This is a genomic window from Candidatus Thiodiazotropha sp. AKAK2, from assembly GCF_058244685.1.
Window position 1 is genome coordinate 1 of record NZ_JBSYOP010000025.1, and the last position, 43,796, is coordinate 43,796.

Here is a 43,796-nt window from a genome sequence, read left to right on the forward strand (position 1 = left end):
GGCGTTAACATAACCCCCCATGTGGGGGGGCGGGCCCCCCCCAACCTTTACATTTCTGGCTTTGGGGGGGGCCCACGCCCCACCAAAATCCTTTGATTGTACTCACTGCCATTTTGGTCCGAGCCTAAGCTGTCTTAATACAACTGTTGTCTACTGATGGCGCTATCCGGATTAGATAAACCCATGCCCGATTCATCCAAACCTGTTCCTCACGTCTGTCTGTTTATTCTGAAGTTCGGTGACGGCGGCGTTGAACGCATGATGGTCAATATAGCCAGAGGCTTGGCGCTGATCGGGGTGAAGGTCGATTTCATCATCAAAAACAGCAATGCCCCCTACCTCCATCTGCTGCCCGAGAATGTCCGGGTGATCAAGTTTCCGGTGGCCAAACAGAGCGACTCCCTGCCCAGGCTGCTCGACTATCTGCAGCAGAACGATCCCGACATCCTGCTGACGGCAAAGACCCGGGATGACGAGATCGCCATGCAGGCGCGGCAACGTCACCATGGCAAGACTCGCTTCTACCTGCGCCCGGGCACGGCCCTGGTTTCCCGTATGAAGGCACGGGGCATGGGCTGGTTGCGGCGTTGGCTGAAGACCCGCAATCTGGTCAAGCTGTTCAATCAGACCGATGGTGTGGTCGCGGTCTCCCAGGGGGTTGCGGATGAAGTGATGGCGTTGAGTGGTATCCCCCGGGAACGGATCAACGTGATTAAAAACCCAACCATCACCCCCGAGCTCTATCAACAGTCAAAGGCCGAGCTGCCGGATCCCTGGCTGGCGAAGGGCCAGCCGCCGGTGATACTCGGTATCGGCGGACTGCGCCGGCAAAAGGATTTTCCCACCCTGTTGCGTGCCTTTGCCCAGGTGCGACAGCAGCAGTCCTGCCGCCTGATGATTCTTGGCCAGGGCAATAAAGAGGCGCAGTTGAAACAGCTCGCCGGGCAGTTGGCGATTGAGGACGATTTTCGTCTCGCCGGCTTTGTCGACAATCCCTACGTCTATCTGAAGCATGCCGGACTGTTTGTACTCTCCTCCCTGTGGGAGGGATCCCCCAACGTGCTCACCGAAGCACTGGCTCTGGGCACGCCCTCGGTCAGCACCGACTGCCCCTCCGGTCCCTTTGAGATTACCCGGGCGGGTGAAGTGGCGCCGTTAGTCGAAGTGGGCGATGTGGACGGTCTGGCCGAGGCGATGTTGCAAACACTGAATCAGCCACCGGATCCTGAAAAGCTTCAGGCAGCCGTGAGTGAGTACACCCTGGAGCGAAGTGCCAGAAGCTATCTTGCTGCATTCGGCCTGACAGCCCCAGTGGCGGTCGATGGTTGAGTCCCGCCGTATCGCCTGCTTTCTTGCCACCTCCGGTCACAGTGGCGTGGACCGGCTGGCGAAAAATCTGTTGCCGGGGATGGCCGAAGCGGGCTATCAGGTCGACTTGCTGAAGATCCACAACCATGGGCCAGAACTGAATCACCCTCTACCGGAGAATCTGCGGGTGGTGGAGTTTAAAGCCAAACATGTCTATCCCGCCCTGCCGGAGCTGATTCGTTATCTGAAACAGTACCGTCCCGAGGTTCTACTCTCAGACAAGGACCGGGTCAATCGTACCGCTCTGTTGGCCAATGCCTTGAGCGGTAATCGTGCCCGGGTGGCAGTACGCAGCGGCACCACGGTGAGTACGAACCTGGCCAGCCGCAGTCGCTTCGATCGCTTCGTGCAGCGTAACTCTATGCGCTACCTCTATCGTCATGCGGATACTATCCTGGTTCCATCTCAGGGTGCGGCGGATGATTTTGCCGACTACATCGGTGTTGAGCGCGCGGGAATTGAAGTGGTGCCCAGCCCGATCATCACACCGAGTTTCTATCAGCGGATGAATCAGCCACTTGACCATCCCTGGTTCAAACCTGGTGAACCGAGAGTGATCCTTGGGGTGGGTGAGCTGTGCCGCCGAAAAGATTTCACCACCCTGATACGGGCATTCGCACAGCTCAAGGATCGATATGACTGCCGCCTGATGATCGTTGGTGAAGGGCGTGCCCGTGAGCGGCTCGAAGCCGAAGTAAAAAAGCTGGGCCTGGAGCAACGGGTTTCATTGCCGGGCTTTGTGGACAGCCCCTACCCCTACATGAAGGCCTCGGCTCTGTTTGTGCTCTCCTCTTTATGGGAAGGATTGGGGGCGGTGCTGGTTGAAGCCCTGGCTGCCGGGACACCGGTGGCTTCCACCCGTTGCCCGAGTGGTCCTGAGGAATTGTTGGGGGATCTGCCTGGAGAGCCATTGGCGCCGCCGGGCGATCCGGCTGCCCTGGCCGATGCGATGGCCAGGCAGTTGGACAATCCGTTGCCCAGGGAGCGGCTTCAGACCGCAGCGGCGCCATACACGTTGGAGAAAAGTGTCACCAGCTATTTGAAGGCCATAGGATTGCCAGAGGCTCAGTAAGCCAGCGGTGTTGAGTGGCTGATACCCATCATCCCGGGTGTATGAGCGGCATACTGGTCTATTTGACTTTGGCCTGACCAGGTGTGTCGTGTTCATTCCAGCACAGGCCGGAATCCAGCGGCACAAGCTGATGAAACCCTCAAGCAGAAACCCTCAGAATTCTTTGTATCATCAATTCAGTATTTTTATTCGGGTTTTGGCGCTTCCCGGCGGGACATCAGCTTTTATTCAATCCTTTATTCTGGCATCTTTGTACAGTGTTTAATTTGTACGTGGCGAGGCGTTTTGTGTCGAATCCCGTCAAATGTGTAGAGTCCGGTTTCAATGGGCCACGCATTCAGGATCCACGTCGTTTCACCCGTGCGCTGGGTTCGAGAATAAACAACCAAGACACTTAAGAGCTTCCCTGGATGGCCGTTTTTAGCTCGGCCTCCAGGGAGTCTGGATCTGACCTGAAGGGAACGCGATGCAGGTCATCGCAATCAATCCGGCATAGGGGGAAGTTGAGATGAAACATCTTCGAGCACTACGAGATTGTTGTCTGCCGATCATTTTTTTCATGACCGTCGCCTCGGCCTGTGCCGGACCCTCGGCTGGTACGTTGAATCACAAAAACTATAAGAGCATCGCTACACTTCAGCAGCAATATGTCTGGTACGACGGTGACGAGCCCAGGACCATCTGGCTCAATCCAAGCCTGATCGCAGAATTTGAATCTTCCGATGCCACCGCATCCGTGATGCGCCAGCGTTACAGCGGGCGGGATGTGGCGGCGTTCCCGGCTCAAGGTAGTGTGCGCTTCTGGCGGTTGGAGTCCGGCAACTCACTAAACGTGACGCAACAGGCGAAGTCCGAACAGTATGCCGGCAGGCTTTCACCGGTATTTCACGACTCTCCCACAGAAGCGGGACCATTAAGGGCGCTACCCGGTGGGCTGATTGTGACACTCGATCCCAGCTGGGAGAAACCCCAGATTGACAATTGGTTGATTCGCAAAGGCCTTGAAGTCGAGCGCCGCTTACCGATTGGTGCACACACCTATCTGTTGCGTACCGCACCAGGGATTGAAGCCCTGGAACTCGCCAATCAGTTGCGGGAGTCCGGTGAGGTTGTCAATGCAACCCCCAATTGGTGGAAACCCAGTTCAAGGCGTTAGAACATGACGATCGCAATTCAATCGAAACAGAATCCAAACGGGTTCAGGTGGGGGCCGCTGGCCGGGTTCCTATTGGTGTTAACCACGGGCCTGCTCGGCTCTTGCGGCGGTGTTGAAGATGATGAGGATGTAGAAGATGAGATCATCGATCAACTGACGACCTTTCTGCTGACCATCAACATTACCGGAGACGGGGAAGGCGGCATCATCTCTACCCCAAGCGGTATCAATTGCAGCGAAATCGACAGTGTTTGCTCGGCACGATTCGACAGTGGCAGCCGTGTGACGTTAAACGTCTATCCAGCCCCTGACAACGCCGTTGAGGAGTGGAGCGGTGGTGGTTGTTCCGGAGCCGGAACCAGTTGTGTGGTAACGATGAATGCCGATACCGAGATCTATCTGACCCTGACTCAGGGGGACCCGCTCTATGATCAGCAGTGGCACATCAAGAATACCGGGCAGAGTGGTGCTACCGCCGGAGAGGATATCAATGCTGAGCCAGTATGGGATGTGGACGGGATCAAGGGCCGTGGTGTACGCATCGTGGTGGTTGATGATGGCGTGGAGATCGGCCACGAAGATCTTGCCGCCAATGTGGCGGTGGATCAAAGCTGGGACTATCAGAACAACGATACGGACCCATCGCCACCACAACCCAGCGCTTCTGACCCATTCGCCCATGGTACTGCGGTAGCGGGACTGATTGCGGCTCGGGATTTGAATGGGGTGGGTGTGCGTGGTGTCGCGCCTCGCGCCAGTCTGATTGGCTATAACGCAATCCTCACCAATACCGATGCGGACAAAGCCGATGCCATGTCACGTGATGCGGTGGACAACGCGGTATCCAGTAACAGCTGGGGTTCGTTCGACAGTACCGGCATGCTCGAGTCGCCACCGTCGTTATGGGAATCCGCAATCCAAACCGGTCTCGCCAGCGGCCGTTTCGGCCGAGGCATCGTGTATGTGTTTGCCGGAGGCAATGGGGCAGAAAGAGGCGATAATTCCAATCATGACGGGTATGTGAACAATCGCGGAGTCATCGCGGTGGGGGCCGTTGACAACGATGGGTTTCAAGCCGACTTCTCCGAGAGTGGCGCCAATCTGTGGATCAGTGCACCGGGCGCAGACTGTGTTCTCTCAACCGATAGAACCGGCGAATTGCCCTACAACGATTCCACCGATGGAACCGCCGATGTATCGAACCGCAGTTATACCTGCTTCAGTGGGACATCGGCCGCTGCACCGGTCGTCTCCGGTGTGGTTGGCCTGATACTCGAAGCGAATCCCAATCTGGGTTGGCGGGATGTGCGCATGATCCTGGCCCAGACTGCGCGTAAAAACCATGCCTCGGATTCCGGCTGGCTGACCACAGGAACCAATCCCCGTTACAATTTCAATCACAAGTATGGTTTTGGTGTTCCTGATGCACAGGCGGCTGTCGCATTGGCGCGCAGCTGGACCAATCTCGGCCAGGAGCGAACCCATGAGACGGATCTGGAGAGTCCGAATGAACCGATCGCGGATATGGGTACAACAACCAGTACCATCACCGTATCCAACAGCGGCATCGACCATATTGAGTATGTTGAAATCACCTTCAGCGCCAGCCATACGGAGCCCGGTGATCTTGAGGTTCTGCTGACCGGTCCCGATGGCTCACAGAGTCTGCTTACCGAGCCCCGTGGCTGTTCCAGCGGATTCCCGCTGTTTACTCGGGTGACCTGCAGCAGTTTCAATGGCTGGGTGTTCGGCAGCGCACGGCACCTCGGGGGCGACGCTGATGGTGATTGGACCTTGACGGTACGGGATCGGGTGACCGGCGATAGCGGTAGCCTACAATCCTGGCGTCTGAAGTTTTATGGCACCGGTGAACCGGAGGCCTGCAGCAGTACCCAGAATGCAGGGGGTGATACGCCCGACACCCGTCAGATCGAGCTGGGCCAGAATTCTGGGAGTTTCGATTTCTACTACGAAACCTACAGCATTCGTGATCGCATGCGCTTGCACTATGAAGGCGAGCTGTTGTTCGATAGCGGTTGTGTGGGTGAGGAAAAGACAGTGCCCATCAACTACTCGGGCAACTCGTCGGTGATCGCGGTTGAGGTGGTTCCAAACTGTGAGGGGACCAGTGGCACCGCATGGGAATACACGGTCAACTGTCCACAGTAACGTTTTGTGATTAACTGGTCGTCCCGGGCCGAAGTTTCTTGACTCAAGCCTTCGCCCCGGGGTTGTCCGCAGGTTGTGACGACGGCGACTTCAATCTGCCTTGTCCATCGGTCGGCCGTTTTGCAATCAAGCCGTAATACGGCCCAACCGCAGTCACTTTGCCTGATCGAAATGGTACCCAAACGCCTCGATGTCGCGTTTGAAGTGGTTGCCCACCAGCTCCGCCAGGTCGTCCGTATAGTACTCCCGATAATCCTTTGAGCGATCTTTTGCCCGGCGTTTGTGGGGCAGGCTGATGTCATCGAGCTTGAGTTGGGTTGTGATTGTTTTGAAATCTTCCGCCAGATTTTCGTAGTGGCCGATGAAATCCACCAGGATCTTGCCCTGCAGGTCGATCAGGTAGTCGAGCTGGGATTGGATGGAGGTGTCCACATGGTATTGATAGGGCCGCTCCGGATCGAGTTTCCAACGGATGAAGTGGTCGAAGTCCTCGATATGGGAGATCAGGTGGGGCCGCTCCCGGCGGATGTGATGGTAAGAGCTGACCTGCAGGTCCCAGGGGTTGCGCACAATGGCGAACTTGAACAGATTGTTGAAGAAATCTTCCGGCAGCAGCTCCTTGGCGGCGACGATCCTTGAGTGACGGGGGAATTTGGTGCCGATACGGTGCCCGCTCAGATGGCTGAAGCGGGAGCAGAGGAACATCGGGTAGTACCAGGGGTCGCGCCAGCGCAGGGGCTGCAGGGCCGATCTGACACTGGTGCCGCCGGTCTTGGCGATGTGGACGAACAGAAAATTGTATTTGATGGAAAGCAGCATGGTGTCAACCGATGAGTTTTAAATAGTGGGTGGCGCTGATCTCAGCGCGGTATTCTGCAACAGCCTCACGCAGCCGCTCTCCCTGTGGTGGTGAGTCGAGTACTTTCCCCATCGCCGCCGCCAGGGCCTGGTGATCGCCAACCGGGACAAGCGGTGCGATTCGACCTTGATCGAGGATTTCGTTCGGGCCGCTGGGACAGTTCGTGGAGACCACCGGTACCCCCAGAGCCATCGCCTCAGTGAGTACGTTCGGTGAACCCTCCCAACGTGATGAGAGTACAAACAGCTGTGCCCGTTTCATGTAGGCGTAGGGGTTCGAGGTGAAACCGGGGAAGTCCAGATCGGCTGTCACGCCGAGGCTTTCAGCCAGTTCCAACAAGGGTGTTTTCTGCCGTCCGTCACCAAGGATGATCAAGCGGCAGGGACGGCTTTCTCTGAGCTGGGCAAACGCCTGGATCAGGGTGTGAAAATCTTTCTGCAGGGTCAGGCGTCCGGCGCCCAGTATCACCGGCACTTCGCTATCCTCGAGCCAGGGGTGAGGTACTGGTGCTTCCGCGGCTGTCTGCAGTTGCGGGGTGATCACTGGGTTGCGCACCACACTGACCTTTTGTGGATCGACCCCGGAGACCGTCAGGGTATCCTGCCGAACCCCTTCGGAAACGGCAACGATTCTGTCGATGTGCGGGTAGAGCAGGCGGATCGGCAGGCGTCGCAGGCGCATCCGCCAAGGGGATTTATGCGCCAGTGCGGCGGTCAGGTTGGTGCCCAGTCGCATCAGCAGTCGGGTTTTGCCGGACCCGGCCAGTACCCTGGCGATGACGGCCATGCGACCGGCCCGGTCTTTCGCCGCCAGCAGTGCCGGTGGATTGGCCTGCTTCAGGTAGCGGCGCAGCGGCCATAGGCTGGTGGCGGTATGCTTGCTGCCGAGATCGATGCGATTCACTTGGGGATGGAGTGCGTCCAGGTGTTTGCTGCGGGTCTTGATCAGCAGCAAGTCGACCCGGGTTCCCTGTTCAGCGATGGCGTTGACCAGATTCAACACCATTCGTTCCACGCCTCCCTCTCCGGAGAGTGATACAAGCACAGCGAGATCCGGGGGCGATACCTTGCTGTCACTCATTTCTTGCCGGGCAGGGTATCGTAATGGGGTAGCGTATAGGGTTCTTCGTACCAGTCAGCAGCAGAGGTGGTGAAGACGTTCTGCGAGGGATGGATACCCGGATCCTCATCCAGGGTACCGGCAGGCACGATTACCGCCTTGCCGCTCTGGGAGCGCCAGGGCAGAGAGGAGCCGCACTGTTTGCAGAAACCGGTGGCAAAGTGTTTCGCCTCGCTCAGTTCGAAACGCCCCACCAGCGCCTCGCCGCTCAGCCATTCAAACTGCTTCGGTGAGACAAACAGGTTGGCTGCAAAGGCACTGCCGGTGAATTTGCGGCAACGGGAGCAGTGGCAATATTGAAATATTCCCAGGTTTCCCTTGATCTGATAACTTACCGCGCCGCACAGACAGCGGCCGGTGGCAATGGTTTGGTCTTCACTCATCGTCACGCCTCTTGGGGGATCGGTACTGGCGCTCCAGGTGTGGCCTGAAGGTCATCAGGGTAAAGGCATAGGTACAGCCGGCGATTATCAGCCAGTAGAAGCGCCAATTCCAGTGTAGATGGCGAAAGTCGGTCAGGCTATAGATGGCAATCAACATGAAGTTGCTGAACAGGAAGGCGAGGAAGTAGATCGAGATCCGCTGGCGGCGAAACGCCTCCATGATTTTCGAGATCATCAGGCCGCAGATCAGGGCGATGATCATGATGCCCACCAGCCCGAGCTGAAACACCACCTCCAGATAGGCGTTGTGCAGATGGTCGAAGCCGATATCCCGGTGGTCCTTCAGGTTGGGGTTGTTCTCCGCTTCCACCAGAGCATGGGTGGTGCCAGGCCCCCAGCCGGTAAAAGGGCGCTCCAGCCATTTGTTGAGTCCGAACTCCCACAGATGCAACCGATAGGTGGAAGCGGTGAGAGGGGCCTCATCCAGGCCCTCGCTGACCACCGTGCCCAGCTCGGTCTGCTCGGTTGAGACTCTGGCCTGAATGGTGTCCCAGTTGAGTGCCAGGATCAGCGCCAGCACCAGGCCCACCGCAGCCAGGGGCATCAGCAGTGAGACCTTTGGCTGTTTCTTGCTCTGGCGAGTGAACTTGAGTGTCAGAAAGATGGTGGGCAGGGCAAAAAAGAGAGCCAGCCAGACCCCGCGGGATTGGCTGATGATCAGCCCCTGGGTGTAGAAGAGTATACCCAGAATGATCAGCACAACCAGTAGGATCTGCTGACTTCGGTTCTGTTTCAGCTGGGGGTTGAGTCGGTAGATCGCCAGGACGATCAATCCAAGGATCACCGCTGCACAATCAAAGCCGAAGATGATCGGCTTGCCAAAATGCATGCCGGAACGCTCCCCCTGCAGCAGTTGAGAGAGGGACTCCCCGTCCAGTGCGCTGAGGATGCCGAGGGTGAATCCGGCCAATATCAGGCCCAGGGCGGTCGGGATTCGCCTCGGAGACTGACTGAGCCACCAGGCGGGGATAAAGAACAGAAACAACAATGCCCAGTCCCTCGCCTGATTGGCCTGGGTCTTGTGGTCGAGTGGAATTTCGGCCATGGCTTCGCTGCCCCGGTAGGCGATATAGGCGATGATCAGCAGGCAGGACCAGAACAGAAACTGTCGCGGCAGGCGTCGCCAGGCGTCACTCGAGAGGAGCAGGCCGATTAGCATCAGCCCCAGCCCCAGGTTGGCCCCGGCGATACTCAGCAGGCTGAAAAAGGAGAAGATATAGAGCCCGAGCACACCAATCCAATCACTGGCCTGCTGCAGTTTCGAGTCGGCTAAACGGCTCGGTTTGAAATAGGGACTAAGGGCTTGCAACATGGTTTCTGCGTTTCTAATAGTTATGTCGTTCTTATAGTTTTCTTATTATTGACCCGGCGCCGGCATAGGCCGTGTTCAGCCGAAGTGTGCCTGTCTGAAGCCCTGAACATGGCCTATCAAGGCGCCGGGCTAATGATATCATAGGAGACCGATGGCTCTGGCAATGCCTGCCGCCCGGTTCGGCCAACTGTAGGCAGCCGCATCTTCACGCGCCTGCAGAGCGATTCGCTTGGCCAGCTGCGGATTATCTCTCAATTCAGCCACCTGTTGCACCCAGGCATCCGGATCGGCCGGATCGGCCAGCAGGGCATTACGCCCAGACTGAAGAATCTCCCGCAACGGCGGAATATCACTGGCAATGATCGGCCGTCCCGCCGCCATCGCTTCGAACAGCTTCATTGGGCTGATCCCGTCCGCATGGCTCAGGTCGGCCTGGTAGGGTAGCACCACCAGCTCGCTCTCGCCGTAGAGCTTGGCCACTTCCCGGTGGGGGACGCTGGGTCGGTGCTGCAGTGCCGGGTGGTTGGGTATCGGATCATCGCAATCGCCAACCAGCACTACCTGTCCAAGTTCAGCCTGCGCAATTCGGGTCAGAATATCCAGGCCCCGGTCCCGACTGATGCGTCCGAGATAGACGATCCTCGGATTGTTCAGGTCATTGCTGTTGAATTCAGGCACTTTTTGAAATGTCTCAAGCTCAACCCCGGAGGGGCTGATATGGATTCGCTGTTCATCCGCACCCGCCTCGATCAGGGCATCAGCAGCGTTGCGGCTGATCGGCAACAGTTGATCGATTATCCCCTGACGGTGCAGCTCGATCACTTGAGACAACTGGTTTCGCTGTATCATCGGCTGCAGGGTGTGCACCTCGAAATGGTGCCTGATCCTCTGGGAGGCAAGTCCGAGACTCAACTCGGGGGAGCGTACATAGACCGCTTTCGCCCGGCTGAGCATGCGTTTATGCAGACGCGGGAAGAGTGACAAAGGCCAGCGCCGATGCAGCCACTGGCTGGCACGGATATCGATCTTACTGGTGATGCCCATCTCATCACAGCGTTGCTGTGGGGTCACCGGTCGATGCCAAGGGGGGAGATAGAGACGGGTGTCGATACCCAGTTCGGTTAGTGCCGCCACTGTGTGCAGGGTCTGGATCAGATTGGCACGGTTGCGATGCAGCCGACTGCGGCCCAGATAGATCAGATCAGGAATGTCAGTGTTCAGCATTGATGTTATTTATAAAAATAAGGAAGTGCTGATTGATTCATCCTCATCCCGGCAGATGTCTGAATCGAGCTATTCATCCACAGGGAAACCGGTTTTCATCGGAATGAGAGATTAATCAGGACTTCCATTAAGGGTTAACACTAACATAATCCCCAAGCTGCTTGTAATATATCCGGTTGTAATTAAATCCGCGCCAGACTCAGAGCTCCATGAAGTCGACGAACAACCAACATCGGATCCAATGTGAAAATCCCTGAGCATGACAATCCGTCGATTCTGATCGTGCGCCTCAGTGCGATTGGGGATATCGTGTTCGCCTCGCCACTGATCCACGCCCTGCGACAACGCTATCCTGCGGCCCGCATAAGCTGGCTGGTGCAGCCGGAATCAAAAGCCCTGTTGGAACACCATCCGGAGCTGGATGAAGTGGTGATCTGGCCCAGAGCCAGATGGCAGACCCTGTGGAAAGAGCGCCGCTGGCTGACCCTCTGGCGGGAGGTGGCAAGCTTCCGCCGTTCATTACGGGAGCGGGACTTCGAGCTGGCCCTGGATGTCCAGGGGTTGTTGAAAAGCGGTCTGCTGACCTGGTTCTCCGGTGCTGCTCAACGGATTGGGTTGGGTTCCAGAGAGGGCAGTCAGTATCTGATGACCGCCACGGTGGAGAAGGGAGGTGAGCCGAGACGGATCGGTTCCGAGTATCTCTATCTGGCAGAGCAGCTGGGTCTGCCTGTGGATCGGTTCGAGATGCATGTGGGGCTCTCCGATGAGGATCGGGTCTCTGCGGATCAGCTCATCGAAAAGCATCAGCTGAAGCGGGGATTCGTGGTAATCTGTCCCTTTACCACCCGGCCACAGAAACACTGGTTCAATGCTTCATGGCAAGCGTTGTTAGAACAGGTAGCGCAGAACTGGCAATTGCCGGTGGTGATGCTTGGTGGTCCGGGAGATCGTCAGCCGGCAGCGGAGATCAAAGCCTCAGACGAGGGATTGATCAATCTGGTGGGGGAGACCACTCTTCGACAGGCGGCGGCGTTGATTGCCAGAGGCTCACTGGTTGTGGGTGTCGATACGGGTCTGACGCACATCGGCATCGCCATGAGCCGGCCGACCCTCTGTCTGTTCGGTTCCACCCGACCCTATCTGGATACAACCCATGAGAACGCGCAAGTGATCTACCATCCCCGCCGCTGTTCCCCCTGCAAACGTAAACCGACCTGCCATGGTTCGTTCGATTGCATGGCTGAGATTACAGCAGCGGAGATCGTGGCGCGGGCCGACCGTCTGCCCGGTTTCAACGGAGGCGGTCAGTGAAAATTCTGCATGTGGAGACAGGTCAGCACCTATACGGCGGCGCCAAACAGGTCAGCTATCTGCTCGCCGGTCTACAGCAGCATGGGGTGGAGTCACATCTGGTCTGTCCGATCGGCAGTGCTATCGGCCGTACAGTGAAAGAGAGTGTGGCTGAGGTTTACGAAGTGCCGATGCGGGGTGATCTCGATCTTGGATTTATCTGGCGAATGCGCCGGATCATTCGTCAGGTTGAGCCTGATCTGTTGCATCTGCACAGTCGCCGGGGTGCCGATCTGCTGGGTGGTATTGCAGGCCGCTGGAGCGGTATCAGAACCGTGCTCTCCCGACGGGTGGACAACCCGGAACCCCCCGCTGTGGTGAGGTTGAAATACGCGCTTTACGACCGGGTGATCGCCATCTCCCAGGGGATCGCCGATGTGCTCCTCGAAGAGGGGGTGGCCGCGGAGAAATTGGCCTGTGTACGCAGTGCGGTGGATGTGGAGGCCTATCAGAAGTCCTGTGACAAAAGCTGGTTCAGAGCGGAATTCAATCTGCCCGAAGATACCCTGGTGATGGCCACCGTCGCTCAGTTGATCAGTCGCAAGGGTCATCGCTTTCTGATGCAGGCGATGCCCAGACTGATACAGCGCTACCCCAATCTTCGCTGGTTGATTTTCGGCAAAGGGCCGCTACAGGAGGAGCTGAGGGATGAGATCGTGCGGCGTGGCCTGCAATCCCATGTACAGTTGGCCGGATTCCGCCAGGATCTGGCAGAGATCTACCCCTGTCTCGATCTGCTGGTACATCCGGCGCTGATGGAAGGGCTGGGAATCGCCCTGTTGCAAGCGGCCAGTGCCGGATTGCCGATCGTGGCGGTGGATGCCGGTGGTATGCCTGAAGTGGTCGAGGATGGTGTCAATGGCCGCCTGGTTCCTGGTGGCAGTGTGGAGGTCCTTGGGGATGCGGTGGAGCAACTGCTGGGCGATGAGTCCCTGCGCCGGGAGATGGGTGAGTCGGGGAGAGAGAAGATGCGTAGAAGTTTCTCGGTGGAACAGATGGTGGAGGGTAACCTGGCCGTCTACCAAGGCTTGCTCAACACAGATAACACCCCATGAGCGAGATCAAAAGCCTACAGATCATCGGCAGCAAATCCTTCGGTGGTGCGGAGCGCTGGTTCCAGCGCTTCTCCCTGGAGCTGGAGAAGCTTGGCCATCCAACCGAGATCGGTGTGCGCCGGGACAGTGAACTTGATGGAGAGCACTGGGGCAACCTGAGCTGTCATCCACTGGGAATGCGCACGGTTTGGGATCCGCTGTCGAAATACGAAGTGAAGCAGCTGATCAAACAGCGCCAACCACAGCTCGTGCAGACCTACATGGGGAGGGCAACCCGGCTCACCCATCTGCCGAAACAGAGTGGTGCTGTGCATGTCGCTCGTTTGGGCGGTTACTACAAAGTAGATGGTTACCGACACGCCGACGCTTGGATCGGTAACACCAAAGGGATTTGTGACTATCTGATCGATGCCGGTTTTTCCAGTCAACAGGTGTTCCATATCTACAACTTCGCTGAACTGCCTGAACCTGGACCGGCCCCGGCAGGCCTGAAAGCTGAGCTGGGCATACCTGAGGATGCCTGGGTACTGATGACCCCGGGTAGATTTGTTCTCTTCAAAGGCCACCGCTTTCTGCTCGATGCCCTGGCTAAACTACCGGATGAGATCGCTGACCGACCTGTCTGGCAGGTCATTCTTGGTGATGGGCCACTCAAAGATGATCTGCACCAGCAGGCAGAGCAACTTAATATCGATCAACGCATTGTCTGGACGGGTTGGCAACTCAATCCGGATGCCTACTATCGGCTCGCTGATTTGATTGTCTTTCCTTCCACCAATGCGGAGCCTTTCGGCAATGTCATGATAGAGGCTTGGGGATATAACAGGCCCCTTGTCACCTCGGCTTCCATGGGAGCAAGAGAGGTAATGCAGCATGGTGAGGATGGGCTGCTGTTCGAATGCGAAAATTCGAACTCACTAGCAATATATATTGAGCAGGCTCTGAAGGATGAGAGTTTGCGGAAATCGATGGCGGACAGGGGATTGCAACGGGCCCAACAGGAGTTTGCCAAACAGCCGATCATGCGGGCCTATCTGGAGCTTTACACGAATCTACTTAGTGGACGATGAGAGGGTTGTTTTAAGTTTGCCGGGTTAGCTCGTGTTTTTTGTAAGCGAAATGATATTGTTAGGAATGTGGTTAGTTGATTAAAGAGGCCTGTACGCTGTCGCTTATCGGATCGTGCGATGTTAATCGCTCATAATATGATAGATGAGTGTTAGTGTTGGAAATCAGTGATTGGATTGAATCTTGATCTGACGATTGTTGATTTGCCTAGGTTGTTTTCTGGCGCCTGAAGTTGAATGGTTATTACTGTGGATTGCAGGGAAGGAAGCTGATTCGGCTATTGATATAGGGGATTGTGATGGAAGGAAAGAGGCTTTACCAGATGGATTCAAGAACTGCTGATACCCTATTAGTCATGCAGTCAATTCAGCTTGTAGCGCTTATTGTTACAAGTATGCTCCTGGCACAATACGACTCAAGCAAATTGTAAAAATGAAGCTGATAGCTACACGAACAAATTATTGGATCTTAATGCTTCTGCTGACAGCCCTCTCCTCTACAAGTCTGGTTGCTGAAGCAAAGTCGGCTGCCGGCGCATTGAAAAAAATGGATCGGGATGGGGATAACCGACTCAGTTATGACGAATGGCGAAAAAAACGACTATTCAAGCGAATCGACTTTGATGGCGATAACTATCTCGATATAACTGAGTTGAAGCGCTTTTTTGGTGAAGCTGTTGAGGGTGTGAATCCGGGGAGTCTGCCTGACAATAAAACAATCAGTGCTATCAGAAGGTCGAAATTTGACGACCCCCAGGATCTTAAAGAGAAAGGTTTGATTCCTACAGGCCTCTATCCTGTCTGGCCGAAAGGAATTGCCTGCCGTGGTATCGATGAGACCTATGCCATGGACTACTCTCATAAGCGACCGAAAGAGGCTTATCACGGTGGTATTGATCTGCCTGCACCCTTTGGTACGCCGATTCTGGCTGTGATGGCGGGTGAAGTTGTGGCGATCTATGATGCGGCCAGGACCAATCCACGCGGTATCGAGGTTGTACTCAGACACACGCCAGAGCAGAGTGGTTTGCCTCTCTACCTCTATTCACGTTATACCCATTTTGATTCCCTGCCAGGGTTAACAATCGGTGAAACGGTAGCGATGGGCGATGTATTGGGTGAGACGGGTAATACGGGATTGCTCGGTTGCGAGCTCAAGAACAGACCTTGCAGGGGCAGATCGCGTCGACCGGCCCTGCATTTCGATATTCTCTATTCAGGTCGCCCGGAATATTACGATACTGGTAGCGTCTTGATTCCCGTAGATGGATATTGGATGGATCCAAATGCACTTTTTCGTGGCAGTATGCCGGTGGACTCTGAATCTTTGAAAGCTCTCGCGGAAAACCGAAAGGGTGTCTCTATCGCGTACAGACTTGAAGAGGGTGGGGTATGGCCTGTGGATACGAAGATGATCTGGCCTTACGCATGTTGGCAGGAATGAACTGGTTATATTTTTATTGTTGAAGTGATGAATCTCATAGTATGGATTCAGTCGCAGTGCTTGGTGGTCAGCCGTCATTGATAAGGTGGATGCATTATGAAGTCTCTAATTGCAATAGTCCTGTCTGTTTTCGTTTCATGGTATTTCATAGATTTGGCGTCTGATAGTCTGCTCAGAAGCATCATGGCGCCAATATTACTCTTTGTCTCGATCGGTGCATTTGGCTTTTGGTTGGTTATAAAAGCCGGTATCGGTCGAGAGGCTGATGGGAGGTATGGCGGTGATACTGGTGGTTTTGGCGATGGAAGTGGTGATGGAGGTGGATGTGGAGGGGAGTAGCCTGGCTGTGATGGATCCAAAGGTTTTTTCTTTCAGGTGTTGATGTTTAGTACAAGGAGTCGGTATGAAGTTTTAGTTCAATCAGCCTATCTCAGACTGATTTATCTTCTAACGCCGATAATTCTGTGTTTAAGTTTACTGGCTCCGGTGTTCATGGAAAAGAGTTTGTCCATCTGTTGGCTTCAAATGTTTTCCTCTATGTGCTTTTAGGGTGCGTTATTTATACAGCCCATAAGCAACCAAGAACGCCTGTTTTTGAGATCGACAACGATACTCTGAACGTGAATGATATACGGTGTAGCGTTAAGAGGTACCACTGCAGTCTATGTGGTTCGGTAGAAAACTCAATACGATCCATGATGATGTTGTGTGCCGCTTGGTTCCTTGAGTGGCAGGGATCGAGAGAAGCTGTTATCCGTGTTGAAGCTTAAGGAGCCAGGAGCTCGACAGAGATTAGGGTAGTATAAAATGACGCGTAGCCGAAGTGGAAAAGCCAAGCACGCCGGTAGCAAACTCTACAGGATTCTATTCACAAAACTACCACTTGGTAGAATATGGGAAAAACCAAGGCCGTTGAGTTTTACAGTTTTGGTTCTTTTTGCGGCGTTTTGTGTCTTGGTATTTGTCAGTGTTCACTATCTTGGTTTTATTGAGAGCGTGCTGTTTGCTCTGATTTTTTCGGGGATATCACTCATGATAATGCTCGATTCGATCCGTACGGCAAAAAAAAGAAAAAGTGGTTTCAGGATCAAGGGGTTTCATAGAGATGAGTGACAGCGTACGCCATTTTGTTTGGTGATTCGGCGTGGATGATAAGCAGTTAAAGTAGGCGGCAAATAAGAACAATGAAAATATTCTATCCGATTATACTGTTGTGTTTGTATCCGCTGGCAGGTCTGGCCGATCTTGCCTATATCAATCAAATTCCCGATTTTACCCAAACAGATGTCACCTATTCTGGTAGTGGTAACGGGCATCAGTTTTGTGCTCCAGTTGCTGTGTCTAACTCATTTGTTCTGCTGAGTGGCCGCGCTCAGGAACAGAATGAGATGATCGCGTTACTTGCCTCTTCCGAGTATATGAATACCAGTCTTAAAAATGGTACCGGAACCACAGGGGTACTGCGTGGTGTCGATAAGATCGCTAAAGAGTTGTTTGGTGGTTATTCAAAGCTGGAGTATCAAGGTTGGAGAAAACACGCTTCGAAATATTCGACAGGGATACTTCGTCCCGAAATAAACAAACTGAAAAACGCTATATCCAACCGATCTGCTGCCTGGTTGAATGTCGGGTGGTATCGATACGATAAGACAAGGAATGAGTATCGACGATTGGGAGGTCACTGGGTGACCTTGGTTGGTGCAGATGCCGAGCATTTGGTAATACATGATCCTGCGCCAAGGGCCGGGAGAGGCTTTTCAAATGAGTTTGTCGAGTATCAGACTATCAACAGCGGTATGTTGGTGGGTGGCAAGGAGGGGCTGCCGGTTGAGGCTGAAGGCTACCTGGTGCTTGGAAGGGGATTTCATTTAAAAAGCGGTGCTGACTTTGCTATCGTGGACGGTGCTGTCTATTTCAGACTCTAACATTCCAGGCAGCTACGGGGTCAACCAAGCCGATTCGCTTGCATGGATGCTGATCCTGGCGGTTAGCCGAATTTCGATTGGTCTACACTTTTACCAGAAGGGGCATCAAACTGTTACGCACTTGGATTCAACAAGAGGAAATGCAATGGAAAACAATCCTGTAGGCTGGTTTGAGATCTATGTGGACGATATGGAGAGAGCAAAAAACTTTTACCAGACGGTGCTTGATACTTCCCTGGAAAAACTCGTTGTTCCAACCGAATCAGGGGTGGAGATGTGGTCATTTCCTTCAGATATGGAGCGTTATGGGGCTCCTGGTGCGCTGGTGAAGATGGAGGGATTCTCTGCTGGTGGTAACAGCACACTGGTCTATTTCGGTTGTGAAGACTGTGCGACAGAGGAGTCACGTGTGGAGAAGGCCGGAGGGCGGATACATCAGGCCAAGATGTCTATTGGCGAATATGGTTTTATTTCGATCGTAATCGATACTGAGGGTAATATGTTCGGGCTTCACTCAGAAGGTTAAATGTCCACTAAAAATCAGAATATTATGAGTTCGTTAGTGAGTTTCAGTGAGTCTGGTGGGTAAGGGGGGTGCAATGAACAAGGTCTATTCACTATTAAGATATATGCTGGTTTTACTGTTGGCTGTAACGCTTGCATCCTGTACGGCGGGAGATTCTCAGTTCACCGCGGAGAATCCAGCGGGATTCTTTTGGGGGCTCTGGCACGGTGTGATCTCTGTGATCAGTCTGGTAATCCATCTATTCAACGACAATGTGGTTGTCTATGAACTGGACAACAGTGGGGGTTGGTACGATTTCGGATTCCTGCTTGGTGTCATCATGGTCTGGGGTGGTGGTTGTCATGCCAGCTGTAAGACAAAGCAGGAGGCGAGCAGTGATAAAGAGTGGGATGAGATCGGTGACAAAGTGGAGAATAAAGTGATGCGCAGGCTTAAGGAGTGGGCGGAAGAGGATGCGCCAGCTGGGTCGGATGGGGAGTGGGATGAGATCGGCGAGAAGGTCGAGAAAAAACTCAAACGCAAGATTCGTGAGTGGGCTGAAAAAGAGTGATAATAAAAGCGTCTGCGAATGAAGATGTAGATGCAGTCATCGAGCTGCATAAGCAGGTATTTGGTGCAACTGAAGGCGAAAGTGTAGCCAGGTTGGCTGCTGATCTGCTTCGTGATGAATCGGTGAAGCCACTGATCTCACTGGTGGCTATGGATGAGGGGCAGATTGTAGGGCATATTCTCTTCAGTTCTGTGACCATAGAAGGTGCTTTGAATTGTTCGGGAGTCATTCTGGCCCCTTTGGCTGTACGCGAGGCCTATCAGAAATCAGGTATCGGTACTGCTCTGATCAAAGAGGGTATTGAAAGAGCAAGGAAACTGCAGGCCGATTTCGTGCTGGTTCTTGGTGATCCCAACTACTACCAGCGTGTTGGCTTCTGGGCTGGACATGGAATTGAGCCACCCTATCAGATCGACTATCCGGAGGCCTGGATGGTATTGGAATTGAACCCGGGAGCGGTCAGCGACATTAAAGGCAAAGTGCGATGTGCAGAGGCCTTCGGTAAGCGCGAGCTCTGGTAGTCTGTGCATCAGGTTCGCTTGTTGATTGATTAACAGGCGGTAGTATTCAGAGGTAATCCATCATTCCAGAACCATCGAGTTCCTCCAGTGCAGGGATGAATGAGGGTTATACAACTGGTGATTATTGGTTATGCGTATAACGCTACTAAGACATGGCAGTCCTGATTTTGAGTGGCAACGAAGTGTTAGAGGCTATGAGTTTAAACAGCTGGAAAGGGAGTATGATGGTGCAACTATCAACGATTCACCACCGGCGGAATCTGTTCAGCAGATAACACATCACCACTGTTTCGTTTGCAGTGATTTGGCTCGATCCTTGGATTCGGCAAAGGCGCTTGGCGTGGCTCAGGTGGACTTCTCAGATCGACTCTTTCGTGAGTTGAATCTGCCCTATTTTGACAAAACTTCGCTAAGACTACCGTTGGAAATATGGGTCATTGTATTGAGAAGTCTGTGGTATATGGGATTTTCAAAAAACAGTGAGTCATACCGGGAAGCCAGGTCGAGAGCAAAGTCGGCCGCAGAGAGGTTGATTGAGTTGGCGTCGAAACATCATGCCGTGCTGTTGGTTGGTCATGGTTTTCTCAATCACTATATTGCCAAGGAACTGAGGGCATTGGGTTGGAATGGCCCTTCAAGTCCAGGAAGAAAATACTGGGAGTTCGGTAGCTACGAAATGTGCGTGACAACAGAGTGAGTTGAACTTCAGAAACGGTCGAATATGCACAAACCGCTAAAAGCTCTGATGATGCATCTACCGCAGAGAGGCTGCGTGGAATGGATCGGTGTGAGGCCTGCACGTGGTGAACCCATGCGCTCTCTCCAATCGGTGATGGTCGAGCTGGGAAAAGGCTTGGTCGGGGACCGTTTCAAAGGTCGTGCCGAGAGTGCCAGGCAAGTGACACTGATTCAATATGAGCATCTACCGGTCATAGCAGGATGTCTTCACCGAAAAGAGCTGTTGCCTGAGCTGTTACGCCGAAATATTGTGGTGTCGGGTATCAATCTGCTGGCACTGAAAGATAAACGCTTTCAGGTTGGTGAGGCGGTTCTCGAGTTCAGAGGGCTTTGTCACCCCTGCAGTAAGATGGAGAAGGCTTTGGGTGAGGGAGGCTATAACGCAATGCGTGGTCATGGCGGGATCGTTGCAAGTGTAATTCAGGCCGGAAAAGTCAACCTTAAGGATAAGGTTGTTTCATTGGGTGGTGTGGCTGAATCACCCTAGGGTGAATTGGAACATTGTTTACATGTCCTGGTTGACTTCAAGCTGTGGGCGCAAGTGTGGCATTACTCATACCGATGAGTCATCTATACTGCAATGGTGGGTGATTCATGCGCAGGGCCAGCCGATGTAAGGTTCGGTGTTTGAGTCCGCTTGATCATAAAACTTACAATGAGGGTTTACGCTTTGACACTCGGCTTTACCCGTCAAATTGTCGTTTCTGCCACGCCGGCAATTACATTCCAGGCGCTTACCGCAGAGATCGATCAGTGGTGGACTACGAATTGCAACGTTATCACTCAGATTGGCGATCGAGTAACTTTCAGATTCGATTCAACCTATTGGAAAATGGAGGTTATTGGGCTGTCTGAGAACAGACTGATAGAGTTGCTCTGTATTGAAGCCCATCATCTCCATCAAGGTTTGCCTGCCTCAATCGAGAAGGAGTGGGAAGGAACAAAACTCAAGTGGGAGTTGCAAGCGGTTGATGGAGGTACTCAGATCGATTTCCTCCATGAGGGTCTTGTGTCTGAACTTGACTGCTATGAGATCTGTGAGCAGGGCTGGAACTTCTATTTTACCAGTAGTTTGAAAGATTATCTGGAAACGGGTAAAGGATCACCTTATCAGAATGCTGAGACCTGAGTCGTATCAGGATAAAACACTCTGTGAAGAGTTCGTATTCATTTCCTCAGATGAAGCCGCTTTATCAAATATCATCCATACTGTCAGGCTTGATCCGGCTGCGCCTTTGCCAGCACTCAGAGTTACCGATCTGGATGGTTGCGTTGCGGGACTGGCCGTATTCAGTGGTAAAGTGTAGAAGTCTGAACTTGATCTGACAGATTGAAAGTCTAGTTTTGATGTCATCTAACAGTCATAGTTTCCGTCCCGGTAAAAGGAGACATAGCGAGTCGTTAGCTTAGACGCCTGCTACGCGACCGAAGCTGACATTAAAGTGATTTCAGAGTACTTCTAATAAGTAGACTGTCAACGCTTTACATAACCGGCAGTACAAAGCAGTGCGAAGAACGTGTGGCGCTTTATCTATCATAGTGCATGCATTTGTTTACAGCACCTCATCGAATTTGGTCTAGTACGTTATGTTTTTTAGCTAGGCTTTGAGCCTCAAATAAAATATCACGAGCCATTTTAGGGTGACCGGTTAAAAAATAGGCAACGGACAGCTTTCTTTTTGCTTGAATCAGGAAACCTAGCCGGGAGTCACTTGTTGATAATAATTGCACGCCTTCTTCTAGTAGTGAACGCCCTTTCCAAAAACGAAGCTGATAGAGATAACCAAATCCTAGCTCAGACATAGCTTGGCCAACTGCACCATCCGAAGCTCCCTTTCTTTGACGTGCCTGTAGCACATACTCATAGTCTTTCACCGCCGCCCATATCGCTCCAAGTCGTCTGTAAATGCTACCACGGGTTGCTAGAAGATTAGCACCATCTCCAGCACCTTCAGAAATTGAGCGCTCTATGTCTTTGAGTGCCGCGCCCAAGAGAAAACGCCGTGTTATCAATGAGCGCGATATGCCAGCAATAGAGTATCGTGAACTCGCAAGTGCGCCACCAGGATAGGCCATTTCTTCGTCTTTCCATGCAGAATGACCTAATATTTGCATTTGGTTTCGTGTTTTTGCTTGCTGCACCAAAGCAGGAAGAACAGCTAGGTTGGGGTGCCCATGTAGTCCGTACCATGAACCTGCTGACGCCCATTCTCCGTAGAATCTATTCCAATAATTCAGAAATTCTCGTCGATCAATTTTACTACTAGATGCGCTGGAAAGTTCACGAAAAACAACCCAAAGCTTTGTTAAACGCCCCTCCTCATCAGATTGGCTCCGCGCGTCATTTAGCAATTTTGAAATAACTATTTCATTTGGTATAACGGTTGAATCTAAGAAAGCCCCATCAAAAAAAGGTAGTGACTCGTTTTCTGCTAATCCACCTTTGGCGTCTGCACCTCGAAGATTGAAGAAACCATCCACCAAATTAGCACGCAGGCGTCTTATGGCTTTCTGTTGGCCAACCGATTGATCTATCTTCTTTATGAGATATTCATGGATTTTATTAACAATTTTAGATCTTTCATATGGCCCTTCCCAATCAACAGAGGGTATCGCGTTACGGAGCATCCCTAACAGAATTTCGAGTTTGCCATTTGGTTGAAATCCCGCCACTTCAAACACACGCACCTTTCTGCCTAGTAGAATTGCATAGAAAAGTTCAGCCTCCCAATATGAGACATGGGCGATTTGATCATCAATCCTTAATCCTGTTCCGTACCAATCGCTGCCTAACAAGATAAGGAATTCTTGTGATTCTCTGATGCGCCTAAAAAGCCCTTCCAAGGTATCGCCAAATGTATCTTCTCTATCCAGTTCATCGCTAGTTCTAAAATCGTCAAGTTCATCGACCCAAATACCACGATTATCAGGTAGTTCCAAATCATGAACTGCCTTTCGAATATCGACTAATCCCTTCACCGGCGATGATAAAAACGAGTAGATCATAAAGTAATAGTATAAACGCTATTAGATCAATGAAGATCAATAGTGTTAGACATCGATTGATGTTGTTGTTAAGTCCGCTTTGGCGAGTCTACAATCTATTGCTCCGTACAAAATGGTCTGCTTTAGACCTCTAGGGTTCTCATGTTTTATATGGTTTAAGCTTCCGCTTTTGGCCGTTCTCTGCCGATGCAGCAGGCTTTGTATTCGGTCTGCATTGAGTTAGTTAAACCTGGGCAGCCTCTCTCCGCTGTCAGGTGGCATCGGAACTGATCATAATATATGCCAGATCTAGTCTAGATTTCTACAGGTAAAGTTGTAATCGTTATTTTTGGGTAACCTGCTCTCCTTCCTGCCGCTGTGATATGGCTCATTGGAGCGGCTCTATCAATGCATACAGGCCCATGGTGTTGAGGTCCTGTCTGTGATGTGGGTGAAGATGATGAGTGGTTGGCGGCCGTGAGTTCGATCACGCCTCAATCCATGAGAAACTGTTACCGCTTGTTGACAAAAAATAACAATCCATTGAGAAAACAGGCCGATCAAGCGTGGTTTTCAATATTGGTCGATGTTTTGGAGTGATTCATTTCCACGGTTTGACTCATCAGTCAGATAGTCACAGCTTCAATCCTGATCCGGGACCTGTTGGTTTTTCCGGCGGTGTATTACAATGCCGGGGCCGACAAACAGGTTGGTCAGTCTGTAATTTTTAAAGTTCTAGGAGCTGTGTCATGAGTGAGCTGTACTCAGAGCATCCTGTCATGTTCAAAAACAATCCGATCGGATTTATTGTTTCCATCATCCTGATACCGGTATTTGGTGTTGGCTTGGTGATACTGCTTGTCTGGCATCTGCAAAACAAAGCCTCCAAGTTAACCATCAACGACACTGAAATACTCTATGAAAAGGGACTTCTGAGTAAAGAGCGCTCGGAGATCAGTATCAGCAGTGTCAGAACCACCAAGGTGAAACAATCCTTTTTCGATCGTATTTTCGGTGTTGGTTCGATTGAGATCTATACGGCCGGCGATAGCCCGGAAATCGTGGCGAAAGGCCTGCCTGATCCAAATAGGATCAGTGAGATTATCCGTCCCAGGAAAGATGATCAATGATCGGTGAAACTGACAAAAAGGATAAACGGGAGTCGAGAACCATCGCGATTGTCCTGATTGCCATGTTGTTAGTCCTTGGGGTTATCCTGGTACTGATGCTGCCTGAACTCACAGAGCTTGCCAGGATGCATCTGAGTCCGGGTTTGGGAGTCAAGGACTCTGCCCTGATCTCCTTTTTTGTCTCAGTTGTTCTGCTGGTGCTGTTCGCACTCTTTTCCGGTGACGGTCTGATTGGGGAACTCCAGTTTATGATTCCTGGATTTTTTCTGTTTTTTGTACTGAACTGGTTACTGATAGCCTGGGTGTTTTAAACTTACTCTTTCAAGAACTTCTGTTACAAGATGGTCAAAACTGTCGATCGTTACATTGCCGATCTGCCTGAGGAGCGTAAACAACGTTTTATGCTTCTTCATCAGATGATAGTGAATGAGTATCCGGATCTGATCGTTGACATGCACTATAAGATGCCAACCTATCGACTGGGTGAAGGTTGGGTTGCGCTGGCCAATCAGAAAAACTATATCTCTCTCTATACCTGCAGTGCCACGCACATCGACGCCTTCAAAACAAAATATCCGCAAATCAAGACAGGTAAGGGTTGTATCAATTTCAAGGATAAGGATCCTCTGCCCCTCGATGATCTTGCATCGGTGGTTCATCACGCAATCTCCGAAGCGAAAGGCCATTGATCATGGGCTTTTCTGTCAGTCTACTGTTACAAATCAGCTAACCATTCATACAATTGGTTACAGTAACCCGTCAGAGATTTTCTTAAGCTTATGAGTGTGGTCGGGCTTGCCTGAATTCTCATAGTAACGTCTCTGCCCGGATTTGGGCAGGAGAGACCAAAATGGAATCCTGAGTGCAGCTGAGTGGCGTCCTCAATACAACAGTTCAGGTCAAATAAAGGACATGATCATAAGACCTTACAAGCCATCGGATTATGAATTTTGTGAAGCGCTGGTTAATCAGGCCTGGGGCTTCGATGAGATTTTTGAACCCGCTGATCTGTCGGCCCTGGCGAAGATTATCTATACCAAGGGCTCTCTGGTCAGCAGTAATTATCGAAGGGTTGTCGAAGATGACGGCCGTTTGGTCGGATTCATTTTCGGCTATAATGAATTTGTCGGTAAGCCAAAAGGCAAGCTGTTGTTCACGCTGCAAATATTGTGGCGACTTCTGACGGTCAGGGGGGACAGGCCGGAGGATAAGAAAAGCCTGTTTCAGGCAATTCAAGAGCACCAGAAGAACAGGGCGGCCATTGTCGGGCAGGGCAGAAGTGAAATTGTCTTGTTTGTGGTGGCCGAAGACTATCAGGGAGTGGGTGTCGGCAGTAGTCTGTGGTGCGGGTTTGAATCGTTCTGCAAGTCCGGCAGTGTGCGGGAGATCATTGTGGAGACCAACCGGATGGGGGCCAGTGGTTTCTATGAAAAACTGGGGTTTGAATTGATTGCGGATTTTGATTCACCTCTGCATGAATATGCCACCAAAGGTGGTCAGGCCTGTATGTATGAATATCGCACTGGGCAATCATCGGGGAGATGCTGAGAACCGGATAAAGGGATATCCGTTGGGCTGGGCGAATTAAACAAGGATGTATGATGAGTGCGCTCTCAACAACGCGCTATCAATGGATTCTGCAACTTCTGTTTGCCGTCGGGCTTCTGTTTTCCATTCTGATCTTTTATGTCAATCCGCCATTGAATTATGCTTGCCTGGCGTTTATGGGCATAGGTCTGGTTTCCGGTTTGGTCTTTTTAGAGAGTGTTCAGCACAAACTGGCGAGGTTGGTGGTTTTGGCTCCCATTTTCTGGCTGGTGGTGATCATCTCCCTGGCTGTGGCAAAAGTGTTGTCGCCCTATGTGTAATCGATCCATACTGAGTATTTGAGATGAAGCAACAAATCAGGCATCTGGATTCAGGCCGGGAGTTCTATATTGAGGAACGGTGCCATATCATCGAACTCTGCAATAGCGCTGATGATCCTGACTGCTCTATCGCCAGGGCAAGGGTTGAGCCGGGTGTTACAACTTGCTGGCACCGCCTGTCGGAGACGGCGGAGCGATACCTTATTCTCAGTGGAGAGGGGTGTGTGGAAGTCGGTGAGTTACCCGCTGCAACGGTCAAACCAGGTGATCTGGTCACTATCCCGCCGATGACCCCTCAGAGGATCACCAATACCAGCTCGGAGGATCTGATCTTTTATGCTATCTGCACTCCCCGGTTTCTGCCTGAACATTATCAGCAGCTTGAATCTGCTGAGTAACCTGTTAGGGCATGATTTGCACCCAGCGGCATTATCATTCACTCATGTAGAATCACTACACCACACACATTCTGCCTTGCTGGACACAAAAACAGACCCAGCAGGACGTATTGGATTGGTGTTAGCAGGTCCAAGGTAAACCGATGGGGGAATTGAGCAGACTCAAAGGGCTTGGCCCTAAGTCAGAAAAGGCTCTCAACGAGGTGGGTATCAGTACCAGGCGTGAGTTGGAGGACGTCGGTGCGGTTGGTGCCTACAAAAGGCTGATGCACGCCGGCGGAGAGAAGCCGAGCCTGAATTTTCTTTACGCCATGGTGGGCGCGTTGGAGGAGAGGCATTGGTCCGAGATAGCAAAGGTTGAGAAGGCCAGGCTGTTGATGGAGCTTGAGGATAGTTATCAACTGGATGAGATACTGGGGCAGGACGCTATCGACAGAACACCGGAGTCCAAGCGTGAAGATTGAGACAGAGATCGCGTTGCTGGAGGATATCTTCGCCGAATGGCAATCACTGATCGGCGAGGAGTATCAGGGCTATCGAAATCACGTCTACAGGATGGTCCACTTCTGTCAGATGCTGAGCGATGGGGATGAAGCGGCCCGGCAGAAGATTCTGATTGCCGGGGCGTTCCACGATCTGGGGATCTGGATCGAGGATACGGTGGACTATATTCCCCCATCGCTGCCACCCATGTTGGAGTATCTGCAAAGCTGTGGGCTTGAGGCCTGGTCGGAAGAGATCAGCCTGATGATCACCGAGCACCATAAACTCCGCCCCTATAACGATCAGGCGCAGCTTCTGGTGGAGTGCTTCAGGCAGGGGGATCTGGTCGATTTTTCAATGGGTCTGTTCCGCTTCGGCCTTACAAAGGCGCAGGTAGAGGAGGTCAAAGCGGTTTTTCCCAATGCGGGTTTTCATGCAGCACTGGCGAGGCGGGCCGGTCGATGGTTTTTGAAACACCCCTTTGATCCACTGCCCATGATGAAGTGGTAGCAGGCCCTAGTAGGGATCTGGAATAACCTTGCGTTTCTTGAAGCGTCGGTGGATCCACAGATACTGCTCCGGGGCATAGCCCACAGCCTGCTCGATCAGGCCATTGATGCGGGCTGCATCCGCTGGCAGGTCCTCTGTGGGGAAGGCCTCCAGGGGCGGGTGGATGATCAGCTTGTAGCCGCTGTCGTCCGCCTTGCGATAGCCGGAGAAGAGGATGGTGTCGGCCTTGCTGATCCTGGCCAGCCGGGAGGTGGCGGTATTGGTGCCCGCCGGTTCGCCGAAAAAGGGGGCCAGGGTGCTGTTGGGGCCTTTGAAGCTCTGGTCCGGGGCGTACCAGACCGGCAGGTTCTTTTTCAGGGTGCGCACCACCTGACGGATCTCGTTTCGCGGGATGGCCGCCTCGAAGCGCTGTTGCCGGTTACGGGTGAAGGCCCACTCGATGACCGGGTTTTCATGCGGGCGATACATCACGGCGATGGGCTGAAACAGGCTCAGCAGCCGCCCGGTGATCTCCAGGTCGGTGAAGTGGGCAGAGAGCAGAATCACCCCTCTGCCCTGTTCCAGGCTGCGTTGCAGATGTTCCAGCCCTTCGATCTCCACCAGCGGTTGCAGCTTGCTGTCTTTCGCCCACCAGGCAAAACCGATCATCAGCATACCGACACCCAGGGAGGCGAAATGCTGCTTCAGCAGGTGCTCAATTTCATCGGCCGATTTGTCGGCAAAGCAGATCTGTAGATTGACCCTGGCGATATGCCGGCGTTTGGCAGAGAGGCGGTAGATCACGCTGCCGATGCCCCGACCCAGGGGCAGGGCCATGCGGTAGGGCAGCCACTGACTGGTCAGCCACAGCAGGCCGAGTCCCACCCAGGCAGGCCAGTTTATCGGGGAGTAGAGTGAGTGTTTACGCCTTTTTGCCATGCTTAGAACTTGTTACTACCTGTCGCCACCCCTAAACTACAGGGTTTGTCCCAACCTGTGTTAACTGTTTGATGCAATTTCAACTTCCTGACTTCAGTAAGGCGCGTGTTCTGGTGGTGGGCGATCTGATGCTCGATCGCTACTGGCAGGGTGCGGCCGCTAAAATTTCACCCGAAGCCCCGGTACCGGTGGTGCATGTGCATGATACCGAAGAACGGCCCGGGGGTGGTGCCAATGTGGCATTGAATATGACCAGTCTCGGGGTTGGGGTGGCACTGTGTGGGCTGATCGGCCGGGATGAGGCCGGCGAGCGACTGACAGAACGGTTGGCCGAGTCGGGTGTCGAATGTCTGCTTCAAGCCAGTGAGTCAGTACCCACTATCACCAAACTGCGGGTGATCAGCCAGCATCAACAGCTGTTGCGACTCGATTTCGAACAGCCCATGTGGCAGGTGGATCTGGCGGAAATGAGGACGCACTATCAAAAGCAGCTGGCCGACAGCGATCTGGTGATTCTCTCCGACTACGCCAAGGGGACACTGCAACAGCCCCAGGAGCTGATTGCCGCTGCCAGGGGTGCCGCTGTGCCGGTGCTGGTGGATCCGAAGGGGAGTGATTTTGAGAAATATCGGGATGCCAGCCTGCTGACACCCAACCTGAAAGAGTTCGAAGCGGTGGTCGGTCACTGTGAGACCGATCAGGCGCTGAATGAGCGGGGCATGGCGCTACGCGAGTCATTGAATCTGGATGCCCTGCTGGTGACCCTGAGTGAACGGGGTATGCTGCTGATTCAGAAAGATGCCCCGCCGCTGCATCTGCCCACCCGGGCCCGTGAAGTCTACGATGTGACCGGTGCCGGCGATACGGTGATCGGTGTCCTGGGGGCGGGGATGGCGGCCGGCATGCCGATCCATGAGGCGGCCAGTCTGGCGAATGTGGCGGCCGGCCTGATGGTGGGCAAGCTGGGTGCCGGCAGTGTCACCCTGGGCGAGCTGAAGGGGGCGCTGAGCCGTCAGGGGGATTTCGACTTTCATACCATCCAGACCCGGGAGAGTCTCTGTGAGGCGAGCGAAACGGCACGCCAGCTGGGGGAGCGGATTGTCATGACCAACGGCTGTTTCGACATCCTCCACGAGGGGCATGTGCGCTATCTGCAGCAGGCCAAGCAGCTGGGCGACCGGCTGGTGGTGGCGGTCAACGACGATGACTCTGTGCGCCGCCTGAAAGGTGAGGATCGACCCATCAATCCGCTTGAGCAGCGGATGGCGGTGCTGGCCGGTCTCGCCTCGGTGGACTGGGTGGTGCCGTTCAGTGAGGATACCCCGGAGTCCCTGATCTGTGCGGTCAAACCCGATCTGCTGGTGAAGGGAGGCGACTACAAACCGGAGCAGATCGCCGGGTATGAGTGTGTGGTCAACAACGGCGGGGAGGTGCGGGTACTCGATTTTCTGCCCGGCCGATCCACCAGTCGAATCGTCGAGGCGATGCGCGATGGCCAGTGAGACACCAGATGGTTCCGGTATGTCGGGCAAGGAGCTCTATTTCCGGCTGCTGCAGCGGGTAAAACCCTACTGGAAGCAGTTTGGCGGCGCCCTCTCGGCGATGATCATTCTGGCGATGACCGAACCGCTGATCCCGATTCTGATGAAGCCGATGCTCGACGGCAGCTTCGTGGCGAAGGATCCGGACTATATCTTCTGGTCGCCGATCCTGCTGATTCTGTTGTTCACCGTGCGCGGGGTGATGAACTTCGTCACCAGTGTGGCGTTCGAGTGGGTTGCCGGCAAGGTTGTGCTGGATCTGCGCCGCTCGATGATCGAGCGGATTCTCACCATGGGGACCCCCTATTTCGACAGCAATGCCACCGGCACCCTGATCTCCAAGGTGACCTATAACGTCAACCAGGTGACCATGGCGGCGACCAAGGTGCTGACCACCATCGTCAAAGACACCATCGTGGTGATCGGCCTGATGGCCTACATGCTCTATCTGAACTGGATGCTGACCATGGTGATCTTTCTGGCGCTGCCGGTGATCGTGATTACCGTGCGACTGCTGGCAGTGCGGCTGCGCCGGGTCAACCGCTCTCTGCAGAGCACCATGGGGGTGATGACCCAGGTGCTGGAGGAGTCGGTGCGGGGCCACAAGGTGATCAAGATCTTCGAGGGTCGGCCCTATGAGCAGAAGCGCTTTCTGGAGCGGGCCAACTGGGTGCGCCGCTACAACATGAAGAGCAAGGTGGCCGGATCCGCCCACATGCCCCTGGTGGAGATCGTCGGCGCGACGATGATTGCGGCACTGGTCTATGTGAGTACCCATGACACGGTATTGGGGGAGCTGACCATTGGTGGTTTCGTCTCGCTGATGGCGGCCATCGGGCTACTCTTCTCACCCTTGAAACGACTCACCGGGATCAACCAGCCGCTGCAGAAGGGGCTGGCTGCGGCCGAGACGGTATTCGGCCTGATCGATGAGCCCGCGGAGGCCGACGACGGCAAGTCGGAGCTGCAGCGGGTTGCCGGTCGGGTGACCTTCGAGTCCGTCTCCTTCCGCTATCCGAATATGGATAAGGATGCCCTCAAACCGATCAGTTTCGAGATTGCCCCGGGCAGCACGGTGGCTCTGGTGGGGCACTCAGGCGGCGGCAAGACCACCATCGCCAACCTGATTCCCCGCTTCTACAATCCAAGCGGCGGGCGCATTCTGATCGATGAGGTCGATACCCAGGATCTCAGCCTGTTGAGTCTGCGTCGGCAGCTCTCCTATGTGGGGCAGGAGTCGGTGCTGTTCGACGATACGGTGGCGGCCAATATCGCCTATGGGGCTCAGGGTGAACCCACCATGGAACAGATCAGGGAAGCGGCCAAAAGCGCCCATGCCCTGGAGTTCATCGAGCGCCTGCCGGAAGGTTTCGATACCCGTATCGGTGAGGATGGTGTGCGCCTCTCCGGTGGGCAGCGTCAACGACTGGCCATCGCCAGGGCACTGATCAAGGATGCGCCGATTCTGTTGCTGGACGAGGCTACCTCGGCACTGGATACCGAGTCGGAAAGGCATGTACAGGCAGCCCTGCAGGCCCTGACCAGGGAGCGAACCACGCTGGTGATCGCCCATCGCCTCTCCACCATCCAGCATGCCGATACGATTCTGGTGGTACATGACGGAGAGCTGATCGAGCAGGGCAGGCACCAGCAGCTGATCGAGCAGCAGGGAGCCTACTATCAGCTCTGTCGACACCAGTTCAGTGAACACTTTGATACCGGGGATGAAGGATAGCCGTTGCCGCTTAAGCGCTGGTCGTTATGCGATATCTTTATACTCTACTGCTGATGCTGCTGACGCCGCTCTATCCGTTGCGGTTGTTCTGGCGGGCGCGCAAGGCCCCCGCCTACCGGGAGCGTTGGCTGGAGCGATTCGGTGTTTTTGATCCCCCGGAGGGCCAGGAGGGGATCTGGATCCATGCGGTATCGGTGGGTGAGGTACAGGCGATTGCGCCCCTGGTGGGCCGTTTGCTCGACCGCTATCCGGATCATCCCCTGCTGATCACCACCACCACCCCAACCGGAGCCGACCGGGTCAACGCCCTGTTCGGTAACGATGTGGCCCATCGCTACGCGCCAGTCGATCTGCCCTGGGTGGTGCAGCGCTACCTGCAAGCCTACCGACCCAGGCTGTTGATCCTGGTTGAGACCGAGATCTGGCCCAATCTGATCTATCACGCCAAACGGGAAAAGATTCCAACCCTGCTGGCGAATGCCCGCATGTCGGTCCGTTCGGCGCGGGGTTATCACAAACTGGCCGGACTGACCCGACAGGCGCTGCGGAATCTGACCCTGATCGCTCCCCATGCGGAGGCGGATGCGGAGCGCTTCCACACCCTGGGTGCCCGGCCCGAGCAGCTGGAGGTGATCGGCAGTATCAAATACGACATCCACCTTCCAGGCAGTCTGCTGGAGCTGGCTGATGTGCTGCGCAGAGAGTGGGGCGCCGCCCGGCCGGTCTGGATTGCCGCCAGCACCCACGAGGGGGAGGATGAGCTGCTATTGCAGGCTCATATGGAAGTTCGCCGGCATGTTGGCGATGCCCTGTTGGTGCTGGTGCCACGCCATCCTGAGCGCTTTGAGCGGGTGGCTCAGCTGGTTGAGGAATCCGGTTTTTCTCTGGTCAGGCGGAGCCAGCAGATTCCCTGCGATGAAGAGACCGGGGTCTTCCTGGGCGATACCATGGGAGAACTGACGCTTTTCATCGGTGCCTCCGATGCGGCCTTTATCGGTGGCAGTCTGGTGCCCCATGGAGGACATAATATCCTTGAGGCTGCAGCCCAGGGGGTTGCGGTGGTGTTCGGCCCTCATATGTTCAATTTCAATGAGATCAAAGAGCTGTTCACCCAGCAGCAGGCTGCCGTTGAAGTTGCCTCCGCCGAAGCCCTGGCAGAACAGATCACTCAGTGGTTAAGCGATGCCAGTGAGCGCAGCCGTATCGGTGAAGCGGGGCGGGAGCTGGTGGACAAAAATCGTGGCGCCCTGGATCGATTGACCCGTTTGATTGAGCAGTTGTTGGATGATTATTAACCCACCTTATTTCTGTGACTGTGCTTATCAAGGTTATTGTTGATAAACAGTTCGAACGAACAAAATCTTGAAATAATCTTTTTATTCCTATAATTGGTTATTATCAGCCCTGCACTAGATCGCTTCTTATCGGGGCTTTATTTTGTGTGTTTGCGATATATCGCTACAAATTGATGCTAATCGCCATAAACAATACGCAGGTCATTGAAAGAGTCTGTGCGATTCAATTCACATGAACCTTTTCACACTGTTGAGAACCAGGCCGGCTGTTCCTTTTTGGCGGTATCAAACCGCGACCGGCTTCACATATGTTGTCTTATACTTCCACTAATAACTGAATAGTATGCCTCTCTCTCGAGTCTTCAGGGACGACGCGAACCTATGAGATCCCTGAATGAAAAAGCTCCACAAACCAAACAAGCGCTTGCTTCTCAGTCAGTTACTCTGGAAAAAACGCCTCGATAAACAACAGTTGCCCCATGCGGGTTATATGGGAAATGGTGGAGATATCCATCTGGTGCTGGGGGTCGAGGGTGCCGGTATCAGCCATTTCGTCCAGCTGCTCTCCCAGGCCCTGCCGGAGAATCACTACATTCACCATCCTTTGGTGAAGTTCGAGCCCAAGCTCACCCTCTCCAATCATGGGGAGAGGCTGGCGATGCCCTATCAGAAGGTTCTGACGGCAGACAACCCCATGAGTCGGGTCTATCGGATATACGCTGAAAGAGCGCAGGCGGAGAAAAAATTTGATCTGATGGCAGAGGATAAGCCGTCTGACCCGGATCCCACGCTGATTCTCAAGGAGAGCCACGCTCTACTCGCCACGGAAGCCCTGGTAAGGGAGTTGAAATGCCACACTCTGCTCTATGTCAGTGACCCGGTTCTGCTGGCTGAGCAGATGTTCTCCAGAGAGGGTATGGAGACCAGCTATCTCGATTTCGAGAGTGAAGCGGTGATGGACCCCACTTTTCTGAAGCGTTTTCTCGCCAAGGATCTACGCCCAGTCCTACATGCCTATAAAGTGATTCAACGCCTGAGATCCAGTCGCCAGCGACAGGTGCAGATGAAGATCTTCACCATTGCTCTGATCCAGTATATGTTTCGTATGCTGGCGGCCCGCTATCCTGAGCTGGCGACGCTGGTCGATGCGGCTGTCATCGAGAACGACCCCAGACGTCTGGAGTTTCCATTGGTCAATTGGCTTGGTGCGGAAAATCTGCACAGTGCCTCGCGGGTGATCGCAAACGCAACCTTTACCCCGCAAGGCCAGGAGACACTTCGCTGGACACGCTCATGGCCGGAATCGATCACCACCTTCGAGGCCCTTTCCAGCAAGGATGTGAAGCTGGCCTATAAACTGCTCATCGAGCATCACCTGATGAGCGATGAATCGAAGCGTAAAACCTGGGCCGGGAAATCCGTTGCCTAACTCTCACGGATAGGATTTGAACTGTGGGATTTGAGCCTGAGAACCTTTGATTGCCAGTTATCGGGGAAAGCCACGAATGGACGCTGATCAGCACCAATGTTCGCTAAAGCGCTATTCAGTGTCTGATGCATCAATCCATAGCCAACAGCATGTAAATTAAAATGAAAGAGTAGCTCCCCTCTCCCCTTGCGGGAGAGGGGCTGGGGGAGAGGGGCTGGGGGAGAGGGGGAATGTATCCATCAGCACCCCCATCAATTTAAATACTCCCCAAGACAAAGAGTGATGGGTGAGTGCAGTTAAACTTCAATTGCATCATATGTTTGATGCGCACCCTCTCCCCAACCCCTCTCCCATCAAGGGAGAGGGGCTATTATGCAGTTATTTGCGAACGTTTGCGGTGATTGGCGTCCATTCGCGGCCAATTGCTGAAATCAAAAAAGACAACCAAAACGGGAACCCCATTTAATTATCGATCTCCATCAGACTCTTCGCCGCTATGCGGGTCTCTGAAGGGTAGCCGAAGGCGTTGTTGATGTAGCGAACGCCTTGAATCTTGACGGACCGATTAACATGACTGTGGCCGTAGATATGGATGTCTGATTTGAGCACGCGAATCTGCTGATCGAGCTGTGGGCTGCCCAGCACCGGGTAGATGTCGCGAAACCGGCGTGGAATGAAATCCGGCATCACGTCGATGCGGGGCAGAAAGTGTGAGAAGGTGATCACCCGCTCGGACGAGTCAGCCACCTGGAGCTTGTTTTTATCCAGGAAGAACCGATTTTGCGCCTCCGGAGTCTCCAGGGCCTCGGGCCATTTGCAGTGGATGAAATCCATCCACTTGCCCAACAGGGTATCGCTCATGGTGCCGAAACTGAGGTCGTACCAGGAGAAGAGCGGAACGATGCTGGTGCCGTTGAGACGCTTGGGTTCGGTGATGACCTGATGCTGCTGAGCCAACTCAAGCAGCTTGAAGAATTTCTCAATCGAGTCGGCGGGGGAGTCTTTGCGAACCCAGATATCGTGGTTGCCGGGAACGTAGAAAACCGCTTTGAATTTCCTTTTCAGCTGATCGAAGCAGCGGGCGATAAGGGCCTCCGAGTCCGAAATGTCGCCGGCCAGAATCAGGCAGTCATCGAGATAGTCCAAGTTGGAGAGATTGACGATCCACTGCTCATTCACCGCAAAGTCGATATGGATGTCTGAGACTGTGAAAATCCTCATCTAACCCTTACTGTCCCCGCTGCCGTGATCCGTGCTACGGAAAGGTGACCGGTGGCGGCTTTACCCCGGTGCCGGTGGTATCCGCAACGATCTGCTGCGCCAGGGACTGACCCATCTGTTGAGCTTTGGATTGACTCATCTCGTCGGCCGCGCCCCCATCCCCCTCTTCCTGCTTCATATAGAGGGTCTGGGTGGGGAAGGCGAACTCGACCTCCAGCCCCTGGGCGAGGCGCAGGATGTCGAGCATGAAACGGTGCCGTTCGCGCAGTTCGGTATTCCACTCCGGCGTCTCCCAGAAGACATACAGCAGCACATCCAGGGAGGAGGCGGCGAACTCATTCAGGTAGACATGGTAGTAGTCCTTGCGCATGTAAGGGTGCTGGCGAACCAGCTCCCGAACCCCTTCGCAGAAGGCCTCGATACGATCCGGCGGGGTGTCGTAGGTGAGAGAGAGTTTGCAGGAGAGCCGGCGATAGCGTCGCTCACCCATGTTATCCACCGTGGCGGTGATGAACTTGGAGTTGGGTACGGTTACCACCGAGTTGTAGAAGGTGCGTATCCGGGTACTGCGAAAACCGATGCGTTCGACGCTTCCCTCCGCCCCGTCGACGATGATCCAGTCCCCTACGGAGAAGGTGCGATCCATCAGCACGGTGACCGAGCCGAACAGATTCTGCACCATATCCTTGGCCGCCAAGGCGAAGGCCAGACCGCCAAGGCCGAGACCCGCCAGCAGGCTGGAGATATCCACGTTGAGGTTGTCGGCGATGAAGACAAAGCCGATCACCGTGACGAATATCTTCAAGGTGCGGGGGATCAGCGGTACCAGGGCGTCATCCAGTTTGTTTTCGGTGAGCTGGGCCCGTTTATGCAGAAACGCCGAGACCAGATCCACCAGGCGATAGGCTGCCCACACCCCGGAGATGCTGGCGAGAAACTTCACCGCCACCAGCAGGATCAGCATGACGTTTTCCGTCAGCCCCATCAGGTTGATACCGCTCCACCAGATCAGCGCCATGGCCATCAGTCCCAGTGGGCGCAGGATATCCTCGGAGATCTCTTTGAACTCCTGGTGATTGGTCTGATTGCGCCAGCGGCGTACCCCGCTGCGCAGGAAAAAGGAGAGCAGCTTGTCGGCCACCACACCCAACAGGATGGTGAACAGCAGGCCCAGCCATTGCCAGTTGGGCAGCAGAAAGGTGGCCGCCTTGAAGGAGGCGGGTATCTGCTGACGAAAGCGGATATGCCAGGGTATTTTGCTCGACTCCGCCTGTTTGCCGTCGACCCTTTGGATCTCGGCCACCTCATCCATAATCGCCGGCAGCTGGCTGATGGTGTTCTGGTCGAACAGCCAGGCACCGGACTCGGTCCGGGCAATACGGATGTCGCCGTGTTCATAGCTGTGAAACAGGTAGGTGGGGCCATCGCTTTGGTTCGGAACCTTTTTCAGATCGACCACCCGGGTTCGATCCATCACCTCGATCAACATCCAGGCCAGGTCACTCCCTTGCTCCTTTCTCACCAACGAATTGATGTCCGACAGATCCAGGGTGGTGATCGCCGCATCGATGCGTTCAGGAGCGCCCCGCTTGATGTCGTTCATGGCATGGAGAAAGGTCTCCATGGTGGCGCGGGGGGATTTCAGGGTTTGCGGGACCGCGGCCGGTTTTACTTCGGATTGGTCCGATTCAGCGTCGGCCTTGGTCGCCTCTTCTGCCCAGACAGGTGGTAATAACAGAGTCAGCAGCAGGACAAGAAACAGGCTTGGGTTATTTTTAAAACACATGGTCTTGAAGAGAGGTTGAGGTTGATCCTGGGCGCTAGTTTAACCCAATGTGTATAGCGGATCATGGATCTTTTCATGCAATAAATCCGGTACCTCCAGTGAGCGGTAAAGTGACCGGGCAGGGGGGAAGGGATTGGCAATGGCTTCAAATACAATCGTTTCCAGACTCGCTGGAATCAAGTTCCTAATCTTCAGGCCGATAAAAACTATGAAACTTCGGGTCAGTCCGAGCAGGAGCTGTAAGCCCAGTCGGTACGAACCGATCCAAATCGCACCACGCCATTTTCCAGGAGGGTGCATCACCAGACCCCCGTAGGTTGTAGTTTCATCCAATGCTGATCATTGGTTGTGATGATTTGTCGCATCCGCTTTGCATCTGAGGAGGTTGAAATGAGTGGTTCAGAATCGTCGATCCAGAATTTTCTGCTGGCTACCCTGGAGATCTTCTCCGTCATACTGTTGGTGGTGTTGACCCTGATTCTGGTGGCGGTGATCGTCACCTACATCTTCGATATCACCCAGACCAAGACAGCGATTCGAAGAAATTATCCGGTCATCGGTCATTTTCGTTACTTCTTTGAACATCTTGGTGAGTTCTTCCGCCAATACTTCTTTGCCATGGACCGGGAGGAGCTGCCGTTCAACCGGGCCCAGCGCAGCTGGGTCTATCGGGCCGGAAAGAATCTGCCCAACACGGTGGCCTTCGGCTCCACCCGGGATATCCGACGCCCCGGTTCGATCCTGTTCGTCAACTGCCCCTTTCCGACCCTGGGTGAGGATGCGGTGCCGCCAGGCCCGGTGACCATTGGTGAGGATTGCCAACACCCCTACACCACGGCTTCCCTGTTCAACATCTCCGGGATGAGCTACGGGGCACTCTCCAAGCCCGCCGTGCTGGCCCTCTCCATGGGTGCCAAGCGGGCCGGCTGCTGGATGAATACCGGCGAGGGGGCCGTCTCTCCCTACCATCTGGAAGGGGGCGCCGACATCGTATTTCAGATCGGCACCGCCAAGAACGGGGTGCGGGATCTGTCCGGCAATCTGAATGATGACAAATTGAAGGAAGCGGCCGCACTGCCTCAGGTGAAGATGTTTGAGATCAAACTGAGCCAGGGGGCGAAGCCGGGTAAAGGGGGGATTCTGCCGGCAAAGAAGGTGACCGAAGAGATCGCCGGGATTCGCGGCATTCCGCAGGGCAAGGATGCGATCAGCCCGAATCGTCACCCGGATATTCGCAGCAGCAGCGATCTGTTGGATATGATCGAGCGGGTGCGCCGTGTAACCGGTAAGCCGGTGGGTTTCAAGACGGTGATTGGCGGGCCCCAGTGGCTCGACAGCCTGTTCGATGAAATCAATAAAAGGGGGGCATCCTCCGCCCCCGACTTCATCACCCTCGACGGCAGTGATGGGGGAACCGGAGCGGCGCCCATGCCGTTGATCGATGCAGTGGGGCTTTCACTCAGAGAGAGTCTCTATATCCTGGTCGACCGGCTCAATGCCCATGGTCTTCGGAATCGGGTCAAGGTGGTTGCCTCAGGTAAGCTGATCACCCCGGCGGATGTGGCCTGGGCGCTCTGTGTCGGGGCCGATTTTATCACCTCCGCTCGGGGTTTCATGTTTGCGCTGGGTTGTATCCAGGCGCTGCAGTGCAACAAGAACAGCTGCCCAACCGGCATTACCACCCATGATCCCAAGCTGCAGAAGGGGCTGGTGCCCGATGTGAAGGCGGACCGGGTAGCCAGCTACGTCAATAACCTGGTGCATGAGGTTGGAGTCATCGCCCACTCCTGTGGGGTGAAGTCGGCACGGGACCTACGTCGTCAGCACGCCAGAATTGTCACTGCAGATGGTCCTTCGGTAGCGTTGGATGAGCGATTTCCTCCGGTGAATCCGTCCCGGGAAGAAGTTGTCAGTTGAGGTTGATTCTGCCATGGATGGCGAAGAGGGATCAGTCCGCAAATGAAAGCGAAAAACGCAAACAGTGCACTCTCTCTCTAATACGTATTTCATCATGGTGATTCCGGTGCAGGCGGGAATTCAGGAGCCACCACAAGGATGGATTGCAGAGTTAAATACCGATATGGCCGTGAGTCTGGCCTGCAAGTCGATCAAGTGGGCTCCTGGCCCCCTGTCCGCCCCGGCCGATAACATGGGTGTAGATCATCGTGGTTGAGACATCAGCATGACCAAGCAACTGTTGAACAGTGCGGATATCTGAACCCGCCTCAAGCAGATGAGTGGCAAAGGAGTGGCGTAAAGTATGACTGGTTACCCGCTTGCGAATAGCGGTTGCAGTAGCGGCACGTTTTACCATTTTTTGAACAGCAGACTGATGTAAATGGTGGCGACGCAAGACGCCGGTTCGAGGATCCTGCGCAATGCGACTGGCGGGAAACAGATATTGCCAACGTAACTCCTTATCGGCATTCGGGTATTTGCGAGAGAGCGCGTCTGGCAGGAAAACCGAACCGAAACCAGCCTTCAGATCATTTTTGTGCTGCGCTTGTACCTGTTCGACCTGAGCTTGTAGGGAAGGTATCAGCAGATCCGGCATAGGCACAGTGCGATCTTTCTTACCTTTACCGGCGCGCACAATGATATTGCGGTAGTCGAAATCGAGATCAAGCAAGCGAAGGCGTACACACTCCATAACCCGCATGCCGGTACCATACATGAGTTGCAGAATCAGTTGATTGACTCCTTTCGTTTGCATTAGTAGAGAATTTATTTCCTTAATGCTCAACACAGTTGGTATGCGTTTTGGTTTTTTTGAGTATGAGAATGGACCGATATTTCCCAAAGGTCTTTCTAAAACACGGGCATAGAGAAAAACAATGGCATTCAGCGCCAGCGACTGAGTTGCGTTGGCAACCTTGCGTTGGAGCGCCAAATGTTCTAGAAAGGAGGCAACGTCTGATTCAGTGCAGTCACAGGGATGCCTGTTATTATGGAAGCGAAGGAAACGGTTAATCCAGTTGAGATAGCTCTTTTCCGTATTGATGGAATAGTCAGGAAGCCTCATAGCAACCAAAAAGCGCCGGTAGAGATCGGGAAAAGTCCTGGCCAGGTGGTTTTTAGGATCCTCGACCGATTTTTCGATCATTTCGACTGTGCGGGCAACCGTTACATGGTCACATTCCAAAGCTCTCGCACCATTCAACCAGCTATCCCAATCGAACTCACTACACCAGGGTTGGCGTAAACAGTGGCCGTACAGAATTCTCAGCGCATCGACCTTCTGACGATATTGCCAGGCATTGATCTGGGGCTCTCTTCCAATGCGCTCAAGCCAATCGATGATACTTTTAGCCGAATGAGATCTGAGTCTGGTATTGGGGTGATCAGCCATAAATGCTTCAACATGGCGTCGATACCAGGGTATGGATTTAGCTGGGATGCGAAAACGTTTCAGCATCGCAGTGTAATTCTGCCAAAACTGGGCGATTTTAGGGCTTATAGCCGGATTGTGTTCCATGAGTATATGCTCTCGTTATTATTTATTCGTTCCATGAATGAGAACATTTATAGTACAATTGGCGTCATAATACAATACATGTGCGGTCCACATAATATGTTTTGTGAGCCGTCCACATAATCAACTGTTGCACAAATAAAAGGAAGAGATAGGACTTAACATTACCCATACAACGTCATGCCAACATGGATAAGTTTGTAAAAGGAGAACCGCATGGAAGCGACACTACAAAGTATATTTCGTTCGGAGTTTGAAAGCTATAGAAAGATGCACGGACTGAGCCTAGATCAAATCAAAGCAGCACAAGCCATTATGGCATGTCAGAGTGATGAACTCGGGCATGAAGAATGGTTATGTCGTGATGATGATTATGTGTTACGACAACCGCACTCCTGCCGTCATCGTAGCTGTCCCTGCTGTAATGGATCGTATAGTCAAGAATGGCTGGATAAGATCAAAGCCAAACTGCTCCCTTGCGATCACTACCATGTCGTTTTTACGTTGCCCCATGAGTTGAATCCGATCTGGCATTACAATCGTCGTTGGTGTGCCGATAAACTGTTTCAGGCAACAGCTGAGACACTGAAAGAACTGTTAAAAGATGAGCGTTATCTTGGTGGAGAAGTCGGTTTCTTATCCACGCTGCATACTTGGGGCAGGACCCAAATATTTCACCCTCACATGCATGTGTTAGTGTCAGGTGTTGGGAAGCAAGGTGACGAAGTGCTTCGTGTAGAAAACGACTTCTTAATACCAGTAGGTGTGCTAAAAGCAAAGTTTCGTGGCAAATGGCTGAGTTGGTTAAACCGCGCTTATAGCGAAGGTGAGATCATACTGCCTGAAGGATGGTCAGAGCTTGATTGGCGTCGCATTCTGCGGCAAGTTTCACGAAAGAAGTGGAATATCCGGATACAGGGTGCCTACCGACATGGGGACGGTGTTGCGATTTATCTTTCACGATATGTCAGGGGTGGGCCGATCAAGAATCGACAGATTCTGAGCGTGGATGATCAAAAGGTCAGATTTCGATACAAAGATCATCGTGACAGTAAAGTCAAAACAATGAGCCTACCAACGGAACATTTCATCACGCGAGTACTGTGGCATGTAGCCGTAGGCGGGCAGCATCAAGTAAGGCATTATGGATTGTACGCCAGTGGTGGCCGAGAGAAGCGTGACAGATTGCGAAGTTTATTAGGATTAGATCTTGAGAAGGTGTTTGAAAAACGGAAAAAAGAAGCGCCAATTTGCCCGAAATGTGGCCATGTACTGATGCATGTAATGAGTACAAGGCGTGAATTATCCTATATAAGGAGTCGTGATGTGCAACAAGTCGTTGCAACGGACCGTGATAGACCTGTTTTGCCGATGGGGTGGCATTCCATCGATGCATCGCCACCCTTTTTTTGGCCTGTGCAACGGCCGTTGAACTAAATCGTTAAGTGCTTTAATGCTAAATAAACAATGCTAAGCAATCCGATAAAAGAGCACAGGAAATCAACAGAATCTTTGGCTGCCTCACTCAAGCAGCCAGATATTTATCAGTGGCTTATCCGTTATGGTTATTACCCTGAAAGCTTTATATTGCCTCCATGCTTCGAAGTCAGCAAAGCACCATCAAAATATAAGCTGTACTTTAAAATTGTTAAGAAAAAGTATAGTCCTACTAGGTCTGAGTGCATTAATGTCCACTTTCCTAAATCTGAGTTAACTGATAGAACATTTGGTGTTATTGAGCCAAAAATACATAATGACATTTCCTACCATATTACAAGGAACTGGAAATCTATTCTAAAGGCGCTTTTCCCAAAGCAGAGCATTGTAACTTCATATAGCTTTCCACTGCCTATTGACTCGAAACAGCCAGGGAGGCTCAGTTATCTTAGAAGTGGGCGAATGATTTACGAATATATAGGTATGGTAGATGATGACATCGCGTCAATGTCATATAGATATACACATATCGTAAAAGCAGATATTAAAAACTTCTATCCATCTGTTTATACGCACAGTATTTCTTGGGCCATACATGGCAAGCGCTTCATTAGAAAACCTAAAAATATGTACAATTCTTCATTGCTTGGTAACAGGCTTGATAAATTGTTCCAAAATGCCAATGACGGGTGCACAAATGGCATTCCAATTGGGCCGGTCGTATCTGATCTGGTTGCAGAAATAATAGCAGCCGCTGCCGATACATCTCTGTCCAAACAACTAAAGGCAGCTGGAATTGAGTGCGATATAGTACGATTTAAAGACGATTATCGCATTCTTGTTAAATCAGAAAATGATGGCAAATCAGCCATAAAATTCTTACAAACAGCTTTAAAAGAATACAATTTAGAGTTAAGTGACGAGAAAACTAATATCAATACATTGCCGGATGGATTGTTTAGAAAATGGGTATCTATGTATCACTCTGTGCATCCATACAAGAGAAAACGCTACTCTTGGAAACAATTCAGAGAACTATATTTGTCTGTAATCCGTATACACGAAGAATGCCCGAACACAGGGGTGATTGACAGATTTCTTGCGGATATCGTAGATAATGATGGCAAGTTAAAAGTTGATGTTGATATATTAAATCTTCAAAAAGTAATAAGCATGCTTTTGATGCTAGGCAACCTTCACATCAAGTCGTTCCCTAAAGTCATGGGTATTCTTGAGTCTATACTGCATTCATTTTTTGGCTCAATCCACCAAGAACTTATCGTAGAGCATTTAGAGAAATATTTACTCAAACTCATCATAGAAGAAGACAGGAACAAATACTTAATTTCTTGGATAAGCTATTTTCTAGTGAGTAATAACTTAGTTAAGTACTTGTCTACTAAGCCAAAATTGAAAGATCCAATTACCAGATCAATACTAAATAATCGCGGCGTAGTATTCTCACGAGAAAAGGACTTCAAGTTATTTACTGGCTGCCGTGCGGTCGCTAAAAAAGTCACGATGCTGGAGCATCTAGATGTATTCAATCCGCCAGAGCGCACTTAATCGGGTAAGGGCGGGTATCTAACCCGCCCTCCCCACACCACCTAGCATGCGGGTCCGCACTAGGCGGTTCATCAAGCGTAGTGAAACTTAATCCATAGCTCTCGCACTGAGACAAGCCCTTGTT

General features: G+C 52.9%; 41 protein-coding genes. 31 read left to right on the forward strand and 10 right to left on the reverse strand.

What is annotated here, in order from left to right:
• Positions 1–183 precede the first annotated feature (183 nt).
• From AC4IE8_RS11255 to AC4IE8_RS11270, 4 genes are all read left to right on the forward strand, one after another.
• On the forward strand, positions 184–1,329 hold the full coding sequence (locus tag AC4IE8_RS11255; protein ID WP_490791041.1) for a glycosyltransferase: 1,146 nt from the start codon (positions 184–186) through the stop codon (positions 1,327–1,329).
• Positions 1,322–2,440, forward strand: a complete 1,119-nt coding sequence (locus AC4IE8_RS11260) for a glycosyltransferase (RefSeq protein WP_068994432.1) — start codon at positions 1,322–1,324, stop codon at positions 2,438–2,440. Before AC4IE8_RS11255 ends, AC4IE8_RS11260 begins: the two co-directional genes overlap by 8 nt.
• Before the next feature lie 508 nt (positions 2,441–2,948).
• The gene (locus tag AC4IE8_RS11265) at positions 2,949–3,596 is read left to right on the forward strand and encodes a hypothetical protein (protein ID WP_490791042.1); all 648 of its coding nucleotides are present in this window, start codon (positions 2,949–2,951) and stop codon (positions 3,594–3,596) included.
• A 3-nt stretch (positions 3,597–3,599) separates the two neighbouring features.
• Positions 3,600–5,765 (forward strand): S8 family serine peptidase, encoded by a 2,166-nt coding sequence (locus tag AC4IE8_RS11270; RefSeq protein ID WP_068994427.1) that lies wholly within the window; start codon positions 3,600–3,602, stop codon positions 5,763–5,765.
• A 153-nt stretch (positions 5,766–5,918) separates the two neighbouring features.
• Here AC4IE8_RS11270 and AC4IE8_RS11275 read toward each other — a convergent pair whose 3' ends face one another.
• The 5 genes from AC4IE8_RS11275 to AC4IE8_RS11295 all read right to left on the reverse strand — a co-directional run bounded on the left by AC4IE8_RS11275 (position 5,919) and on the right by AC4IE8_RS11295 (position 10,722).
• Positions 5,919–6,584 (reverse strand): sulfotransferase family 2 domain-containing protein, encoded by a 666-nt coding sequence (locus AC4IE8_RS11275; protein ID WP_068994424.1) that lies wholly within the window; start codon positions 6,582–6,584, stop codon positions 5,919–5,921.
• A 4-nt stretch (positions 6,585–6,588) separates the two neighbouring features.
• Positions 6,589–7,704, reverse strand: coding sequence for a glycosyltransferase (locus AC4IE8_RS11280; RefSeq protein WP_068994421.1), 1,116 nt, complete (start codon positions 7,702–7,704; stop codon positions 6,589–6,591).
• Positions 7,701–8,126 (reverse strand): GFA family protein, encoded by a 426-nt coding sequence (locus AC4IE8_RS11285; protein WP_068994418.1) that lies wholly within the window; start codon positions 8,124–8,126, stop codon positions 7,701–7,703. The genes AC4IE8_RS11280 and AC4IE8_RS11285 overlap by 4 nt, the downstream gene beginning before the upstream one ends.
• Positions 8,119–9,498: an O-antigen ligase family protein gene (locus AC4IE8_RS11290; protein ID WP_068994414.1), complete on the reverse strand. Its 1,380-nt coding sequence runs from the start codon at positions 9,496–9,498 to the stop codon at positions 8,119–8,121. Before AC4IE8_RS11290 ends, AC4IE8_RS11285 begins: the two co-directional genes overlap by 8 nt.
• Before the next feature lie 138 nt (positions 9,499–9,636).
• Complete coding sequence (locus tag AC4IE8_RS11295) at positions 9,637–10,722, reverse strand: glycosyltransferase (protein WP_490791043.1); 1,086 nt, start codon at positions 10,720–10,722, stop codon at positions 9,637–9,639.
• 243 nt (positions 10,723–10,965) lie between these two features.
• Here AC4IE8_RS11295 and AC4IE8_RS11300 point away from each other — a divergent pair, with 243 nt between their 5' ends.
• From AC4IE8_RS11300 to AC4IE8_RS11355, 12 genes are all read left to right on the forward strand, one after another.
• The gene (locus AC4IE8_RS11300) at positions 10,966–12,033 is read left to right on the forward strand and encodes a glycosyltransferase family 9 protein (protein ID WP_235615445.1); all 1,068 of its coding nucleotides are present in this window, start codon (positions 10,966–10,968) and stop codon (positions 12,031–12,033) included.
• Entirely contained in the window at positions 12,030–13,127 is a 1,098-nt protein-coding gene (locus tag AC4IE8_RS11305) for a glycosyltransferase (RefSeq protein WP_490791044.1), read from the forward strand. Before AC4IE8_RS11300 ends, AC4IE8_RS11305 begins: the two co-directional genes overlap by 4 nt.
• A complete protein-coding gene (locus AC4IE8_RS11310) occupies positions 13,124–14,197 on the forward strand; it encodes a glycosyltransferase (protein WP_490791045.1) in 1,074 nt (357 codons plus the stop codon). Before AC4IE8_RS11305 ends, AC4IE8_RS11310 begins: the two co-directional genes overlap by 4 nt.
• 469 nt (positions 14,198–14,666) lie before the next feature.
• Positions 14,667–15,638: a peptidoglycan DD-metalloendopeptidase family protein gene (locus tag AC4IE8_RS11315; RefSeq protein ID WP_068994404.1), complete on the forward strand. Its 972-nt coding sequence runs from the start codon at positions 14,667–14,669 to the stop codon at positions 15,636–15,638.
• A 96-nt stretch (positions 15,639–15,734) separates the two neighbouring features.
• Positions 15,735–15,977, forward strand: coding sequence for a hypothetical protein (locus AC4IE8_RS11320; RefSeq protein ID WP_490791046.1), 243 nt, complete (start codon positions 15,735–15,737; stop codon positions 15,975–15,977).
• 998 nt (positions 15,978–16,975) lie between these two features.
• The gene (locus AC4IE8_RS11325; RefSeq protein ID WP_490791047.1) at positions 16,976–17,563 is read left to right on the forward strand and encodes a hypothetical protein; all 588 of its coding nucleotides are present in this window, start codon (positions 16,976–16,978) and stop codon (positions 17,561–17,563) included.
• Positions 17,564–17,708: 145 nt separating this feature from the next.
• Positions 17,709–18,089, forward strand: a complete 381-nt coding sequence (locus tag AC4IE8_RS11330; RefSeq protein ID WP_068994392.1) for a VOC family protein — start codon at positions 17,709–17,711, stop codon at positions 18,087–18,089.
• Between the two features lie 73 nt (positions 18,090–18,162).
• Positions 18,163–18,639, forward strand: a complete 477-nt coding sequence (locus tag AC4IE8_RS11335; protein WP_490791048.1) for a hypothetical protein — start codon at positions 18,163–18,165, stop codon at positions 18,637–18,639.
• The gene (locus AC4IE8_RS11340) at positions 18,636–19,160 is read left to right on the forward strand and encodes a GNAT family N-acetyltransferase (RefSeq protein WP_068994386.1); all 525 of its coding nucleotides are present in this window, start codon (positions 18,636–18,638) and stop codon (positions 19,158–19,160) included. The genes AC4IE8_RS11335 and AC4IE8_RS11340 overlap by 4 nt, the downstream gene beginning before the upstream one ends.
• A gap of 130 nt (positions 19,161–19,290) precedes the next feature.
• A complete protein-coding gene (locus AC4IE8_RS11345; protein ID WP_068994382.1) occupies positions 19,291–19,857 on the forward strand; it encodes a histidine phosphatase family protein in 567 nt (188 codons plus the stop codon).
• A 24-nt stretch (positions 19,858–19,881) separates the two neighbouring features.
• The gene (locus AC4IE8_RS11350) at positions 19,882–20,385 is read left to right on the forward strand and encodes an MOSC domain-containing protein (protein ID WP_068994380.1); all 504 of its coding nucleotides are present in this window, start codon (positions 19,882–19,884) and stop codon (positions 20,383–20,385) included.
• 183 nt (positions 20,386–20,568) lie between these two features.
• Entirely contained in the window at positions 20,569–21,027 is a 459-nt protein-coding gene (locus AC4IE8_RS11355; RefSeq protein WP_071891914.1) for an SRPBCC family protein, read from the forward strand.
• Positions 21,028–21,461: 434 nt separating this feature from the next.
• On the opposite strand, the gene AC4IE8_RS11360 is transcribed toward AC4IE8_RS11355, so the two are convergent.
• Positions 21,462–22,838 (reverse strand): hypothetical protein, encoded by a 1,377-nt coding sequence (locus AC4IE8_RS11360; RefSeq protein WP_490791049.1) that lies wholly within the window; start codon positions 22,836–22,838, stop codon positions 21,462–21,464.
• A gap of 794 nt (positions 22,839–23,632) precedes the next feature.
• Between AC4IE8_RS11360 and AC4IE8_RS11365 the strand changes: the two genes are divergently transcribed.
• The 8 genes from AC4IE8_RS11365 (at position 23,633) to AC4IE8_RS11400 (ending at position 27,272) form a co-directional block, all read left to right on the forward strand.
• Entirely contained in the window at positions 23,633–24,013 is a 381-nt protein-coding gene (locus AC4IE8_RS11365) for a PH domain-containing protein (protein ID WP_068987303.1), read from the forward strand.
• Positions 24,010–24,324 (forward strand): hypothetical protein, encoded by a 315-nt coding sequence (locus tag AC4IE8_RS11370; RefSeq protein ID WP_068987304.1) that lies wholly within the window; start codon positions 24,010–24,012, stop codon positions 24,322–24,324. The genes AC4IE8_RS11365 and AC4IE8_RS11370 overlap by 4 nt, the downstream gene beginning before the upstream one ends.
• Before the next feature lie 30 nt (positions 24,325–24,354).
• Positions 24,355–24,702 (forward strand): iron chaperone, encoded by a 348-nt coding sequence (locus AC4IE8_RS11375; RefSeq protein ID WP_490791050.1) that lies wholly within the window; start codon positions 24,355–24,357, stop codon positions 24,700–24,702.
• Between the two features lie 223 nt (positions 24,703–24,925).
• Complete coding sequence (locus AC4IE8_RS11380; RefSeq protein WP_068987306.1) at positions 24,926–25,561, forward strand: GNAT family N-acetyltransferase; 636 nt, start codon at positions 24,926–24,928, stop codon at positions 25,559–25,561.
• 53 nt (positions 25,562–25,614) lie between these two features.
• Positions 25,615–25,881, forward strand: coding sequence for a hypothetical protein (locus AC4IE8_RS11385; protein WP_068987307.1), 267 nt, complete (start codon positions 25,615–25,617; stop codon positions 25,879–25,881).
• A gap of 23 nt (positions 25,882–25,904) precedes the next feature.
• Positions 25,905–26,279: a cupin domain-containing protein gene (locus AC4IE8_RS11390; RefSeq protein WP_490791051.1), complete on the forward strand. Its 375-nt coding sequence runs from the start codon at positions 25,905–25,907 to the stop codon at positions 26,277–26,279.
• A 143-nt stretch (positions 26,280–26,422) separates the two neighbouring features.
• On the forward strand, positions 26,423–26,743 hold the full coding sequence (locus AC4IE8_RS11395; protein ID WP_068987309.1) for a TfoX/Sxy family protein: 321 nt from the start codon (positions 26,423–26,425) through the stop codon (positions 26,741–26,743).
• Complete coding sequence (locus AC4IE8_RS11400) at positions 26,733–27,272, forward strand: hypothetical protein (protein ID WP_068987310.1); 540 nt, start codon at positions 26,733–26,735, stop codon at positions 27,270–27,272. Before AC4IE8_RS11395 ends, AC4IE8_RS11400 begins: the two co-directional genes overlap by 11 nt.
• Before the next feature lie 6 nt (positions 27,273–27,278).
• Here the strand turns inward: AC4IE8_RS11400 and lpxL are convergent, their stop codons facing one another.
• Positions 27,279–28,190, reverse strand: a complete 912-nt coding sequence (gene lpxL, locus AC4IE8_RS11405) for an LpxL/LpxP family Kdo(2)-lipid IV(A) lauroyl/palmitoleoyl acyltransferase (RefSeq protein WP_068987311.1) — start codon at positions 28,188–28,190, stop codon at positions 27,279–27,281.
• A 71-nt stretch (positions 28,191–28,261) separates the two neighbouring features.
• On the opposite strand from lpxL, the gene hldE reads away from it, so the two are divergent.
• The 4 genes from hldE to AC4IE8_RS11425 all read left to right on the forward strand — a co-directional run bounded on the left by hldE (position 28,262) and on the right by AC4IE8_RS11425 (position 34,190).
• Complete coding sequence (gene hldE, locus AC4IE8_RS11410) at positions 28,262–29,692, forward strand: bifunctional D-glycero-beta-D-manno-heptose-7-phosphate kinase/D-glycero-beta-D-manno-heptose 1-phosphate adenylyltransferase HldE (RefSeq protein ID WP_490791052.1); 1,431 nt, start codon at positions 28,262–28,264, stop codon at positions 29,690–29,692.
• Positions 29,682–31,466, forward strand: a complete 1,785-nt coding sequence (msbA, locus tag AC4IE8_RS11415) for a lipid A export permease/ATP-binding protein MsbA (RefSeq protein ID WP_490791053.1) — start codon at positions 29,682–29,684, stop codon at positions 31,464–31,466. Before hldE ends, msbA begins: the two co-directional genes overlap by 11 nt.
• 26 nt (positions 31,467–31,492) lie before the next feature.
• Positions 31,493–32,761, forward strand: coding sequence for a lipid IV(A) 3-deoxy-D-manno-octulosonic acid transferase (gene waaA / locus AC4IE8_RS11420; RefSeq protein WP_068987313.1), 1,269 nt, complete (start codon positions 31,493–31,495; stop codon positions 32,759–32,761).
• A 394-nt stretch (positions 32,762–33,155) separates the two neighbouring features.
• On the forward strand, positions 33,156–34,190 hold the full coding sequence (locus AC4IE8_RS11425; protein ID WP_068987314.1) for a hypothetical protein: 1,035 nt from the start codon (positions 33,156–33,158) through the stop codon (positions 34,188–34,190).
• Between the two features lie 462 nt (positions 34,191–34,652).
• Here the strand turns inward: AC4IE8_RS11425 and AC4IE8_RS11430 are convergent, their stop codons facing one another.
• Positions 34,653–35,411 (reverse strand): metallophosphoesterase family protein, encoded by a 759-nt coding sequence (locus tag AC4IE8_RS11430; RefSeq protein WP_068987315.1) that lies wholly within the window; start codon positions 35,409–35,411, stop codon positions 34,653–34,655.
• Positions 35,412–35,445: 34 nt separating this feature from the next.
• On the reverse strand, positions 35,446–37,197 hold the full coding sequence (locus AC4IE8_RS11435; RefSeq protein ID WP_490791054.1) for a mechanosensitive ion channel family protein: 1,752 nt from the start codon (positions 37,195–37,197) through the stop codon (positions 35,446–35,448).
• Positions 37,198–37,587: 390 nt separating this feature from the next.
• On the opposite strand from AC4IE8_RS11435, the gene AC4IE8_RS11440 reads away from it, so the two are divergent.
• Positions 37,588–39,114, forward strand: a complete 1,527-nt coding sequence (locus tag AC4IE8_RS11440) for an FMN-binding glutamate synthase family protein (RefSeq protein WP_490791055.1) — start codon at positions 37,588–37,590, stop codon at positions 39,112–39,114.
• Positions 39,115–39,265: 151 nt separating this feature from the next.
• Here AC4IE8_RS11440 and AC4IE8_RS11445 read toward each other — a convergent pair whose 3' ends face one another.
• A complete protein-coding gene (locus AC4IE8_RS11445; RefSeq protein ID WP_490791056.1) occupies positions 39,266–40,612 on the reverse strand; it encodes an integron integrase in 1,347 nt (448 codons plus the stop codon).
• A gap of 273 nt (positions 40,613–40,885) precedes the next feature.
• On the opposite strand from AC4IE8_RS11445, the gene AC4IE8_RS11450 reads away from it, so the two are divergent.
• Positions 40,886–42,106 (forward strand): IS91 family transposase, encoded by a 1,221-nt coding sequence (locus AC4IE8_RS11450; protein ID WP_490791057.1) that lies wholly within the window; start codon positions 40,886–40,888, stop codon positions 42,104–42,106.
• A gap of 30 nt (positions 42,107–42,136) precedes the next feature.
• Positions 42,137–43,672, forward strand: coding sequence for an RNA-directed DNA polymerase (locus AC4IE8_RS11455; protein ID WP_490791058.1), 1,536 nt, complete (start codon positions 42,137–42,139; stop codon positions 43,670–43,672).
• Positions 43,673–43,796: the final 124 nt, after the last annotated feature.

Bases quoted from the DNA above. Each gene is read 5' to 3' on its own strand.
- AC4IE8_RS11380 (WP_068987306.1), top strand. From the start codon at position 24,926: ATGATCATAAGACCTTACAAGCCATCGGATTATGAATTTTGTGAAGCG.
- AC4IE8_RS11265 (WP_490791042.1), top strand. From the start codon at position 2,949: ATGAAACATCTTCGAGCACTACGAGATTGTTGTCTGCCGATCATTTTT.
- AC4IE8_RS11290 (WP_068994414.1), bottom strand. From the start codon at position 9,498: ATGTTGCAAGCCCTTAGTCCCTATTTCAAACCGAGCCGTTTAGCCGAC.
- lpxL (WP_068987311.1), bottom strand. From the start codon at position 28,190: ATGGCAAAAAGGCGTAAACACTCACTCTACTCCCCGATAAACTGGCCT.
- AC4IE8_RS11255 (WP_490791041.1), top strand. From the start codon at position 184: ATGCCCGATTCATCCAAACCTGTTCCTCACGTCTGTCTGTTTATTCTG.
- AC4IE8_RS11285 (WP_068994418.1), bottom strand. From the start codon at position 8,126: ATGAGTGAAGACCAAACCATTGCCACCGGCCGCTGTCTGTGCGGCGCG.
- AC4IE8_RS11350 (WP_068994380.1), top strand. From the start codon at position 19,882: ATGCACAAACCGCTAAAAGCTCTGATGATGCATCTACCGCAGAGAGGC.
- AC4IE8_RS11455 (WP_490791058.1), top strand. From the start codon at position 42,137: ATGCTAAGCAATCCGATAAAAGAGCACAGGAAATCAACAGAATCTTTG.
- AC4IE8_RS11395 (WP_068987309.1), top strand. From the start codon at position 26,423: ATGGGGGAATTGAGCAGACTCAAAGGGCTTGGCCCTAAGTCAGAAAAG.
- AC4IE8_RS11435 (WP_490791054.1), bottom strand. From the start codon at position 37,197: ATGTGTTTTAAAAATAACCCAAGCCTGTTTCTTGTCCTGCTGCTGACT.
- AC4IE8_RS11320 (WP_490791046.1), top strand. From the start codon at position 15,735: ATGAAGTCTCTAATTGCAATAGTCCTGTCTGTTTTCGTTTCATGGTAT.
- waaA (WP_068987313.1), top strand. From the start codon at position 31,493: ATGCGATATCTTTATACTCTACTGCTGATGCTGCTGACGCCGCTCTAT.
- AC4IE8_RS11375 (WP_490791050.1), top strand. From the start codon at position 24,355: ATGGTCAAAACTGTCGATCGTTACATTGCCGATCTGCCTGAGGAGCGT.
- AC4IE8_RS11315 (WP_068994404.1), top strand. From the start codon at position 14,667: ATGCTTCTGCTGACAGCCCTCTCCTCTACAAGTCTGGTTGCTGAAGCA.
- AC4IE8_RS11275 (WP_068994424.1), bottom strand. From the start codon at position 6,584: ATGCTGCTTTCCATCAAATACAATTTTCTGTTCGTCCACATCGCCAAG.
- AC4IE8_RS11445 (WP_490791056.1), bottom strand. From the start codon at position 40,612: ATGCTGAAACGTTTTCGCATCCCAGCTAAATCCATACCCTGGTATCGA.
- AC4IE8_RS11310 (WP_490791045.1), top strand. From the start codon at position 13,124: ATGAGCGAGATCAAAAGCCTACAGATCATCGGCAGCAAATCCTTCGGT.
- AC4IE8_RS11450 (WP_490791057.1), top strand. From the start codon at position 40,886: ATGGAAGCGACACTACAAAGTATATTTCGTTCGGAGTTTGAAAGCTAT.
- AC4IE8_RS11280 (WP_068994421.1), bottom strand. From the start codon at position 7,704: ATGAGTGACAGCAAGGTATCGCCCCCGGATCTCGCTGTGCTTGTATCA.
- AC4IE8_RS11335 (WP_490791048.1), top strand. From the start codon at position 18,163: ATGAACAAGGTCTATTCACTATTAAGATATATGCTGGTTTTACTGTTG.
- AC4IE8_RS11430 (WP_068987315.1), bottom strand. From the start codon at position 35,411: ATGAGGATTTTCACAGTCTCAGACATCCATATCGACTTTGCGGTGAAT.
- AC4IE8_RS11425 (WP_068987314.1), top strand. From the start codon at position 33,156: ATGAAAAAGCTCCACAAACCAAACAAGCGCTTGCTTCTCAGTCAGTTA.
- AC4IE8_RS11260 (WP_068994432.1), top strand. From the start codon at position 1,322: ATGGTTGAGTCCCGCCGTATCGCCTGCTTTCTTGCCACCTCCGGTCAC.
- AC4IE8_RS11345 (WP_068994382.1), top strand. From the start codon at position 19,291: ATGCGTATAACGCTACTAAGACATGGCAGTCCTGATTTTGAGTGGCAA.
- AC4IE8_RS11295 (WP_490791043.1), bottom strand. From the start codon at position 10,722: ATGCTGAACACTGACATTCCTGATCTGATCTATCTGGGCCGCAGTCGG.
- AC4IE8_RS11365 (WP_068987303.1), top strand. From the start codon at position 23,633: ATGAGTGAGCTGTACTCAGAGCATCCTGTCATGTTCAAAAACAATCCG.
- AC4IE8_RS11370 (WP_068987304.1), top strand. From the start codon at position 24,010: ATGATCGGTGAAACTGACAAAAAGGATAAACGGGAGTCGAGAACCATC.
- hldE (WP_490791052.1), top strand. From the start codon at position 28,262: ATGCAATTTCAACTTCCTGACTTCAGTAAGGCGCGTGTTCTGGTGGTG.
- msbA (WP_490791053.1), top strand. From the start codon at position 29,682: ATGGCCAGTGAGACACCAGATGGTTCCGGTATGTCGGGCAAGGAGCTC.
- AC4IE8_RS11270 (WP_068994427.1), top strand. From the start codon at position 3,600: ATGACGATCGCAATTCAATCGAAACAGAATCCAAACGGGTTCAGGTGG.
- AC4IE8_RS11440 (WP_490791055.1), top strand. From the start codon at position 37,588: ATGAGTGGTTCAGAATCGTCGATCCAGAATTTTCTGCTGGCTACCCTG.
- AC4IE8_RS11385 (WP_068987307.1), top strand. From the start codon at position 25,615: ATGAGTGCGCTCTCAACAACGCGCTATCAATGGATTCTGCAACTTCTG.
- AC4IE8_RS11390 (WP_490791051.1), top strand. From the start codon at position 25,905: ATGAAGCAACAAATCAGGCATCTGGATTCAGGCCGGGAGTTCTATATT.
- AC4IE8_RS11330 (WP_068994392.1), top strand. From the start codon at position 17,709: ATGGAAAACAATCCTGTAGGCTGGTTTGAGATCTATGTGGACGATATG.